Origin of the sequence: Chroococcidiopsis sp. CCALA 051, assembly GCF_003015105.1 — a bacterium.
Taxonomy (GTDB): domain Bacteria; phylum Cyanobacteriota; class Cyanobacteriia; order Cyanobacteriales; family Chroococcidiopsidaceae; genus Chroococcidiopsis; species Chroococcidiopsis thermalis.
In genome coordinates, this window is sequence record NZ_PYCI01000028.1 from 1 (window position 1) to 55794 (window position 55794).

A 55794-nucleotide genomic window follows, 5' to 3' on the forward strand; every position below is an offset into this window, starting at 1 on the left:
TTGATTAAATCTCATCCCAACTACCAAAGTCTACGTTCCTACGGCACTATCGCCGCCTGATTCTGTCCGATGTATTGTTATAGGTAAAGTCGCAATTAAATAACGAATAATTTTGGCAGCAATCTGAGGTTTCGTTTGATATGTATCTTCTGACTTTAATTTCTCCTTTGGTTTGTAGACCTCAAATGTCAATGGAAATGGGCTCTTCCGAGCTTTTGGTGATCCAGTGATGCCGTGAGGAACTGATGATTCTTGGACGCTGCCTATGAAGCTAGGATAAAGCGTTTGCTGAGTAATTCTAATCCAGCTCGTCCATACATTTGCCGCTTCAACATCTTCAATCGATTATTCAACCCTTCCACAGGACCATTACTTACATTTGACATCATGCTTGCCTTGACAGCAGCATAGTCATTAAAAAGACCTTCTGCAAACGTTTGAAAGGGCTTGAATGAACTTTTCAGCGCTTTCATTAACCAAGCTTCAAACGCCTCACCCTGTTGCTGACGCAGTAGTCGTAAAAACTCATCTGCTAGCTCAACGGCAATTGCTATGTCTGGGTGCTGTGTTACTAGCCGCCTCAACACTTCGGTGTCTTCGCGCTCTCGATTCTCCTCCCGCTTCACAATCAAATAGCTGGCTCGACGGGCAGTCAAAGGCGGAGACTGTGTATCGATTACTTTCACCGAACTTTGAGTAGAATGCCCTTGTTTGGCAGGCAGACCCTAAGAGGAACGCAATTGACCAATATAGCGAGTTAGAGTCCGCTCACTGCCATTGTATCCCTGCTGTTGCAGCAAGATCAGCAGCAGTTTCGGCTGCCGGATGCCCCCATTCCACCACTCTAGGAGAAGCTGTTTGTAAGGGTCAAGAACACTCCTACCAAACGATTTGCGTCGCGGCAATGTCGCTGGCAAGTTTGGTAGTGCCAGATAACGTTGTACAGTCCGAACACTGACTCCGACTTCTTGGGCGATAGCGATATGAGACCACTGTTGCTGGTGCAGTCTCTTGACCTGCTGCTGTTGTTCAATCCGTTGTTCATAAGTAGCCTGGGTCTGAGCTTGAGCCTTTGCTGTTGCAGTTGGCTTCGCCCTCACGGTTGCCGCTTCAGATGCAGTGGCAAGTGAGCGCTGCTGTTGTTCAATGACTTTGAGATCGGCGCTGTAGCCGATGAGCACTTTTTCCAAAGTTTCAGCTAAGTTTTGCACCAGATGAAATCGGTCAGCCACTTGCATGGCATTGGGTGCGCCTTGGCTCATTCCACTTCGATAGACTTTAGAACGATCTCGCGACAGGACTTCCACCCCAGGATGGTGCACTAACCACTCTGTCAATATTTCGGCTTTGCGATCTGCTAGTAGAGCTATCGGTTGATGCTGTTCGAAATCGACCAGGATGGTGCCGTATTGCCGCCCTTTACGAAAAGCAAAGTCATCAACACCCAGAAGTTTCGGCACCTTGAATTGCGGTAAGGGTAACTTTTTCAGGTGGTTCAACAGGGTACTACCACAAGCCCGATAGCCGAGTTGGTGAACCAGGCGAGTCCCTGCGGCACCACTATCAGGCTAAACCAATGGCCTGTAAGCGCTGAACCAATCGAACGGTCTTTCTTGCCCAAGGCGCGGCGACTCCTGAGAGTCGCTCCGTGAAAATGCGACGGGTACAGGCTGAATTAACGCAAAAGAATTTACGCACTTGTAATTGGAGGGACATGCTGTATTGTGCCAACACCAAATCCTGCAAAGTTCGCTCGTAACGGCTATGAACATGACGGCTTAAACTCGTGCATACCGGACATCGTGCAATGGTTTGTGTAGAAGAAACTGTCACACGCAAGTGAGTGTTAGCTGTATTCAAGTTCCAGCTTTCTAATCGAATCTGTTGGGTATCTGGCAGGAAATGTTGAAGGAATTCCACGACTTCTTAACTATACTGAAAAGGGGAATATCTCGATCGTGGCGTAAGATCACCAAAAGCTCGGAAGAGCCGAAATTCCCTGACGCTTGAAGGTGGCGATGGTAGCAAAGCCTTCGGGAATGTCAGCACTGACTTGACCGAGAGCTAGCAGGGTTCCTAAACCCAGAGAAATCGTAGAACCAGTGCCGATTAGTAAGCCATCGCTAAATAGATCTACGGCAACACCGAAGAAGATAGCCCAAGCTGCTGTGTTACCTTGAGCTTTTCCCAAACGGCTTTGTACTAAATGAATTGCTCGGTCTAAAGCAACAAAGGAAGCACCACCAGCGAAAAAGCACAGAATGACGACCCAAGGAGGATTAGCTTGAAGGATCTGGGGCATCAATTCTACTCCTACCACTGCTAGCACAATGCCACCCGCTCCATGCAATGCCAGACTCAACAGACGTGTCGAAACGCGATAATATTCTGCAATCAACCCGCCAATAAAGTTGCCAATTGCGGGTAAGGCGGACAAAGCTAGGGCGATGAGATACTCTTCCACAGGGCAAGCTCCCAACACTAGATAATCAACATCAGCCCGATGAGCTACTTGCTCCAATAAATCCCAACAATTGAAGCAAGTAGATAACTGCAAATACAGCGAAGAAAAGTCCAGCTAGTACCGTTCCTCCCAAGATAAACTTGGATGGTTGCAGTTCTTTTGGTAACATCCGATGATTTAGGTAAAGCGTGAGTCCGGTGACAATTGGGATGTGTGCCGCTTCAATTGCGCCTGCGGTTTGCAGCAAGCCAACAGGTTGACCGAAAAACAGATAAACGGCGATCGGTAAGGCTACTAGCAGCACGATAATGTAGAAACGCTGCAAGAACTTTTCCTGAGTCCAGCGCCCCCGTACCCCGAAGCCTTGCAAAAGAATCTGCGTGCCATCGGCAAACATCCGTCCAAAACCATCTTCAACAGAAAGGACGGTGCTACAGAAGGTAATAAAAACGATCGCGATCATGAACCAGAAGCCAAAAGGTCCCCAAATATCGCCTAATAACCGTCCCAGAGTCTCTGCAACCTGATTCTCTCTCGGTACGAGTCCCTGCGGGCGCAGCAATTCACCGCCGAGAATTAGAAAAGATAACGCCGCCAACAGCGCACCCACTACGGCTAAGGTATTAGAGATCAGCGTTAGACCCATCCAGCCTTGCAGCTTTTTTTTCTCTTCTCGATTCAGTTGTTTGGGATTTATCCTCTGTCTGCCCTCAACGCTAGCCGCACCGTAACCTCTGGCTTCTACCCAGTAGGAGTACCACATTAACCCAGCTGCCCCTGCTAGCATAAACCCCAGCCAAGGCAGTATTTCTTCATACTGTACGTTTTGCGGGATTTGCGGTACTATGCCATTGGCTAATTGGCGAAAGCTAGGAAAAACAAAAATCGCCGCCGTGACCACCGCGATCGTGCGAGCAATACCGACATAAGAAGAAATCTTTTCGACGACGTTGTATTGCCCGAACAAAACAATCGCTGCCGTGACAGCGATGATAATTACCGTCCATAGTTGGTTTGTTCCCCCAGTCACTAAAACTAGTGCTGTAGCAGCGGCTCCTGAAAGTCCAGCAACAGTAGAGACTGCGACTACAGCTTGCGGCAGTAAAATCAGCCAGATCGACCAGTTTTTCGGACCAGGCAGTTGCTTAAAACCTTCGAGAATTGTTGCCCCCGTACAGACTGTAAACCGCCCTACCTCACCGTTAATAAACCATTTCAGGATGACGGCAGCAAGTAGCGCCCACAGCAGAGAGTAACCGTAAAGAGCGGCAATTCTCGGCGTGAACAGCAATTCCCCCGAACCAGCCGCAGAAAGCATCCACAAAAAGCTGGGACCCAGCCATTTGAAGCGATCGCCTCCTTTGGGTGGCTGCGGTACTTGCACGGCATTGCCCTCCTCCCAGTCGCTAGCAGTCTGCTGGGTTGAAGAATCGCGCTCGTTCCTACTGCTCATCTTCGTGCTACCTCATTGGATTTCATTATTAGTGGATTAATGGCTTGGCATCGTTAAACCAGTCAGAAGGCACTCAGTTTCAACTGGGAATGACTAGTTGTAACAATAAGCAGTAATCGTGGAAAACTAGGGGAGAAGTCTACGATTTGTGTCGTTGACGCTTACCAAAAGCCTTGGCAATTTGTCCGATAACCAAAGGCACAAAACTCATGCCAATAATTAACAGCCAGCCATTAATTTCAGGGTCAGCCGTTCTAAGTGCAGCGGACAGGAAAGGTACGTAAACGGCAATCAGCAGCAATCCCGTGCAAAGGACAAGCGCCTCCCAGACATAAGGATTTTGGCTAATCTCATTGCGGAATAAACCAGAATTGCGATCGCGCATATTAAAAACGTGCCAAAGCCGCGTAAAACCTAAAGTCATAAATGAAACCGTGACGGCTTGACGTTGTGTTATCCCCAGCCAGGTCAGGGCAATAATAAAAGCAGCCCCTAATGTGACGGCAATGACTAAACCGTAACCCGCGATCGCCAACCAGTGACGGCGAGTTAGGATCGGCTCTTTTGCCCGCCGAGGCGGACGCTGCATCAGGGCAGATCCCCCCTCTCCGACACCGAGCGCCAGTGCGGGAAAGGCATCGTTCACCACATTGATATATAAAATCTGAAGCGGCAGCAGTGGTAAGGGTGCGTTCAACAGCGAGGCGACAGTAACGGCAATAATCTCGCCCACGTTGCCGGAAAGCAGATAAATAGTAAACTTACGGATGTTGTTAAAAATCGCTCGTCCTTGTTCGACCGCCGCCACAATGGACGAAAAGGCATCATCTTGAAGCACCATATCAGCCGCATCTTTAGCAACTTGCGTTCCCCGTTGTCCCATTGCCACGCCAATATCAGCCTTTCTCAAGGCAGGGGCATCGTTTACGCCATCACCCGTCATGGCTACAACTGCCCGATCGCGTTGATGCAGGGTAACGAGATTCAGCTTTTGCTCTGGACTAACTCTAGCGAGAATTGAGGCTTGTACGATGCGGCGGCGTTCTTGGGGCGATAATTCATCGGGGCTTTTGAGGTCATTGCCTTGAACCACATCCGCCTCTGCGTCATCAGTCAAACCGACAGCGATCGCAATATTGCGTGCGGTCACGAATTGGTCGCCAGTCACCATCACCACCCGAATCCCCGCTGCTTGACATTCTTTAATAGCCGGACGCACATCTGTACGTGGTGGGTCGAGCAAACCGACAACGCCTAAAAAAGTCAAATCTTCGTAGGGTTTAACATCCTCAGTTGCAACAGTTTTTTGCGCCAGGGCGAGAATTCTCAAACCTTGCGCTGCCAAGCGATCGCCCCGTGCTTGCCATTGCTGTCGGTCGCCCTCGCTCATCTGTTTTTCGTCTGAGTCCGTCAGGATGTGGGTACAAGCCTGGAGGACAGCTTCGGGTGCGCCTTTGACAGCAAATCGATACTGACCGTCCAATTCGTGAATAGTTGCCATCATTTTCAAGTCTGGATCGAATGCCTCTTCCCGCACTTCTGGCATTCGTTCGAGTAACTGCTGGCGCTGAAGTCCGGCTTTCGCCCCCGCGACTAAAAGCGCCACTTCCATCGGATCGCCAACGACTCGACTCTCATTCGATCCTTCCGGTTGCAAGGCAGCATTGTTGCACAGCACCCCAACTTCTAGTGCTGCTTGGCAAACTCGATCTTCCAAAGGATTTATCGTTTGGCGATCGCGTTTGAATTCGCCTTTAGGTTCTAAACCTTCCCCAGTAATTTCAATCTCGCCAGATAGCACCAGTCTGCTAACTGTCATCTGATTTTCAGTCAGCGTCCCAGTTTTATCGGTATAGATGACGCTAGTTGCTCCTAAAGTTTCCACGGCGGAGAGCTGATTAATCAGGGCATGACGCTTTGCCATCCGCCACATCCCCCGCGCTAAAGCAACCGTAGCAACAATTGGTAACCCCTCTGGAACCGCTCCCACAGCTAGGGCGATCGCGGTTTCCACCATCACGAATACGTCTCTACCGACCGCAATACCAGAGATTGCAACTACGACGACGATCGCGATCGTTACCCAGACCAACCACCGTCCCAATTCGTCTAGCCGCTTTTCCAAGGGTGTCTTTTCTGCTTGTTGTCTCGCTCGCTGAGTCAACTCAGAAATGTGTCCCAACTCTGTCTTCATCCCAGTTGCTACTACTACCCCTGACCCAGAGCCGCGAGTCAGAGCAGTTCCCTTGTAAAGCATATTGTGCCGCTCTGCCAAAGAAACGTCTGAATCCAAAGGTTTCAGGGTTTTGCCAACCGGAACCGATTCCCCCGTAAGCGATGACTCGTTGACTTGTAGATTTGATGCTTCAATTAGGCGCAGATCGGCTGCGATCGCATCACCGCTTTCTAAGACGACAATATCTCCTGGTACTAGTTCTTCTGCCGGAATTTCTTGCACCTCTCCGCCGCGACGCACTTTGGTAGTAGTGCTGCTGAGTTTTTGCAGTGACTCCATCGAGCGGATGGCTTTGTACTCCGTAAAAAAACCGATCGCAGTATTAATTAAGATCGCAATTAGGACGGCAATTCCCTCAACCCACTGGCTAAAGGCAAATGATAGACCAGCGGCGACAGCTAATATAGCGATAATCAGACTTTTAAACTGCTCGACTAGGATTTGCCAAGCACTTCTGCCTTTTGCCTCCTGCAAGCGATTCTCACCATATTGCTCGCGTCGGCGTTCGACTTCTGATTCCGAGAGTCCTTGCTTGGGGGAGACATCTAACTCGTCAAGAATTTCTTCTGATCCACGAGTCCAAGGTCGATCGGGAAGCTTTGCCATGAATGCTGCTCCGCATTATCAAGTTTGCAAATGCATCAGACTTTCAAGCATTCCTCTAAATTAGCCGTTATTGTTTGTTTTCACGATTTATCAGAGGAAAGGATTCGATCGCTTGCTTTTTTGGCGACTTTTTCGACCAGCCAGTTGCACGCGCCTTGTGCCTGATGAAGGCAATTCTTTGCCTTCATCCACGCAGCTTGGAGGCGATCTCAGCAACACGATGTCCCAAGGCACGGGCTATGTCTAAATCCTCACTCTTGGGCTGAAGTTCGCCTTTCCCTCCCGCGATGGTAGTTGCACCGTAGGGTGTGCCGCCTCGTGCTTCTGTATGGATCATCTCCGGTAGCGAATACGGTACGCCGACAATTAACATTCCTAGATGTAATAAGGGAACCATCATCGTCAGCAGCGTTGTTTCCTGACCTCCATGAGTGGAGGCGGTTGAGGTAAACAAGCCTGCTGGTTTGCCTTCCATCTCACCGTTTAGCCATAAGCTAGAGGTAGAATCGATTAGTTGTTTCATTTGTGCCGTCATATTGCCGTAGCGCGTCGGAGAGCCAAAAATGACTCCATCTGCCGATCGCAGATCGTCAACGGTACAAATAGGAATGTCCTGCTGTTGCTCTCGTACTTGACGAGCCGCTTCGTTTTGGTCGATGATTTGATCGACCGCTTCAAATTCCTGAACGCGACGTAGCATCACTTCAGCTCCAGGGATTTTGCTGGCTCCTTTGGCAACAGCTTGCGCCAGTTTTAAGGTATGACCGTACATTGAGTAGTAAACAACCAAAATTTTCATCATTCCTCCAAAATCGATCGCTTCAATTTTTCTGTCTAGTTATTGGGTCAGGTTATCTAAAGGTAGAGATTGCACTAAACTCAAAGTTAAAGGTGGTTGACTAATAAACCGAGCATAATCAGCACTCAGATAGGGACGGTACTGCTGAGAAGTAGCAATGTAAGTTTCAAAAAAAGCCACGCTCCAAGCTCCCAGATAGCCACGAGCCAAGGCGGGATCTGGACCGATGACTGATTCGGGAATGGGTAAAGGTTCGCTACCTGGATCGGATTTATCGGCAGCAGAAAAGTGGGTTCCACCTGCGAGTAAGAGAAGATATTTATTCCGAGCAGTCAGCCATGTAAAGGGTAAAATTTGTTCTGGTAAAGCAGGTGCAACTTTATCCTCGCTGCTACTAGCGATCGTCACCGGAATTTTTATTTGACTCAACCCAGCTTTACCAAAAAGGGAGCTACCAATCGGATTAATCGCGATCGCCGCCTTAATTCTTTTATCCCGTAAATTATACTCAGTGCGCGGTAATTCTAGAGTCCGACACTGAAGTAGTAGAGACAAATTAAAAGTCTCGCCCAAATTCTGACACTCTTGTTGCAGTTGGTCGAAATTCAACCTAGCACCCGCTAAAGCCAATGCTGTATAACCGCCGTAGGAATGCCCGACAACTCCGACTTGTTGTAAATTCAGAGCAAAAGATGAATCGGCGCGATTCAGCTGTGCTAAAACATCGAGCAAATACGAAACATCCAGAGGACGATTGATAAACTCTCTTGGAGGTGTGACGGCAGTAGCACGACCATTTAGCAGCGATCGCAGTTGTTCGGCATTGCTATTGGGATGTTCGGGAACGGCAACGGCAAAACCATAACTAGCTAACTGCTGGGCGAGATATCTAAAAGTATTGCGGTCTGAACCTAACCCGTGGGAGATGACAATGATTGGAATTCGGAATTCGGAATTCGGAATTCGGAATTGTCTCCCTTGTCTTCCTTCTGCCTCCTGCCTTCTGCCTCCTGCCTTCTGCGGTAAATAAAAATCGGCAATAAAGGCGCGATCGCGGCTGCTGTCGTAAAGCTCTAAGGTGCGTTTCGTCCAAGTAAAACTTCCTCTTTGGCGCAAGTCTGGCAACTGGGAGAAATTGGCTGGCTGTTGGTTAATGGCAGCGGCAGCCGATTGTCTTTGTACCAGAGCGATCGCTTCGTTTGTGCGATTGATGACAGCTTGTAATTCTTCGACAATCTCTAAACTTTGCCCTAGATTGACTCGAATTCCATTTGTGGGAAACTGACGCAAGACATCGAGTAGGGTGAAGCCTTGGCGATTTTCTGCTGCGGCTAAGATGAGCGCCGAGCGAATGGCGTAAAATCCAGGTTCTCTAGCTTCAGTCCGAATCAGTTGTCCCAATCGTTGTAATAAGGTTTCGCCAATTGAAGAGTAAAGAAATTGAGAAATTGCCACTGGACTGAGATCCACTGGTGCAGTCAGTATGTCTCGTAGCCGCGCTAGTTGTGCGGGGGTGAGCCTGCGGGCGTAATCGATCAGTCCGCCTTCAATTTCACCCGTTTTGGCAAACTCTGCCAAGTTCTCGATCGCCACCGAACTTTCAAAAGCGCCGTAGGTCGCGTAAATGCGATCGGCTGCGACTGCGGTTTGAACTCCCGTAGCTGGAAATAACAATAACGAAAGTGCAATTCCCAAAGATTTATAGAGTTTTGAGCTGAGAAATTTTTGCAACACAGTTAAGACATAAACTAAAATCTGGTTTCGTACTCCACTAGCAGCCGACTCTCACCGCTCAAGTTGGTAGAGCCACGTACCAAAATTTGGTCGTTGAGGCGATAAATTAGGTTGTAACGCAAGGGATCGTCAGCAGCAAATACCCGCGAGAGGGAGACAGAGAAATCGTTGGTGATGGCAAACACTGCCTCTGCTGCTAAACCGAGAACAGAAACGTTTTCTGTTGGATCGGTCACGATTGTAGGAAACAGGCGTAATTCATCGATACCTAAAGCCTCGCCAATCTCGGTAATATTGTCTTGGAAGTTGGACAGTAGGGCAGATCCTGCAATTGTGGCAAGCCCTAGTGTAGGATCTCCTCTACCCAGGGTATTGATAAAGGAACCGCCTAAAAGCGCGACGATCTCTGCTTCGCTGCGATTCGGTTCGCTCGTCAGTTCTAGGTTATCCGCCAATTCACTCGCAGGTCCCTCTACTGCTGCTTGCACGCGCACGGTGCGGAAAGTGCCGAAGCTGGTAGCCCCAACGTCGCGGATCTCGCCAGAAAAAGGTGTAGTGGGAACCTGCCCAATACCACCAGTTGTCTCCGGTACGGTTGCTACCAAAGTCACGTCAAGGATGGGGTCTAGTCCTCCTTTGGGCGTGAAGCGTGCCGTCTGTTCTTCGCCCCGCGCTAAATTGAACTGGGTCGTAAATAAGTTGACTTGTCCCCCCGTCAGACGCACCACTCCTTGAGGACGAGGGTTGGTTAAAGTGCCATTAATCGCTAGGTCGCCTTCTGCCTCAAAGTTGAGTAGGGGTTGACGGACGATCCGCACATCATCGCCGAGAATCAATTGCAAATTGGTAAATTCAATCGGAGATTCCTCTGGGGTGTTGCGATTTTTCACTGTGCTACTTGTAGCTGTACTACCTGCGGGCGTACCTGCTGCGGGTGTAGGAGTATCTTCAGTTCCCCCCAAAGATACTTGACCGTTTGCCAAGCGAATTTTTCCGCCAAGATCGGGAGATAGGGCTGTTCCGGTAATCACGACATTACCGCTGACTCCGCCTTCATAGCGTCCTTCGATATCTACCTCTAGGTCGTTGAGCGATACCGTGAGGGGATTGGTTGCTGGCTGTGCCTGTTGGGTGGCAAAAATCGGCAGAGTTCCTTCAGCAGTAACTTTGCCTGAATTGTACTGCCCTGTAATATTGGGAACAAAGATGCGATCGCCATTAAACTCTACCGTCCCCGTGACGTTGCTCAGTGGTTCGGGTAAAGCCTCAGCTTTTAAAGTGGCATTCTTCACCACAGCTTCCCCCGTTATTAATGGCTGATCTAAAGTTCCCTGCACTTCGACATTGACTTGTCCTTGACCGTTTACCCAAGCAACTTGCTCGGTGAATAAATTCAATAATGCCAAACCTTTATCTTGGACGTTTGCTTGGATGCTGATTTGGTTACTATTGGGCTGAACGGAGGCAAACGGCAACGCTACGGGAATACTGCCTGTAATTTCAACTGGTTGAGTCCCTGTTATCAATACATCGCTGGCAAAACTCAACCGCGCATCATTATAGTCAAAGCTCAGCTGGGCTGTCTGAATCGGTTGTTGATTCAAGCTTGCTTCTACCAGCGATACCTCACCGATCGCCTGGGGGTTTTCTAAACTACCTGCTAGGGTGACGAGGGCATTCAACTGTCCGGTGACATCAAATGGTAATGCTTGTGGTAAGCGATCCAAAAAAGGCTGTAAGGTTGCCACGGGTACGCTGACGACTCGCAATTGTCCCGAAAGTTCCTCCCCTAGTTGTCCGGTAAATGCAATCAGTCCGTCACCGAGATCGAGCCGCAAGGGTAGCAGCGTCAAAACGCCATCTTCAAAAGTCCCTCTGGCAATTGCTTCATCGACTTTGTAAGTTCCCCATTGCCAATCCTGACCGAGTAGTTCAAAGTCAACATCAAACGATGGCTGTAAACCTGGAGGTAATGCCCCTGCTACGGCAATTTCGCCGCTAATTGTACCGTTCAAGGCGGAAAGTGGTGGCAATGTAGCTGAAGCTCTTTCTTGCTGTTGCTGTTGTGCCAGCAATGCTCTAATTTCCGAAAACAGTTGCAGTTGGGCGAGTAAGGATTTTTCTGGTATACCTACAGATACGGTTGGTAATGCCTCTGCTCCAGGGATATTTTCTGGTAATAACCCGCCTGCTAAGTCTTCAAAACCGAAAACGCTCAGTGCTTGCAAAACGTTTTCAATTCTGGCGCGATCGAAATCAATTTGAAATTGAAATTTGCGGTCTTGTCCCGCTTGGAAATCGCCACTAAGATCTATGCGACTATCGCCTAGACGCAATTCACCTGCTTTTAAGCTGAAATCGCCGCCTTCATAACGGATATTGGCTCTAAATGCATCGGCTGTGAATCTACCCGCTCTAGGTCGAGCGATCGCCACATCTCCAATTACGGTAGATTGGGTGATATTCTCGGCAAGATCGATCGCGAGATTGCCCGATACTTCCCCCCCGATCGCGCCAATTTGCTTGAGGCGATCGCCTGGAATCACGTTTCGCAGCACGGCTACGGGAAAGTCTTGCACGTTAACAACTAAGTTTTCGCCTTGGGTTGTACCTCTAGCTACTGCGGAGTTTCGCCGCACGAAAAATGAAACGGGGCGATTATTCTCATTCAAGGTAAAGGCAATTCTATCTTGTTTACCGCTAACATCTAGTTGAGTCTGCTGTCCGGCTCGATAATTTAATTTGCCAGTCAATACCGGATCGAAGGCTAAACCATTGACTCTCAAGTTTTGCAAACCCAGATTTCCAACTGCATTGGGAGCATCGGGAGTACCTGTAACTTTTCCGGTAAAATCTGCTTGTCCTGCTAGTTTCACGTTACCAGGAATATCCAAACCGAAGTCTTGCAAGTCGTAATCTCGCGCCCGCACGTCTAAGTTAAACCCAGCAATTTCTGGCGCTGCTTGTTCTGGTAAGCGCACGTCAACCGTTCCACTAGCATTCAGCCCTGGTGCAGTTGCTTTTTGAACGATAATTCGCTCGCCATTCCACCTAACTTGAGCTGTTAAGGGTTGCTCGATAACGGCTAAACCTTGAGAAAAGCCTACTTGTCCTTGGGCTTGAATCTCGGATAAATCGAACGAATTGCCTGTGACGCGCACTTTATTGGCACTGAATTCACCCCGCAACTGAGGCGAAAAGGATTTCAGTTGCACTCCAGAAGCATTCACAACCGCTTGAAAGGCGCGATCGCGATTGATTTGACCGTTTGCCGTTACCTTACCACCTGCAACCTGGAAAACAGCATCTCGAATCAGCGCATTTCCCTCGTTGGTAACGATGACTTGAGCCGTACCAGGATAGGTAGCTTCAGGTGCTTGCACTTGCGCTACAGTACGGATATTACCAGGGGAGCCAGAAATTTTTGCCGTCGCCGCCACATCACCTATTTGAATTGGGGGTGTAGCGTCGTAAAGCTTGGCTATGGCATTCCCTGGTACGTTTTGACCTTGAAAATTGAAGGCGACTTGGGGTTGAGTCCCTAGTTGAATTTGACCCTTGCCTGTAAACTTGCCCCCGACTGTGGGAGTTGCTTGAATATTGGCAAAGGTAATTTCTGGTGTTGCTCCTGCTGTTGTCAACTGAAAGCGACCGCTAATATCTTTAAATGGAATCCGATCGATCTGTGCCGTTTTAATCGTGCTGACGGTTCCGCTCAAAACGGGTTTGGCGATCGCACCTTGTAACTGAATATCTGCTCTGAGAGTTCCCTTTGTCGGAAACGGCGACTCAACATTCAGCGTGTTTAGCAGATTGTTTGCGCTAACTGCTTTCACCTGACCTGATAAGTTATAACCTTTAAGAGTATTGAGCGACCCGCCGATTTGAACTGGAATTTTGCCATAGCGGGTTGTCACGTTTTGCAAGGCGATCGTCCGATCCGGTTTAAATAAAAGTTTCCCTTGGGTATTCGTAAATAGATTCGGCACGTTTTCAATTTTGGCAGTGACGTTACTCAGGCTAGCCGTCCCTGCGATCGCAGGTTGTTGTCCTTCGGGTTGTAACTGCACTCTTAAGTCACCATCAACCCGACCTGCTTGTAGGTTAATGGGTAGATCGATTAACCGACTAATCTCGGTGGCGAGTAAATTCTCTGCCTCGATATTAAGAGTTGTCTGTTGTAATGCCGCAGGGCGAGTTTCTCCAGATAGTGCTAGTTTGCCCCCTGTTTTCGGTTGACCAGTTAACTCGAACTGAATTCGTTCATTTTGGTCTAGAAAGCGGGCGACTCCGCTCACATCGGCGTTAGCGAAGCGGCTCCTCTGGAGCATCGCTACTGCACCTTTAGGTCTATCTGGGGCTGGGTTTGGCACTAAGACAATATCGGCATCTCGTACCCGAATTGTCTCCAACTCAGTTTGAATGAAACCAGCACCGCCTTCGGGAGTTTTAATTTGAGTTGAAACCCACTGCCCATTTTTTGCCTGTTCGACGTAGACATCCGGTTGGACTAACGTAACGTTTAATTCTAATCTTCTATTAAACAGGAGTGGCAAAAGATCGAACTGGACTTCTACCGCTTCTGCTGTCAGCCGATCTGGATCGCTAGAAGTTGCTGGGAGTGCTGCCGAACTAAATCGCAAGCTATTGAGCGAAAACCTTTCCACTACCCCTATATCTACAGGTCTTCCAAGGAGCTGCTCTAAATTCCTTTCAACCAGCGGTACTAACCTTTGGTTGATAAAAACCCAACCCCACGATATGCCCCCTGCAATTGCTACGAGTAGAAATGCTCCGACAGCAATACTGCTGCGGCTGAATATCAACAGCCACAAACGCCGACGAGAATTTGCTTCTGGTGGGCGACGAGGGGAATGCGTCATCTTTATACCTGAATGGGACTGGATTGAAACGTGATGCTGTTTTTCAGCGTGGCAAATTTACTGCCCCACAACTTGAGTTCTCTCAGCAACAATTGCGGGCTGTTTCTGGACGTATACTTCATACTCCTTAGCTGGACCTAAGTTAAATTCCCGCTCTAAATCTCTTGTGGTCAGCTTGCGGACATTTCCCGTAACTTGGACGCGGCTACCTTCGGTAATATTCTTGGCTGGCGCGGCACTGACAATCAATATGTCATCGTCCCCAAGCACTTCATTGTTGTCAACCATAAATGCAGTTGGACTGATGACTCTCTCAACATCTCCTTCAATTGCGACTGTGCGACCCAAGAACGGGACTGGGTTTTCGGTAATTTTCTCTAAATTAGGATTGAGAGCTACCTGCGTAGCAACGATAACGGGTTGTTCTCTAATTTCTGCTTCCAAACCAGGATCTAGATCGAAACCGTACTCTTTCTCTACGTCAACGATAGTTAAATCTCGAACTGTACCCGTTACCCGTGTCAGAGTCTCCTCGACAATTGGGACTTTATTGGCATTGACAACCAACACCTCTTGACCGTCGACAAACTCATCGCTTTGAATCGTGAAAGCTTGGGGGCTGACTTGCCTTTGAATGTCGCCGCTGATAGTTACAGTCTTGCCGATGAGATTAGAATTCGATCGATCTGCAACTTCGCTGGTGGTAGTACCAGCTTCGCGACCTGCTGAATCGGAGTCAGTACCAGTACAAGCAGGAAGCACTAAAGCAAACAGTGCTAGGGCGATCGCTGCTTGAGTTTTCCCAAAAACTTGGGTGATGCGATCGCGATGAGAAGCTATGTTGCTAAATTTGTTTATCATGGGCATCTCCTTTTGGTGTTAATGAGAACCAATGTTTTGAAGATAAGCTGCAATAGTGGAAAACTAGTGGAGAGTTTACAGACGCTAGCTTCCAACTCGTTCAAACAGATTAGCGCCCGCATATTGCCAAGAAATTTGCTCAGGATCTTTGCTTTTCGACCATTCCACAAACTCTTTACCATCAGTTTCGTGTTGCGCGATCGCAGTTTCTTCAATTCCTAATCGTTCAGCCAATTGCTGTCTATCCAATAAATCGCTTTGACCATCCGTATTGCTAGATCGATCTGGGCGATCGCTATTGGAATTTTGCTGTAGTTGTGAAACCTGTCTTTTCAAGTTGGTGACTTCGCTGGCGAAATTTTGCTGTAGTTGTGAAACTTGTCTTTTCAAATCGCTGACTTCATCCTTTAAGCCTTCAACCATTATCATGTGGGTTTCGCTCGTAGTAGTTTGACAACGATCTAATCTAAAGTATTCTTCTAGGATGAGATTTACAGCATCAGCAATAGAGTTTAAACCCTGCTGCTCTCTAAACTGTTCTACACGTTGATAAAGCTGCGGGGGAATGTAACCTACAATTTCAGTTTTAGTTGTCATTATCTTAATCTCCTACTAAAGAAGGTAGCAACGCACAATTAGAAAGAGTAAGAATTAGCGATCGCTCTCCTCATCATTCAATTCAATTTCAACATTTGCCCGATCGCCTTCGGTATAGCTTCGCTTACTACCTATTAGTTCATCCCAATCGCAACGGTTTTCTTGAAGAAGATGATAAATACTCTGTTGCACGATATCTTTCATATCTAACCACTGTTGGGAGGACATAGAAGTGGAGCCGTTGAATGAGGGCTGAGGATCGTCAATCAAAACTGTATAGCGATCGCGAATTTGTCTGAGAATACTTGCAATCAGCTTTTGCTGTAATTCAGGAATCACAAAAAAATTTTGATAGAGATCATAAGGTTCTGTAGCTACAACATCTTCAATGATTTCGGCGATCGCAGGCAATGTCAGATAAATTATTTTTTGAGACATTAGATGGCTTTCCTGAATGATGGGGCATTGCAAACAATTGTTGTGCTTGACAAGCTGAAATTGGATGAGCGATCGAACTAAAGTTGCAGTCAAAATTGAAACTTAATCGCTCATTGTTTCTATCGTTACTATTGTTGAAAAGTCAAAACTTACAGCATTTATGACAAAATAACCTGTACTTTTTTGTACTAAATTATTTTTTTCTTTGCATAGAGGGTGTAGGTTTCCATACAGGAACCCTTGTTTTTCTGTCTACGTCTAAAGCTAGGGTATAAAAGTGGAAAACTTGGGTAGAAAGAAGATTAAATCAGTGACCAGTGACCAGTTAGGAGTTGTCAGTTGTCACGGGCGATCGCATAGCATTTTCCGCGCCACGAGTGTTTACTTTGGTCAAGAGCCACTGATAACTAGTCACTGTAAAAGAGGTTAAACTTGAAACGCTCCCAACTACAGCGTTATGGTATTTCTATACTAGCCACCGCAGTAGCACTGCTACTAACACAATGGCTGTGGTGGCAACTTCAACCAACTATTTATCCATTTTTTCTTTCTGCTGTAGCGATTAGTTCTTGGTATGGAGGTATAGGACCAGCACTGGTAGCAATTGCCTTGAGTGCTTTAGCTAGCGAATACTTCTTTCTACCGCCTATTTATACACTGGGTGTAAACTGGCATAGCGTGATGAGGATAGGCTATTTTGTAGCAGTGGCACTACTCATCGTCGCGTTCAACACCCTGTTACGCTCTGCCCAACGGCAAGCCCAACGCGATCGCGCACTTTTGCAGCAAAATCAGGAAAGATTGTACCAGAGCGAACAGCGTTATCGCCTAATGGTGGAAAGAGTGCGTGACTACGCAATTTTCATGTTAGATCCAAACGGGTACATTATCAATTGGAATGTCGGGGCAGAGAGGATTTTTGGTTATCAGGAAGAAGAGATCGTTGGTAAGTCTTGGAAGTGCCTGTTTACGCCTGAAGCAATTGAGCGTAGCTTCCCTGAGCAAGAACTGAGGACAGCAGTAGACAAAGGTATGTCTGGAGACGATCGCTGGTACGCCCGTAAAGATGGTACGCTATTTTGGGCGAACAATCTCATCACCCCCTTACGCGATCGAAACGGCAATCTGCTCGGCTTTACCAAAATTGTGCAGGACTTGACCGATCGCAGACTCGTTGAGGAAGAACGGGAGCAATTACTATTGCGCGAACAAGCAGCACGAGAGTCAGCAGAAGCAGCCAACCGCTCGAAAGATGAATTTTTAGCAATCGTTTCTCACGAACTCCGCACCCCAATGACAGCAATTGTCGGTTGGGGTGGAATGCTAGAAACAGGCAAGCTAGATCGGTCTAAGACTGCTTTAGCAGTTAAAACAATCGCACGAAATGCCAACTTGCAGATGCAACTGATTGACGATCTGCTCGATATTTCCCGTATTGTACGGGGGAATCTCGCGCTGAATTGGAATACTGTCGAACTGGCTTCAGTCGTTACAGCCGCTTTAGAAGTGGTGCGATCGGAGGCAGATACGAAGGGAATCAGCCTGAATTTTAGCCGAAATTTATCCGATCGCTTACCACTTCTTGTCTGGGGAGATCCAAATCGTTTGCAACAGGTGATGTGGAATTTACTTGTAAATGCCATTAAATTTACTCCTGAAGGCGGAAGAGTTGAGGTGCGGCTAGAAAAAGTCAAAAGTCAAAAGTTAAATGTCAAAAATCTTGCCCAAGACCAACTACCAATTACCAATTACCAATTACCAATTACCAACTTTGCTCAAATCCAAGTCACCGATACAGGTATAGGGATCGATCGCGACTTTCTACCAGATGTTTTCGATCGCTTTCGTCAAGCTAACAGTGCGAGTACGAGGGCGCATAAGGGGTTAGGATTGGGTTTAGCGATCGCCCGTCATCTAGTAGAACTACACGGCGGTACAATCGAGGCAGAAAGCTTAGGGAAAGGACATGGGGCAACATTTAGGGTACTTTTGCCTCTGATGAATGCAGTACCGGAAGCTGAGGTAGCGATCGCCAATGGAGGAGAATTCACCGCTCACGCCTTACTTCTCGATCGCTTAAGGATACTAGTGGTAGACGATGAACTTGACGTGCAAATATTACTGAGGACGTGGTTAGAAGAGTCTGGAGCAGAAGTAACGGCTGTTAGCTCGGTAGATGAAGCAATAGAGGTTTTGGAATATTCAAAACCCGATGTACTAGTCAGCGATATTGGTATGCCAGATAAGGATGGTTACGTTTTGATCCGTCATGTTAAACAAATCGAGGCGGATACAGGAGTGAAAATTGGGGTGATAAGCGAAGCTATGCCGAAGGCGATCGCGTTGACGGCTTATGCTAGGGAAGAAGATCGCACTCAGGCTATGCAAGCAGGCTTTCAACTGTATCTAACTAAGCCAGTCGAGCCAAATGAATTGATTGCAGCTATTGCTAGCCTTGCTCAAAGTAGCGAACGACTTTAAAGGTTTTTTGTATTCAGATCGAATTACCGAGTTCTCCACCACTTTTCCACAATTGAAATCTATCCTGAATTGAAAGCTTGAATTAAAGCACAATACTGGATACGCGATCGCTAATCCTAAATAGTATATGAGGGAGCCGAGAAAATTTTTGTGGAGTCAAACTAATAATTCGGCGTTAGTTCGCTTTTTACTATTATTTGCTTCCGGTTGGGCTTTATTACAGCTTTTATCTTACTTTGAAAGTGTCATTTTTATTTTTGTATTTGCGGCGATTTTAGCTTTTTTACTTAGCTATCCTGTTCGTTGGCTCAGTCGTTTCTTACCTCGAATTCTAGCAGTTATTTCTATCTTTGCACTCAGCTTTACGAGTATTACTGGTTTGATAGTTATAGTCAGCTTATCGATTTTTTCTCAAGCCCAACAACTAATTCAAAGCATAACTTTGTTTTTAAATTCTCTTTTGCCATCAATAGAGCGATTAGACAGATTTATGCTGTGTTGGGATATGCAGATAAACTTAAATGTTATTCAACAGCAAATACAAAAAGAAATTGCATCGTTTTATACTAGAAGTTTGACGTATCTTTTCCTACATTCACAAGTATTTTTTACTAATTTTTTGACTCTTATTCTCATAGCTGCCGTGACTTTTTTTATGTTGTTATACGGTCAGAGGCTTTGGCTTTTTGTTCTCGGTCTTTTACCTGTAAGCTCGCACAGCCGTTTTTCTAATCTAGTTGAACGTAAATTTCTAGCTTTTATTAAAGGTCAGTTCGTATTAGTTTTATTTTTATCATTTACTACTTTTGTGGCTTTTCTAGTATTAGAAGTACCATTTCCATTGATATTGTCACTCGCGATCGGATTTACCAATCTCATACCTGGAATTGGAGCGATATTGGGAATTAGTATAGTTTCTTTAGCTGTCTTATCTCAAAGTGTTTGGCTGGCTTTAAAAGTTTTAGGAGTTTGCTTTGTACTTCAGCAAATTCAAGATAACTTGATTGCTCCTAAAGTCATGCAAGATTCAGTCAATCTTAATCCAGTAATTGTTCTGTTTGCTATACTTGTTGGGGCTAGAGTTGCAGGAATATTAGGAGTTTTTTTAGCGATTCCAATTACAGGCATACTCGCTAGTTTTTTTGAAATTGAAGAAATGCAGGCAGAATTATAAGTTTAACTGCGTGTTACGTAGTTTCAGATTAATTGACTTTTTGTTCTGCTTCTATTCGATCGCTTGCTAACTGCTGAGAAACCCATCCAGCAAATCGATTTTCAAAATTATTTGCCATAATTTCCATGATATTATTTGCATAATTCTGACCTGCCTTTTTATACTCCTTGAAATAATGATAGCCAAACTGACTTGTACCACCTAATTGTTCGCATTGCCTAGAGTGTACGAGTTCGTGAGCTAATAACGCCAGTTGACGAGAATCTCTAGGTTTGTACGAGCCTTCTAGATAAATCCGCTGACAATAAGTTTGAGCAACAGCATCAACTTGTCCGATATCTATTTTGAAATCAGCGTACAACCAGCCGTCCATCAGTTTAGTATTGTAGGCGATCGCCACGCGATCGACTAAATCTCCAAAATAGGGGCGTAAATACTGTTTCTGTATATCGTCTAATTCTTGACTGCTGCCGTTATTAGCATACATCCACCGAGCCGCTGCTTGATATGCTACTACACCTGCTTGACCCCATAATTCTTCAGTAACTACTGTTGTATGTTCTCGAAAATGTGGATAACAAGATAGATCGAGCCAATGACAGCGTTCGGACTGAAATAATTGAAGTTTGTAGCTGTGGAAAACTAATATATTTAAAGATAAAAAAATACTCACAAAACTCAAACAAATAATTTTCTTTCTTTTCATGACATGAATTAATAAAATTTGAAATTTATCGAAGCCCCATACTTTAGGCAACTTTGAGTTATAAAATATTCGTGTAGGTCGCCCTTAGTCACTGGCATTTGTCAAATGGCTAATTACCAACGATAAATGACAGCCATAACGTACCTATCTTATGAATCAGCTAGATTGCTATAGAATAGTTTTGCTCTTGAAGGTAGCTCTAAATAGTGCAAAACTCGTGGAGAATTGCAGGTATTAAGGTAAATGAGTAGTGTGGCAAAGTATGCAAAAGCTCAATATTGACAACTCGTGGATTGAGCAAATAGCACGGTTTGGCTATGCAGTTAAAGGAGTGGTTTACTTCATCGTCGGCTTGCTAGCGATGCCTGTAGCCCTTGGCATTGGCAATGAAGCGGCTGGTACGAGTGATGTTCTCCAAATAATCGTGGCGCAGCCATTGGGAAAATTTTTGCTGACGATAGTGGCTGTAGGTTTAACGAGTTATGCAGTTTGGCGTTTCGTTCAAGCGTTTGTAGATCCCGAACATCGAGGCAGTCAGGCAAACAGAGTTATCCCCCGCCTAGGCTATGCGATTAGCGGCGCGAGTTATGCAGGTTTAGCCATGACTGCCATGCAGATTATTGCTGGTGCGGGAAGTCATAGTAGTAGTTGGAGACACGACTGGACGGCACGCTTGCTAGCACAACCTTTCGGTCAATGGCTAGTGGGGATTGTTGGAGTCGTCGTGCTGGGTGTAGGCGTTTCCTTGGCGTATGTAGCCTTTACTCCTAAATTCCGCCAACGGCTGCAATTATCTAAAATGACTACTACCCAGATAAAATGGGTGATGGGCATCGGTAGATTTGGCGTGACTGCCCGTGGCGTTGCTTTCGGTATTATTGGTCTACTTCTGATTCAAGCCGCCGTTCAGTCCGACCCAGATGAAGTTCAAGGGCTAGGTGGGGCGCTGCAAACACTGGCAGAAGAACCCTTTGGTCGATGGCTTTTAGGTATTATTGCAGTTGGTCTTGTCGCATATGCTATCCACTTATCGATCCTGGCACGGTACCGACGCATTAGGATTTAATGGCGATCGCATTTCTTTTTCTACTACTTCACTGTACAATCTCAACTGACCGAGCGATCGCCGCAGCTCTACCCTCATATTTTACTTTTAGATCGGGTTGTAGCTTAACACCCAAATCTTTTTCAATCTCTGCTGCAACAAACTGGCGAATCTTCCCAGTCACTCGCACAGTTTTACCTGCATTAATAGCATCAGTAGCACCAATAACTAATAACTCTTTACCACCAATTAACTCGTCGTCATCCAGCGTGAATGCATTTGGGGTAATAACTTCCGCCACTTTACCGCTGATGGTGACGTTCTTACCGATAAATGGAGTTGGTTCTTCCGCAACTTCCCCTGGTTCTGGTGTTAGGGTAATTGCCGTAGCAATAAGTACGAGCTTACCCCTAAATTCTGCTTCCAACTTCTGGGCTAAATTCAAAGCTAATTGGTTCTCGATTGCCGATTGAGAGAACTGGCGAACCGTTCCTGATACTTGGATGTTGCTGTCATTAACTATAGGAGAACCACTAAGATTTATAACTAGCAACTCTGGATCGTTAAAGAAGCCATCTCCTTCAATAATAAATGCCTTTGGGCTGATGACTTCTTCGATTTCTCCGCTTACTGTCACTGTCTTACCTATCAGGTTGGTATTCGGTCGGTTGGTAATTTTACTAATCGTCGTGCCAGTGTTGGAACTATCTGAGTTAGTTAGATTGCAGGCAGCAAGAGCAAATAGGAGCAACAAGGCTGTGCCATTCTTCCAAATAGTTTGAATTAAGTTGCGATCGCAGGCAAACTCGCACTTAGGGAGGCAATTGTGACTAAGTTTATGCATTGTTATCCAAAATTTTTTCTCAAAATTATTGCTTTATAGACTACTCGATCTACTTCTGTCTTAGGGATGAAGAAGTTTCATCCAAAGTTAGACAAGATACATCGAGCTATTTTTGATTCGGTAACTGTAGCCATGACAGAACCGCGCCCCAGCAATATCATCATTAAGGTCTTTTTGGCAATTGCACTACTCTTTGGTTTCTTCGCGATCGGTGCAATAATCAATTACGCTTCTCAGCAATTCCAACAAAATGAAATAGAAACTGAAGAACCTCAACAAGAGTTATTAAATCGGTGAATCCTTTTACAAAGACCAGCGATCGCAGCAGATAAACTGAGGGTAACTGATAACTGGTCACTGGCAGAGGGTCACTGTATAAAGTTGCCGCTCTCTCCACCAGTTTTCCACTATTTAGATCTATTCTGACTTCAAAGCCAGTACAACCATTGATGTTAAGAAGAAAATTCTGGAGCGAAACTATCTCCTCCCTTAGTCATTGGTCATCGGTCACTTGTGAATTGCTCATGACCGATGACAGCTCTTATACATGAGTTCAAGTTGCCATACGGTAAAAGATTGAATCAGTGAGCTAGAAATGTTGCCACAGAGAAGAAAGGCGATCGCCAAACGCAAGTTTGCCCGTAAATTAGCTTCTTGGGTACTTGTCATTATCCTATTTCTCTCGCTATCGGGGCTTCCGGCTTCGGCGCGAAACACACCAGCCGATATACAAGTTATCGATCGCCAACCAGACCAGCCAGTGAACGAACCAGAGCAATCTGTACCTGCGGCTCCAAGTGCGCCTGGATTAAACGATCCACAAGAGTTTGAAGCATTTGTAGACAATTTCTTTCAAGAGGAGTTGTCGAAAACTCATGTTCCAGGCGGGGTCATCTCTGTGGTGAAAGATGGCAAGCTGTTTTTTGCCAAAGGTTATGGCTATGCCAACTTAGAAAAGAAAATACCAGTTGCAGCAGATAAAACTCTGTTTCGCGTTGCCTCGCTCTCCAAACTGTTTACAGCTACAGCCGCAATGCAGCTATACGAGCGGGGACAGCTGGATATACATGCTGACGTTAACAAATACCTGACGGACTTTCAACTCGAAAATCCTTTTTCTGAGCCAGTCACGGCTGCCAGAATGATGCTGCATACGGACGGTACGACAAAACGGCGGATTGGACTTGCTGCTCGTACTGCCGAGGAAATGGAGCCACTAGGAGACTATCTAGCCGACCACATGCCACCTGTGGTATGGCAACCTGGCGAGTTATACAGTTATTCCAGCCACAGCATTGCTTTGTTGGGCTATCTCGTGGAGAAAATCTCTGGTACTCCCTTCGCTCAATACATCGACAAAAACATTTTTCAACCGCTCCAGATGCGGCGGAGTACTTTTCTCCAGCCGCCGCCACCCCCTTTAGCTGAGGATTTGGCTGTAGGTTATCAGTACCAAAGTGGCAAGTTTAAACCCGTCCCCTATCTGTATCTCAACATTGCTCCAGGTGCATCAATGCAAGCTACGGCAACAGATATGGCTCAATTTATGTTGGCTCACCTGTTGCACAGTCGTTATGAAAACTCCCGCATTTTAGAGGAAGATACAGTGCGGCTAATGCACGAGCAGCACTTCACCCACCATCCCCTATTACCTGGTACTGGCTACAGTTTTCGCGAACGGTTGGAAAACAATATCCGTACAATCGGACACTTAGGTAGTTTGCGGGGATATTCTAGCTCTCTGACCCTACTGCCCGCTCGCAACATCGGTATTTTCATTGCCACTAATAGCTTTAGTGGGATAAATGGCAAGCTATTGACTCAGTTTTTCGATCGCTATTTTCCCGCTCCACAGCAAACATCACCCAAGAAACCTCTGGCTCTAAGCGCAGAGCAGCTAGAACGATTCACTGGAACTTACCGAGATTTGGAATATCCTCGCCATACCTTCGCCAAGCTCACTGCACCGTTTGAACATATTAATATCAAGCGGGGTGACAACGGGACTCTACTCGTTAGCACTCCTGGTTTGTTCTTCATTGGTAATGCCCCAAAGATCCAATTAGCTCCCATCGAACCATTGTTATTCCAGCGAGTCAATGATGATGCTTTCACAGCCTTTGAGCCGGATGAAAGCGGTTGGATTAGGTATGCATTTAATCCTCTGTGGGCTAAAATTGGAGCCTACGAGCATGTACCTTGGTATGAAACAAGTTGGGTACAGTTAGGGATTTTAGGATTTTGTGCAGTCTTATTTCTATCAGCTATCTTTGTATATCCCATTGTGCCTTTAATCCAACGTTTGCGAGGTAAGCGGTTTCAAGTAAAGCAATTGCGTTGGGCTTGGAGATTAGCAGGTTTAATCGGTACTTTAAACTTAGTTTTTCTGATTGGCTTTCCTCTATCAATTTGGCTGTATGGCTTTTGGCGGCTAGTATATGGTGTGCCTGCTGTAGCGATCGCATTTCTTTGCATTCCCCTACTCACCACTGTTTTGACGCTAGGATTGTTTATCTTTACCGCTTTGGCTTGGAAGAATAATTACTGGTCTTTGGTAAAGCGATCTCATTATGCCTTAATTACCCTCGCTGCTTTGATCTTTATTCCCTTCCTGACCTACTGGAATTTATTGGGATTTCAGTTCTAATACCTAATTGATTCAGACCGGAAAACAGGAAGTCAAGCTAACTACTTCTTCAGGCGTAATTTTGCCAGCGATCGCCATTTTCCCCGATTTTTCCACTATTTAATCTTACCGTCGATCGGTAGAGAGTAAGTAGGAGAAAATTGTGTTTAGAAAACTAAATAACGAAAGAGTGAGTTCTCGTTCGACTAAGGGCGGTTCGTTGCGGAGTGCTAAAGGAGCATTTGCCCTAGCCGCGATCGCGATCGCTCTACCTATGGGTTATCTCAATGCCCAAGAAGTCACGCGAACCATCAACAAAAACAATATCATTGCTCAGGCGGATAGAAGAACGCCACAAGAGCGACGCAACGTTACTTCCGAAGAGTTAGCTGATAAATTCAAAGCGTTGGTTGGTAAAAGAGTGACTGTTAGAGGTAGATTTCTGGAGAAAATTGGTAACAACACTTTTACAATTGCTGACGAAGAGTTTCTTGGCGTTGAGCCGATTTTGATCGTAAATCTTTCTGGCAATCCGCTCGATCTCCCCTCTAATGACATAGAAGTGCAAGCAACGGGCGTAGTGCGGAGTTTTTCGCTGGCTGAGATTGCCAAAAGATACAACCAGCAATTCGATCGCGCCACGTATGCCCAATACGAGAACGATCCGGTAATTATTGCCCGCTCAGTTGCCCCAGCACCAGAACCAGAGGAGATTACTAGCAACCCCAGCCCTTATTACAACAGACGGCTTGCCGTACCAGGTAACGTCCAGCGCGTCTATAGCCCTAATGCTTTTGTACTAGAGAACAATTTGCTGGTTTTGAATCCATATCCGAAACAGGCTGCTAGACCAAGAGTGACTCAAGGTGAGAGAGTAGTTGCGACTGGGGTGCTAGATCGGCTGGTTATTGCTGACATAGAACGGGAATACGGCTTTACTTTAGATGCTGGTATACGAAAACAACTGGAAGCTGACTACGCCGACAGACCTGTACTGATTGTCGATAACGTGTATCCATCGGCAGTGGACGAATAGTATAGATGGCGAGTGGGAGTAATCTCGCTCGCACCCAATCGGGTAATTTTTCCTAATTATTTTCCCCATTTATTCATCACATCTTTGACCAAAACTTCTTTGAGCCAAATTTGAACTACAATCAATAGCGGAATAGCAAGAAATAACCCTAGAAATCCGAATAAGCTAGCAAAAACCACTACTGATAATATGGTAAACACAGGCATTAGATTCACCTCGTGTTTCATAATTAAGGGAACTAAAACTAGGCTTTCAAACTGCTGAATTGCAATATAAAGTAATATAACTGCCCCTGCCTTCCAAGGAGCATCAAGCAGGGCGAGCAGAGCTGGTGGAACAACGCTCAAAGTTGGTCCCACATTGGGGATAAACTCTAATAATCCGGCTAAAGCAGCATTGACTAAAGGCAGAGGGACTCCCAAAATTGTCAGCCCGATAAAAGATACTAAACCAATGACGACCATTGCTATGAGAGTTCCTTTAATCCACCCAACTAAGGATGCTTCAGATTCAGACAAAATTTCGTCAATTCGTCGTCGATAAAAGTTAGGAAAAGCTAGAATGAAAACTCTTCGATATTGGGAAGGGTTCACCAATAGCATGACGGTCAGTACCAGAAACAATAAAACGCTCAAAACAACGGTAAGCGAGTTATTTAGAATGACAAAGAAGTTACCTAATAGCTGCGTTATCCATGCTTGAAGCTGTTGGGGAATATTTTCTACTACACGGAGCTGTTCAAAAATTGCTCCTGGAATCGTCGATTGCAGCCAATTCAACCAAGCCGCTATTCTTTCTGATGTTTGGGGCAGTACACCCAGTAATTGTTGTAACTGATCGACAATACGCGGCACGATGAACGCAAAAAAGCTAATAATTAGTGCTAATAAGACTGTAATAGTAATCGCGATCGCAATCCCACGCTTAATGCGGTATCGCTGGATTCGTCGTACAACGCGATTTAAAACTGTTGCTAAGATTACAGCTGCAAACAACAGTAAAACAACTTGTCGAATTTGCCAAAGAATATAAAGAGAGATCGCCAGGGCAAATAAGCCGAGCCATTGACCTAAGCGCACAATACTGCCTCCATAGATTGCTTTTTTGAACGGTTGGCTCTCGCTTATTCCAACCTATACGAGCATCTCTTAGATCGGCGATCGCTCTTTAATGTGGAATCGCGCATACCCACGTTGAATGAAACTCGCCACCAATCATGAGGTGGCGGTTTCTGACTCCCACAACAGAAAGTCATATTTACTGGTCACTGGTCACTTTTTTCTGCACCTGTTAGCGATCTTTATCCACAATTGGACGACCTTCGCTATCTATATCTAACTCTTCTCTACGCACCTGTTCTTGGGTGCTAACCATCTCCTGCTCTACTTCTTTCCTGATTCTGACTTCTTCGCGCAAGACTGCTTCTTTACGAATATCAGGTTTCTCTTCATAGAGATCCACATGGGCAACTTCTCCTTCACGGAAAGTGGCTTCACCAGGAGAAACAGGCTTGCCAGCATTGTCAGGAGTGGTTCGCTCGACGACTACGCGCTCTTTTTCGACGGGAACTGAAACTCTTTGCGTTTCGGCTTCAACGTGTTTGCCAATCGATACTTCTCCAGCTTTTCTGCGGGTTTTGTTAGCAACTAGCCGTTCTTCATACAGTTTGAGTGTATCTTGGTTGCGATCGCCCATATTGTATAGGTCTGGTTCTTGCTCGTAGTTGTAGGTATTGCGATCGTAAGCCGCCCCAGCTACATAAGGCATGGATGCAGCAGATGTCTCTAAAGGTGTTGCCGTATCTGCGCGATCGCGATATACTCCCCGTACTTGTTCTTCATAGTCGTAATCAACCTTCAAATCGTCGCTGAACTCAGGCAGTGCTTCCGCTTGTTCTTTGGTAAAGCCGACAGCATAGACACGGCGATCGCCAGTGTCAATCCGAATCCGTCCTACTGGTAGTAAGACTTGCTTGCCAAAAATCCAAAAACCAGTGTCAACCACCAGATACCGGAAACGTCCTGATTCTTCAACGAGTATGTTTTTAACAGTACCAACTTTTTCATTGTCTAGATCGGAATAGACTTCATAACCTTTGATATCGTTCCCATCAAAAGCATCTTGGTAGTTTGTATCAAAATCTTCTAGTTTGTAAAGTACCATTTGGTATTTATTTCCTAATTCAATTTAACTTAATATCAGGATAGAAGTTCGACTAAGATATCCATCTTTCTAAAGAGAGATTTGCATTTTTAAAAATTTAAATAATTTAGATGAAGATGAAAAAACAAAATTTGGATTTTCTATCAGAAATAATGATAGATAGATTGCGTTTATTTGCCGAAATCAATTTGGTTTATTCCAAAATCACCAGCATTATTACCATATGTCCAGTTCTTATAGCTGTAAGTACGCTATCTTCGACGCTCACCTACATGGCGTTAATTTTATTCAACAAACTGACGGCTTTCAGGCTTTGTTACGAGAAATGGACAAAGCACGAGTTGAAAAATGCGTAATTTTTGGTTTGCCAGTCTCTAAAACATGGTCGGAATGGGAAAACGAGGAGCCAAACTACTATTTGTCTGACGAAGGACGCTGCTATTATTACTCCCTCACTGATGCGATTATTGCTCAGGATTATATGGATTTAAGCGCCGACGATAAAAAGCGAATTATTCCTTTAGTCTGTGGGTTTTCTCCTGTCGATCGCTATGCAGATGTATCGTTACGAGGACGATAATCTGGGCAGTCGATAGCTCGTCTAGTGAGAACTACAGATGGATTTACAGCACACTTGAGATGCGGATTCATGCTATAAAAATGACAGTTTATACAAGGAACTTGATGGAGACGATTCAAGAAATCGCTAGCCAGGTTTTGTTTTCTTTTACGCGAGATCTGAAAAATAATTAGCACTCCTGTTGCTATTGCCAAGTAAACAGGTAAAACAATTCCTATATATTCAACCGCATTTACTAAATCTACTTTTTCTCTATTTAGTTGTCTCCCCTCTGGTTTTTCTTCGATTAAATTTGTTCCCTGCAAACTTTTTGGGTTTACAGTTTCCGAGTGAAGGTTTTTCTGAACGAGTGTATTTTCCATCGAATCTTTGGCATTCATACAATTTGCTCCCCGATGTTAAGAAGTGTCAGGGCAGACGAGATGCCTACCCCACAAAACATTGCATACTAAGCACAAAGACAACAGGGAATTACTGCAACTGACTCAGATCCAAATTTGGTGGTAAGAGAACTTCATTTACTGCATGAATAATTCCATTGCTGGCTTGGATATTTGATTGAATTACTCTGGCATCATTGACTGAAATTTGATTTCCATTTGGATCGATTTGAATATTTACAGGTCTATCGGCAAGCGTTTTCAATTCTCCTGCCGAGAGTTGTTTAGCAGTTTGTTGCCCTGGAACCAAGTGATACATCAAAATTTGCATCAGGACTTCACTATTTTCTGGCTGTTGCAACTTTTTCAAAATTCCTTGAGGGAGAGCTGCAAATGCCTCGTTAGTAGGAGCAAAAACTGTATACGGTCCTCGTTTTTGTAGACTTTCTGCTAGTCCTGTAGCTTTAAGTAAAGAAGTCAACGTAGAAAAAGATTGGTTTGATGTTGCTACTGCAACCAAGTTATTTGCAGCTGTCGTACCAGAAGTTTGAGGAGTTTGAGTATTTGGGGTGGTTTGACTCACATTACTATTGCGACCCACAATATATTGAGTTGCTGCCACATTACTAGCTAGAGGTTGCACCTGTCCTAGCCGTACCAAAGCTTGATACAAGTGAGCTGCGGCTTCTGCTCGTGTCAGAGGTTGTTGGGGATTGAGTTGTCTAATATTGGGATAGTTGACAACCAGGTTAGCTTGGGTTGCGGCGGCGACTTCACTTGTAGCATAAGCTGGAACTGCTTCAGCATCTAAATAAGAAGTACTGATAACATTTTGGAGAGAACGGTCGGCTTTCAAATTCAAGCCATCTGCTAAAGCAATTATCGCCTGTAACTTAGTAATGTCTTCTGCTGGCTGAAAAGCTCCTCCAGGTACGCCTCCCATAAACCCTGTTTCGTATGCTTCCTCAATCGCAGCAGCTGCCCAGTAGTCAGGTGGGACATCATTAAATCCAGGTTCAGCTAACTGCCGCACGCGATTTTGATTAAAAGCTTTTTGAATCATGGCAGCAAATTCAGCCCGCTGCACGGGTTGTTCTGGTCTGAAAGTGCCGTTGGGAAAACCAGTAATGATGTTTCTAGCTGCTAGGGCTTGAATAAATGGTTGCGCCCAGTAGTCAGCCCCAACATCAGAAAAGTTAGTCGTTGCGCCTTGAGTGGGGGATGGAGAAGCAGGAGTTGCAGAATCTTGTGCGAAGGCAGATTGAGAAATTGCGATTGGACTAACGACACCAACTGACACTCCGAAAGCAAGCATAGCGGCACTTAAAGCAGACGAGCGACGAAATAAACTCTTCATGGAATCCTTTTTTGCGGTATTTTAGTTAAATTTGGATTATGTTTGATAAATTTAAAATCAACTTAAATAATCCACGAGCGACCTAGATCGCATCAACTGTTGAATCAGTTGAATCAAGTGTTGAAATAGCTATCTTCTTGAGGTTAAGTTGTAATAGTGGAAAACTGGTGGAGAAATTGAAGTTGTCTTTAACTGCTACTACGTAACTTACCGAGCGGCACAAACTTTATCGAGCTTGAAACAAAAACAAGTATCAAAAGTTATATACTGTTATCTATATAGCGTTAGGTTTGTCTCGCTTTAGATATCGATTTATAAAATTAAATGAATATCTCACACCGAATCGTATTTATTTGCAATTAACTTCTAGGCGATCGCAGTGAACGTTTCCATGTAGAGACATTACATGTAACGTCTCTACATGGGCAATCGATTTCACAATTTATCTAGGATTGCTATAGCAATGAAAAGTTTTGTGAGTGAAGAAGAGATGCGTTAGTTAAGAAATAATCGATCCAAGTTTGCTTTATCGGGAGCTTGCTTTATTTGCTCCTTTAACTCTTCTAAGAGTTGACACAGACGCAGACAATAAGTAGAGCGATGCTCCAGAGGAGCCGCTTCGCTAACGCCGTTTTTATCTTCTAATAAAGACTCGATCTCTTGAGCTAATTGCGAAGCTTGAGCAAAACCAAAACTACCTAAAGCACCTGCAAGTTTGTGAGCTTCTCGCACAGCCTGTTTTTGTATTCCATTGTCGAGCGTACCGCGACATAAAGCTTCCACCGCTTGTTCTAACACCGCAAGGCGATCGCCAATTCCTGCTATAAAAACTTCCCTAAACTTAACGACTACCGATAGAATTTCTTGTTGCATCTCATTCAAATCCGACACAGTTGATTCTGGATGAGATGTTTCCGACTCTAGAGGTTTGAGGCGATATCCCAAACCGTAGACTGTCTCAATCAAATCGCTGGGCGCACCTGCGGTTTTAAGTTTGTGGCGCAAGCTTTTGATGTAAGATTTGATTGTATTTTCTTGCGGTGGGTCTTCTAAATTCCACAGGCGATCGACGATCGCGCTGCGGCTAAACGTGCGCCGAGGGCTGCGGAGAAACAACTCTAACAGCGCGTATTCTCTGGGAGTTAAATGTAAGGCTTGCTGTCCGTATGTCGCCTCGCAACTACTTGGATCGAGCCGCAGATCGCCCCATTCTAATACTGGTGGTAAAGCGGTACTACCTCGACGCAATAAAGCACGAACGCGAGCAATTAATTCGGGAAAATCAAACGGTTTGACGACGTAATCATCCGCACCAGCATCTAATCCCACAACTTTATCAGAGCTGGTATCTTTTGCTGTCAGCATTAAAATCGGTATGCGATCGCCTTTTTGCCTCAGTTGCCGACATAAACTCATACCATCTAATTTGGGCAACATCACATCAAGCAAAATTAAATCGTAACTGAATGCTGTGGCTAATTCCCAGCCCTCTTGACCGTCAGCGGCAATATCAACCAGACAATGCTGCTGTTGTGATAGCGTTGCGGCAACAGCTTGAGCTATAGAATTATCGTCCTCAACCACCAGAATCTTCATTGGCGATCGCCTACCTCTAGATAAATTGTTCGTGATAACAGTAGACTCTCTAACTCCAATAAAGACTTTTTTAGCTGCATCAAACATCTATCAAAAGTAACGCCAGCTCATTTATAGATGTATGCGATAACACTCAAAAACGCAGATAAAGCATAGAAACACTCTAGCTCAGAGTTTTCCAGCCATTTTAGCCAAGCTCGTAACCACAGCCACTAACTCAGCCGCCCTAATTGGTTTAGCGACGTGGAGCTGAAAACCTTCTGCTAGAGCCTTGGTGTAATCTTCTTGCCTGGCATATCCCGTCAAAGCTACGGCGGGAATAGTTCCGCCCATTTGGGGTTCCAATTCTCTAATTTTCCGGATCAGCGTGTAGCCGTCTTCCCCTGGCATTCCAATATCGCTGATGAGTACGTCTGGTCTGTGTTGTTCTATTACCTCTAGTGCCTTGCCCACTGAAGCAACAGCAATGACTTCTGCGCCTGACTCTTCCAGTACGACTGTAATCCACTGTCGCGCATCAGCTTCATCATCCACAACCAATACTCGCAAGCCACGTAGGGAAGGGGCTGGGGGTTGGAGGCTAGGGGCTGAAGGATTTTCTTCTCCTGTTTCCCCTGCTCTAGATACTCTTTCTGAAACGGGGAGTTCGATTGTAAATGTAGTCCCTTGTCCTCTGCCTGAACTATCGACTCGAATTGTGCCATTGTGGAGTTCTACTAGGTGGCGGGCGATCGCCAAACCCAAGCCCAAGCCTTTATTCGATCTCGCACTAGTACTATCTGCCTGACGAAAGCGATCGAAAACATTCGGTAAAAAGTCGCGATCGATCCCTATACCTGTGTCGATGACTTGGATTTGAGCAAAGTTGGTAATTGGTAATTGGTAATTGGTAGTTGGTAGTTGGTCTTGGGCAAGATTTTTGACATTTAACTTTTGACTTTTGACTTTTTCTAGCCGCACCTCAACTCTTCCGCCTTCAGGAGTAAATTTAATTGCATTGGAAAGTAGATTCCACACCACTTGTTGCAAGCGTTCTGAGTCACCCCAGATGATGTGTGAGCGATCGCTTTCTCCCGACTCCTCTGTACGGGCGCACAGCCGTGCGCCCCTACCGATTCCCGACTCCCGCACAAACTCCAAATCTATTGCTTTCTCATTTGCGGCTGGCTGTACGACTTCAATTGCTGCGGTGATGACTCTAGCAAGATCGACTCTAGCAAAATTGAGTGAAATATCTCCTCTGACAATGCGGGAAATATCGAGCAGGTCTTCAATCAGTTGCATTTGCAAGTTAGCATTGCGCTCGATTGTTTCCACTGCTAAAGCCGCTCGATTATCATCTAGCATACCCGATCGCAACATCCCAGCCCAACCCACGATCGCTGTCATTGGAGTGCGTAATTCGTGGGAAACCACAGCCAAAAAATCATCCTTGGCGCGATTGGCTGCTTCTGCCTCAGCGCGGGCAGCTTGTTCGCGTACTAGCAATTCCTCTCGTTCTTCTTCAGCTAGCTTGCGCTGAGTAATATCTTGCATGATTTTGGCAAAACCCCGCAGATTTCCCTTCTCATCTCGCAAGACGGTGATAATGCAATGAGTCCAAATGTACGTCCCATCCTTGCGAATGTGCCAGCGATTCTCTCTCGAAAAACCTTCGGCGATCGCCATTTGCAGCACTTGTGCGTGTAAGCCTTGCTGTATTGCCTCTGATGTAAAAATCCGTGCAAAAGGTTGACCGAGAATTTCTGCCTCAGAGTAGCCTAGCATCCGCTCCGAACCGACATTCCAACTTGCAAAGATCCCGTTTGGGTCTAGCATGAAAATGGCATATTCGGTGACTCCTTCTACTAATATGCGGTAGCGTTCTTCGCTGCGGCGGAGATTTTCTTGACTTTGGCGTAAAAACTCATAATTTTGTTCTGCTTCTCGCGCATTACGTTCGGCTCGGTGCTGAGTCGAGCGCAGCCTGGAGTTGAGAAAGCTAATGAATCCTGCTACTAGTCCAAATTGAATCAGCCCGACAATTCCATCTCGACCAGGTAACGACGAATAAAGTGGGGGGACAAAGAAGTGGTTGCATAGTACGGCAGCTAAAACAGTCGCCAGCAATCCTGGTCCAATACCACCATACCAAGAACTCGCCATTACCGCAGCTAGGAATAGCGGATAAAGGTGAGGTTGGATCAATCCCCATACTAGTTGTGTTAAGAGAAAAGCAATGGCGACGGCAACAACAGCAACACCGTAGCCCTTAAGGTGACGGATCGAACTGAGCATATTCTGCGGTTTGGGCTAGCTTTTCTATGTTGGCGCAACAGGTTGATTCATGACAGGTAATTTCTTTTTCATCTTTATCTGCCCGACTTTTCCACTTTTGCGCTTTAGCTTAGGAAACGTAAGGTTCGTAAGACCTACGCCTTTTCTGAAGTTCGACAGTCGTATAGGTAGTATATCTCACACACTCCTGCTCAGTGCAGGCACTAACTTTAGAGTCAGCAGCACTCACTGTCTGTATGACTCTAAATCTAACAACCCAGCAACATTCATCAAGGTGGCGATCGCTATCCTTTGAATAATTGCTTTTGTGTTGGTGCATCTGACTGGTTCGCACTGCCTGTACTTCTGTCGTGCCAGATGAGGCAAATTCAACCTCTATCTAGTGGCAGATGTTTTCAGGCGATCGCCCAATTCATATTTTCCGCCTCACTCCAGCACTAGCCTTGCGTTGGAGTAGTTTGAGTATCATCTTGTTTGTCGTCACGGCAGCAGCTATTAGTACCTTTTACCAAGTTATTCACGGATACAAGCGATCGTGGATTTTTGATGCCGCAGTCTATTCTGAACAAGCGTGGCAAATTATGTTGTTTTTAGTTTATTTTGTCGCAATTCCTCTCGGTACATTTCTGATCCACGAACTTATACACGGTTTGGCTTTCATTGCCTTTGGTGGTAAACCGCGATCTGGAATAGGAATCGAACATTTTCTTCCCTACGCTTACACGACTGCACCGAGAAGGCGTTTTTCTCGCAATGCTTTTTTAGTCATTTCGCTGACTCCTTTATTTATCGTTAACGCGATCGCTATACTTCTACTAGCCGTTTTGCCTCAAGCACCTTGGTTAGGCTGGATAGTCATTCTCAATACTGCTGGTGCGAGTGGCGATATTTGGATTGCAACGCTACTGCTGCGCTGTCCGCGATCGGTTACAGTGGAAGACCGTAAGACAGGAGTAGCAATTTATGCGCCTCCCGATCTCGATGCTCGTTCCCTACCTTTTCGACCAAGTGGCAAGGCTAAATCTACATTCCAAAAATGGCTAGATTTGACCGTTTTAGTGCTTGGATTAATTGTTTTCGTAAGTTTTCTCTTGCCTATATTATTCGATATTTTGAACGTGCCTTCATTTATGGTTGGCACGGATTCGTTACAGCTTTTGAATTGGGAAAATAGTCCCAAAGGTTTCGGAATCTCGTTTAACCCGTGGTTATGGATAGCGATCGCTACCGTACTGAGTTTAGTCGGAGTGTTGTTTATATCAATGGGCGATCGCTAAAGCTCATACAACCATTCTGTTCAAACGTTTTAACTCTCCACCACTTTTCCACTTTTGGTCCTTAATATTATAGGGAGCAGGGAGTAGGGAAGAAGAAATGCGCTAAAAGGGTTTGAAGCTTAACTTCAATAATGATAGTTATGTCGAGAGTCGGAGTCCGAGACATGACATGATAAATCGATATTTCAATTTTTGTATTATTCTATTTCAATAAATCAAAACTTTTTCAGGCAAAAATAGCCAGCAACAACATTAACGCAACGCTTAATCAAGTCGCAGGATGCTTGAAATTGAGAAGGAGAAGAAAATAGTGACAAGCAAACGAATTTTAGTCATTGATGACGAAGACGATATTCTAAAATTAGTTCAAACCTGCTTAGAAATTATGGGGGGATGGCAGGTAATAACCGCTCATTCAGGTCGGGAAGGCTTAAACTTAGCTCAAGATAACCAACCAGATGCAATTCTCTTGGATGTCATGATGCCAGATGAAGATGGCTTATCTACTTTAAAAAAACTGCAATCTAATACAATAACTAGCAACATTCCTGTTATTTTACTAACGGCTAGAGGGCGCTTTGTCGAGCAAAAATTTACTCAATTAGGTGTTAGAGGTGTACTCAACAAACCGTTTAATCCTTTAAAGCTTGCCGAACAAGTAGAGGCGGCTTTGGCTTAAAATAAAAATATTGAGTGCGAACCTAACCAAATTGCAGATTATAGATAGAAATAGCAAGAGCAATCTAAAAATTTAGAACTATATTATTTGTTATTTATTGAGATTTTAAATTCGAGCGACATCAAAGTCACTTGTTTAATATTACGAGAATGATAATCGCTAATCGTAATGTAATTTACATATTAAATCAGTTCCATATCCTTCTAGGGGATGAGAAGAAAAAGATAGCAGCATCGCTAGCATAGTGACCGATCGCAGGTGTCACGCAGTCTACAAAAACTCAATTTTTGGTGAAAATTAGCGACAAAAAATTTAGAATTGACTGCGATATTTTTTCATCTGTCGCAGCAGCGATCGCGAGTGCTGTAGTAGTGACAAGCTTGGTACTGGTTTCAAATTAGCTTGTTAAGAAAGCTGATGAATCGATTATTTAGGAGTATTTGTAATGAAAGCAGTTGTTTTTCATGGAATTGGAGACATTCGGCTGGATGACGTACCAGAACCCAAAATTCAGGACTCAACAGATGCGATCGTGCGGCTGACCTCAAGCGCAATTTGCGGTACAGATCTGCACATGATTCGCGGCACATTTACAGGGATGAAACCTGGGACAATTTTGGGACATGAAGGTATTGGCATTATTGAAGAAATTGGCTCAAATGTACGGAATTTTAAAGTCGGCGATCGCGTTGTAATTCCTTCAACAATCGCCTGCGGCTACTGTTCTTATTGCCGTTCGGGATATCATTCTCAGTGCGATAACTCTAACCCCAATGGCAGTAGTGCAGGAACGGCTTTTTTCGGTGGTCCACAAGAGACTGGTCCGTTTAACGGCTTGCAAGCAGAATACGCTCGGATTCCCTTTGCCAATGCAGGATTAGTCAAGCTACCAAATGAGGTGACAGACGACCAAGCCATCCTCCTGTCTGATATTTTTCCTACTGGTTATTTTGGCGCTGAGATCGCCGAGATCGAACCAGGAGATACAGTAGCGGTGTTTGGTTGCGGTCCGGTGGGAATGTTTGCGATCGCTAGTGCCCAGCTATTAGGTGCAGGACGTATCATTGCTGTGGATACAATTGGGTCACGCTTAGAAATGGCACGCGAAATCGGTGCGGAAGTTATTGATTTCAATGCTGAAGACCCTGTAGAGATAATTCAGCAACTCACAGGGGGAATTGGCGTAGATCGGGCAATTGATGCTGTAGGTGTAGATGCAAATGCTCCCGATCGCGGTCCCGCTGCCGAAAAAGCAAAACAACAGGCACAGCAGTTCCAGCAGGAGTTACAGCAAATTGCACCGCAAACCAATCCCCAAAACGGTAACTGGCATCCTGGTAATGCTCCTTCTCAAGCGTTAGAGTGGTGCGTTCAAGCGTTAGCCAAAGCCGGAACGCTTTCGATTATTGGCGTTTATCCACCAACTCACAAGTTTTTCCCGATTGGCATGGCGATGAACAAAAATCTGACGATGAACATGGGGAACTGCAACCATCGCAACTATATTCCGATATTGGTGGATCTAGTTCGGAACGGCACGGTAGACCCTACCAAAGTCTTAACTCAAGTTGGACCGCTCGTGTCTGTTATTGATGCATACAAGGCATTTGACCGACGAGAACCAGGTTGGGTAAAAGTAGAATTAGTCCCAGGAGTTGCAGCCTAGTTTATTTAATATCTGGGGTTAAGCCGCGATCGCCTGCTTTCTCAGGAGAGTAGCATGAATAGTATCACCTGTTCCAAAGACCGCTTATCTTGGGTGTGGCTGGCGATCGAGCAATTCAGTTTAAACACCCGCAAAAGTCAGTTTTTCGGGCGATCGAGAATGGGGTCAATCTATTGCGTCCCACCAGCAGTGGCATCTCCATTGCTTTCGATAAACTGAATTATTATATTGTAGCTCTATGTCTTCGACTGATATTATCATCATTGGGGCAGGCATTGCCGGATTAGCGGCGGGCTGCTACGCCCAGATGAACGGCTATCGCACCCAAATTTTCGAGCTGCACGACCAGCCTGGTGGTCTATGTACGGCTTGGGAGCGCAAAGGATATGTCTTCGATGGCTGCCTTTATTACTTGTTTGGTTCTGGGTCTGGTCAGCCATTCCACCAGATGTGGGAGGAGCTGGGAGCAGTTCAGGGTCGGCAATTCGTCCATCACGATGAATTCATGCGGATCGTCGAACCAAGCGGTAAAACGCTAATCGTTTACAGCGATCCCGATCGCCTCGAACAGGAGATGACAAGACTCTCACCTGCCGATAGCGAAGCGATCGCTGACCTGTGTGCGGGCATTCGGGCTTTCACTCGCTTCGATCTGTCATTGCTGCGGCAGAAGCCCAAAGCCTTGATGAGGGCTGCGGACTGGGTGCGGCTGAGTCTGAAGCTGCTGCCGTTCGCCAGAGCGTTAGCGAGATGGGGGAAGATTTCCGCTCAGGAATTCGCCCAGGAATTTCAAGACCCTTTCCTGCGTCGTGCCATCCCGCAAATGTTTGCCTGGACAAGTATCCCCGTCATGGTTGGTATGTCACTGCTAGCATACGCGCACAACAAGAATGCTGGGTTCCCGATGGGTGGATCGCTGAATTTTGCCCGTGCGATCGAGAGGCGCTATCTCGAATTGGGGGGCGAAATTCATTATTGTTCTCAGGTAGAACGCATTCTGGTGAAAAACGATCGCGCTTTCGGAGTGCGGCTGTACAACAACCAGGAGTACCATGCCCACCGCATCATCTCAGCCTGTGATGGACGCGGGACAATTTTCGATCTGCTAGGGGGTCAGTATATCGATCGCCAGTTAAAAAGGCTCTACAACGATCGCCTGCCTACCTACTCGCAACTCCAAGTATCGCTCGGCATCAACCGCGACCTAAAAGACACGCCGCACTGGGTCACATACCTGCTCGATCGTCCAGTCATTATCGCTGGTGAGGAACGCTATAAGATCGATGTCAGGCACTATTGCTTTGACCCCTCGTTAGCTCCGGCGGGTAAGTCGGTGGCGATCGTCACGCTGAGTACGCCCTACGATTACTGGCAGCGCATCTACGGACGGTCGATTTACAACGCCGAGCAAATTCAAGAATCAGGTATTCTGCTCGATTGGTTGGAGCGGGTTTATCCTGGTATAAGAACTGATATTGAGTATGTGGACGTTGCTACACCAGTGAGCTACGAACGCTACACGGGGAACTGGCAGGGTTCAAACTGTGGCTGGCTGCTGACCAAGCAAACGCTATGGCTGGCGATCGCTGGTATCCGCAAAACCCTGCCTGGGCTGGACAATTTTTATGCGATCGGACAGTGGGTTGAGCCTGGTGGTAGCGTCCCCGTAGTCGCCATGTCGGGTCGCAACATTATGCAGCAGATTTGCCATGAGGACGAGAAGGAGTTCGTCGCCACAAAGCCTGGATAAATCAGCTGCCGCTAGATTAGTTGCAAGGGCGGAATTAGCGATTGACAGTAGCTACACGTTAAGAAGAGGGACGGGGTATGAGAAGTCTTAAAAGAAACCGAGCGATCTTGGTCTTAGTATCAGCCCTGAGCGCAGTGCTTTTCGCGGTAACAGCTTTCGCACAAACTGATATTAATGTCAACAACAAGAACATTATTCGGGTTGGCGGCGATGTTATAGTTGGACCCAACCAAGTGGTAGAAAATGCCATCGCGATTGGGGGTGATGCAACAATTGGGGAGGGAGCAAGAGTCACCCAAACTGCGATCGCCATTGGTGGGGATGCAATCTTAGAAAAGGGTGTCCGCGTTGATGGTGATGTCTACGCCGTAGGAGGAGAAATTATCGCCCAGCCAGGAGTTACTATTGGCGGCGCTTCGGGTACAGTCTTGGAGGATGGTAGATGGGGAATGCATGGCTCTCGCAGGAGGGGAATTGACAGCTTTCTCGTTCGCTATCTCTTCGGTAGTGCCTTTCATCTGCTCAACGTCGCGGTCGGCGCTATTGTTGGTGTTTTAATCCTACTTTGGCGACCAAATTTCCTGCCGATCCTGGCAGCGATTATCAGTCAGTATCCTCTGGCGAGCGGCTTGTGGGGTTTGGGCGGTATGCTTGCTGTCATTGTGCTAGTCATCCTGCTGACAATCAGCTTAATTGGCATTCCCTTGTTACCATTAGTTGGTTTAGCAGTCGGGATTACAGCACTTGTGGGAACTCTCGGAATAGCCCTTTGGCTGGGGCAAAGAACTTTGAAAGCGCCAGGGCGAGCGCCCGTGCAACAATTTCTCCTGGGTATGCTGATTTTAGCTTTAATTGGCTTGATTCCGGTACTAGGAGGACTGGTGTTGTCAGTAGCGAATATCTTTGGTTTTGGTGCAATCCTGGCATGGCTGCTGGGAAAAGTGCGACCGCAAGTTGTAGCGTAAAAACTACTCTCTCCACGAGTTTTCCACCATTGCCATCTAAGTTGAAGTTAGCTCTATCTTCCAATTCAGAGCGAGTTAAAGCTAGTCAGAATTAATAGGCTTACGGTCATGGAATTGAAAAAATGGCGTGGGGAGACAAGTAAACAAATTTTCCAGCAACCAATTTTATATTTAGGCATACTTATAATTGGTAGTTCTGCGGGATGCGAATCTTTAGGAAATAGAGAAGTCCAAGTTCAACCTTCACCTACCCAACCGACAGCTAATTTACAAAACAATCCTAACTTTGTTGCTGAAGTTGTCAAAGATGTAGGACCCGCAGTTGTACGAATCGATGCTACCCGTACAGTAGAAGTACCCACAGCAGTATATAGCAATCCTTTGATTGAGCGATTTTTTGGGGAAAACTTCTTTCCGCCTCAAGAGAAAGTTCAACGCGGTATCGGTTCGGGATTTATTATTAGCCAAGATGGTCGTATTCTAACTAATGCCCATGTGGTAGAAGGTGCAGATAAAGTATCAGTCGTGCTAAGAGATGGTCGCCGCTTTGCTGGAAAAGTTGTGGGTGCAGACCCAGTTACAGACGTAGCAGTTGTTGATATTGAGGGGACAAATTTACCTACAGTTGAGCTGGCTAATTCCGATAATATTACTGTTGGACAATGGGCGATCGCCATTGGTAATCCTTTAGGTCTAGATAACACCGTAACTCAAGGAATTATCAGCGCCACAGGACGCAGTGGTTCAGATATTGGTGTCAACGACAAACGACTTGACTTTTTGCAAACTGATACGGCAATTAATCCTGGTAATTCTGGCGGACCTTTGCTCAATGCTCAAGGCGAAGTTGTAGGCGTGAATACTGCTATTATTGGCGGAGCGCAAGGTTTAGGTTTTGCCATTCCGATTAATACAGCCCAAAGAATCGCCGAGCAGTTAATTACAACTGGTCGAGTCGAACATCCATATATTGGCGTGCGACTGATTGAGTTAACGCCGGAAATTCAACAGGAAATTAACCAAAGTAATCTTGGTTTTAAAGTCGAGCGCGATCGGGGAGTTTTAATCGTACAAGTTGCTCCCAACTCTCCCGCAGCTCGTGCTGGTTTGCGTCCTGGTGACATTATTACTCAAATTAACTCAACTGAAATTCAAAATGCTGACTCTGTACAAGATGCTGTAGAAGCAACAAATTTAGGCAAATCGCTACAGATTACAGTCAACCGTAATGGCTCGACTCAACAGCTAACTTTGAAACCAGAACAGTTACCATCTCCCTCCAGATAGAAGATCTTTGGTTGTAAATAGACAACTCTACTTCTAGGCAATTATTTTGTGTTGAAGATTTTTCTAAATTAATTTGGCATCACCTAATAGGAGAAAATCATGTCTGAACTGCTCCAAACTTCGCTGCCAACCCCAACGAAACAAAGATTTGCGGTAACTTTCCGCGTTGTTAGCCGCTTTAGCTTCTGGATACAGTTGGCTTTAGCTAGTACTTCCGGTATTGCTTTAACATTTGCAGTCTTTAGTCGCAGCCTCAGCGTAGCAACAGAGAATGCAGCTATTGGTTTAAGTATTTTTCTAGCCGTCGTTGGCGTATTACTCGCAGTCTTTAGAATATTTTGGGCATTTCGAGGTCGTGTTTTAGCTAGACGCTTGCAGTCACCAGAGCGCGAATTGCATCCAAGAAAAGAAGAGGTAATTCAAGTTTTGAAAATTGGCTTGATTGCGAGCTTCATTGGCATGTTGTTAGCATTTATCGCATCGGAAGTCAGCGCCATCTCAATACTCTCACAAGCTTTAGCTGTACCCCAAGGTGTAGCTGTGTACCAGCAGGGAAATGTCATTCGTTCGCTCGATATTCTTGTCATCTTAGCGAATGTCAATCTTATTGGGACTCACTTAGTTGGTAGTCTTACATCTTTAGGACTACTCGAATGGATAGACTAAGCAAGTCAAAAGTTAAAAGTCAAAGGGAGCAGGGGGAAGCTATACTTTTTAAGTATAGAATTGAAATATTGATTTCCAACTGTTTCGTGCAACGCATCTCAACATAATTGTTTTTTTAAGGTGCGCTTATAACCCACAACGCGCATTTTTTGTACAACTCTGCTCCCTGCTCCCCTATCCCTACTCCCTCTTGTCAATTACTCCAATTGGTTTAGTTAAAGTCTATCTAAAGTAGTAACTGGTGGAGAAACCTAATTTCTCCACCAGTTTTCCACTTTTTGAATCTAACCTAAAAATAGGTTCAATCAAAACGGTTGAATTCTACACCAGTTCAAACAATTGAACTTACACCCCTAGTTGGGCGCTCAACTTTTTCTCTTGACTTCCTAGGACAATCAACTCTAATTGCAAACAATCGTCTTTCTGGCAGGCTCTCTCACTTGAAGGAGGCTGGTAGTTATGCATACGTGCAGTCTATTCGATCGCCCAAACGGCAACGTTAGTTGAAAAAATGGCTTTACTAAAACTGAAAGATATCTATCCACAGATGATAAACAGAATGAGAGATTGTGCTGTTATTGGATTTACTGTATATGCAAATGAAGACGAAAAAGTTGGCACGGTCAAAGATATTTTAGTTGATGAAGACACGGGAAAATTCCGGTATCTGATTGTCGATCTTGGCTTTTGGATTTTTGGGAAAGAAGTTTTCCTCCCAATAGAAACAGCGCGAGTTAGTGCGATAGAAAGCAGAGTGGACGTTGAAGGATTAACAAGAGAACAAGCAGAGAATCTCCCTGAGTTTAACAACGAATTGAAACTCGATCGCGATTATGAAACTCGTGTTAGCAATGATTATCGTCCTGCAAATAATACTCCTTCAATCCAACCAGCACCGATCGCACCAATCGATCCGATGGTACTCAATACTACAGCAACTTTAAACGAGCCGTCATGAGTTGTTTTGTGAAAAAGAAGCAAAGGCGATCGCTTCTTTTAGCTAATGCAGATTGCCAATAAATAAAATCAAAAAACCCAAAAAACTTAAAATCGGAGTTACAGATGCTTAAAAAAAATAGAAGTCAACCAAAAAAAATAGTAGGAACAGTCTTTGGTGGCTTACTAATTGGTATACCAGCAATTCCTCTAGTGGCATCGGCACAGGGATCTCAAGTACTCAATCCTTGCCCGAAAATCTACTACGAAGAACCTTTCAATAGTACACGTCTGGCTCCCGAAGGCTGTCCGCCTAATGCTGCAACTAGAATCGTGCAAGGACAAGGTACGCCTGAAGTTACCCGTCCTAGTGCTAGGTCAGCAGATCCTTACTACACCCCCAGAATGCGCGATCGAACGAACCCGCCTGTAACACCGCCTCTACCAGAAAACCGCTCCCAGGCAGTTGCTAAAATCATGTCGATGGACGGCAATGTAGAGGTGAGAGTGAAGAACAATACAAACGCGATCGTCACCTATGAAGCAGTTGGGCATACACAACGCCGAGTTCTGCAAGGTGGAGAAGAAACTGTTTTACGATTACCCGTGCCTGTAACCGTGACTTTTACACGTCAGGATGATGGTTTCGTGCAAGTTATGCCCATGTCTGCATCTCAGGATGGAGTCTTAGAGGTAGCGTTGGATGAAGATGCGAACCCTCGCGATCGCAACCAGGGTGTTCTGAGAATTCAAAAAGATGGTCAAGTTTTCTTGAACTAATTCGCTTCCACAAAGACTAGATAATTCGTACCCAAAATTATCTAGCACCAGTCAAAACTGTATCTAAACATTTTGACTTATGAGTTTTAACTTTTGACTTAACTAAGAGGAGTAAGGAGATTTTCTCAATGTTAAATAAGATCTGGAATACTAAAAGCGCGATCGCCTTAGCACTAGCCGCGATCGTTCTTCCCGCTTGCACGAATCAATTAGAGACAAATAGACCAGCAGCTCCCACAGGAGAGACTGCAACAACAAATGCTCCTACATCTCCAACTGGAAACGTCACTACAGAGGAAGTGACCGACAACACAAAGCAACTCATCGGTAAGACTGTAACGGTAAGAAGCGAACCCGTGAGAAAAGTTGGTAACAACACCTTCACAATTAGCGACGAGGAATTTTTTGGCAACGAAACAATTCTAGTTGTTAATGCTTCAGGACAGCCCTTAGCTCTACCTACTGACAATACAGAAGTTCAAGTCACGGGCGAGGTGCGTCAATTTGTCGTGGCTGATGTCAATCGAGACTACGATTTTCTGGACTTGGAGCCGAACTTATATGTAGACTACGAGGGCAAACCAGCAATTATTGCTCAGTCGATCGCTCCTGCACCCGAACCAGGGGAAATTACTTCAAATCCAAAACAGTACTACGGCAGAACGCTGGCTGTAACGGGTGAAGTTGAGGAAATACTCAGTCCAACTACTTTTACTCTGGACGAAGACCAACTGTTTGGTGCTACCGACTTACTAGTATTAGTGGCAAATCCTAAAACAGGCAATACAGCAAACACAGCGGTTAAAGAAGATCAGACGGTTGCTGTAACAGGTGTACTGCGTCCCTTGGTCGTCGCTGACCTCGAAAGAGAATACGATTTCAATTGGGACGAGGGTTTTGTCAGGCAGCTAGAAGCAGAATATAGCCAAAAGCCCGTACTTGTCGTTCAATCTGTGTACCCGTCAGCAATTCCCAGAGCAGCTAAATAAATTAACTTGAGACAGGCGGCTGTTACTAAATCGACCGATCGAAACAGCGTAGATAATACAAGGGTGTATCTCTACGTTGTTTATGTATTTAGATTTTTATACACTCAGAAAACAAGAAACAAAGTTAGAGTGTAGCAAATTAGGCAAATAGCGATCGCAGCATACAACAATGAAAATCAGATGAAATGGTTGTCTTTCATTTGAGAGAAATTGTGATTACCTCACAAGACAGAGATATAAATTTTTTTCAATTTATAGACTGACAAAGTAAGCATTTGAACGGGAGGATTTTATGCCTCATCAACAATATCAAACCAGTATTGATGCTGCGATTCACTGCGCTTATGAGTGCGAACATTGCGCCGATGAGTGTTTGGGTTCCATGCCAGAATGCGCTCGTCTGTGCCGCGACTGCGCTCAAATCTGTTGGACGATCGCGGGTTACATGAGTCGCAGTTCTCGCTTCATTCCAAATGTAGTTCGTGCCTGCATAGATATCTGCGAAGCCTGTGCCAACGAATGCGAACAGCACGACGAACCACACTGCCAGAACTGTGCTAAAGCTTGCCGCAATGCAGTAGAAGAATATCGAAAAATTTCAGGTATTGCCACAGCAAGAGCATAATTCAATGAATTCGTAATTCGTAATTCGTAATTCGCGATCGTTGCTCCTTAATTACGAATTACGAGTTAGCAATTATAAGTGGGGTCAGCTAGATGACAGGAGATGGTAGGGAACGGGCGCAGCACCAAGAGCGATCGCATCACGACGAACATCGCGACGGACATCACGCGCATCACCAACACCAGCAACATGCAGATACCCCCCATCACGGACACGCCGGACATTCTGGACATGGGGGACACGCCGGACATCACGATCCGGCAATTTTTAAGCGACGGTTCTTTATCTGCTTAGCCCTGACTATCCCTATCCTTTATTTCTCCACACAACTGCAAGAGTGGCTGGGATACGAAGCGATCGCTTTCCCTGGTTCCAACTGGATTAGCCCTATTCTCGGTATTATCATCTACTTTTATGGTGGCTGGGTATTCCTGCGCGGAGCCTGGAGCGAACTGCACGGCAAAATCGGCATGATGACGCTGATTGCGCTGGCGATTACTGTAGCTTTTGTTTACAGCATTGCCGTTTCCTTCGGTTTGCCTGGGATGCCCTTTTACTGGGAACTGGCAACATTAGTAGACATTATGTTGCTGGGACACTGGATCGAAATGGCTTCTGTAGCAGGAGCCAGCCGCGCCTTAGAGAATTTAGCCGAACTCGTGCCAACTCAAGCACATCGATTGCAAGGCAGCAAAATCGAAGATGTGCCTGTGAGTGAAATTGCTGTAGAAGATATCATCCTGATTCGTCCAGGGGAACAGATTCCCAATGACGGCGTGGTGATTGAGGGAGATACGAGCGTAGACGAGTCATTTCTTACAGGGGAGTCTCGTCCCGTTGCCAAGCAACAAGGGGATGAAGTCGTCGCTGGTTCTGTCAATGGCGAGGGTTCGGTGCAAGTTAAAGTCACCCGTATTGGCGGCGAAACCACGATTAATCAAATTATGCGTTTGGTGGAGGAAGCGCAAGGCTCGAGAAGTCGCTATCAAGTGTTAGCCGATCGCACGGCATATTGGTTGACGTTAATCGCGATCGCCGCTGGTACGATTACGTTTGTCGTTTGGCTGTGGCTGAGCGATTTGCTATTTGCCATCAATCGCAGCGTCACCGTACTCGTAATTACCTGTCCTCACGCTTTGGGGTTGGCAATTCCCCTAGTGATTGCCAATTCTACAGGTCTAGCCGCCAAAAACGGTATCTTGGTACGCAATCGCGATGCCTTGGAACGGGCAAAAGATATCAAAACAATGGCATTTGATAAGACTGGAACCCTTACTGAAGGTCGGTTTGGCGTGCAAAGGGTTTACGTCGAGCGCCTAGATGAGATGACAGCATTGGCGATCGCGGCTGCCTTAGAAACTCCTTCCGAGCATCCCTTAGCCAAAGCCGTAGTCACAGCCGCCCAACAACAAAGGCTGGATTTACCGCAGATGTCTGACTTTAAAACAGTGACGGGTAGGGGAGTTGAGGGCAAGATTCGCGGTCAAATCTACAGAATTGGGCGACCGGAATGGGTATCGGAGCAAAAATTGCCCATTTCTGCATCTTTGCAAACGGGATTAGCAAAGGCAGACGAGCGGGGTGAGAGTGCAATAGTTTTAATGGACGATCGCCAAGCTATTGCTGTCATCTCAATGGCAGATCGAGTCAGAGAACGGGCGCGGGAAGCTGTAAATCAGTTACACGCCAAGGATATTCAAGTCGTGATGATTACAGGTGATGCGGAAGCTGTGGCGAAAACAGTGGCTCAAGATTTAGGTATCGATCGCTATTCCGCCCGCGTTTTACCAGAAGATAAAGTCAAAATTATCAGCCAGTTAAAACGAGAAGGAGCAACTGCATTTGTGGGGGATGGGATCAACGATGCTGCTGCTCTTTTAGAAGCAAATATCGGCATTGCGATCGGTGCGGGAACAAATGTAGCAATTGAATCGGCAGATTTAGTCTTAATTGAAGACGATCCGCTCGATGCCGTCAAAGCTTTAAATTTGGCGCAGAAGACTTATAGCAAGATGATTCAAAATCTATTTTGGGCAACCGGATACAACGTCATTGCGATTCCGCTTGCTGCTGGAGTTGCATATGCTTGGGGGATTCTGTTATCTCCTGCCGTAGGTGCGTTATTGATGAGTCTTTCTACGGTAATTGTGGCAATTAATGCCGTACTGTTGCGCCGCGCAAAGTTGGCTTAATAGATATTTGGCTGCTGAAAAACGATCTCTACCAACTCTCCTGCCTAACTAGGAAAACTCAAAATGAAATCTAGAGCTGACATCAAACCTTATCTCCGCTTGCTAATCGCGCTGTCGATCTCTTATGTTGTCATGGCGATTATCATGCTTTCGCGGGTTAATGTGTGGAGCAATCTGTTTTTCAGTCTCAACCAGGTATATATGGCAGGACTGATGGTAGCGCCGATGTCGATTATCATGCTCACAGTGATGGGATCGATGTATCAAAACAAGCGGCTGAACGTCGTGCTTCTTGTTGTGGGGACAGCGGCGATCGGGCTATTCTGGATGCTTGTCCGCACGCAAGCAGGAGTGGGAAACCAGCAGTTTTTGCGTTCGATGATTCCCCATCATGCTGCGGCAATTCTCGTGTGCCAGCAGGCTGCAATTACAGACCAACGCATCGAGCAGCTGTGCGGAGAAATCGTCGCAACCCAGAAGCGGGAGATCCGAATCATGAAAGAGCTGATGCAGTAGGAGCATTGAAATAGAGAAAGCAGTGTAGTTGAAAAACCACACCGCGAATTGCTTGGGTTTAGATCGCTAATTAGCGAATTTCTTCTCGCTTATCAACGATCTCGACTTCGGGGCGATCGTCTTTGTCGATATCTATTGAGGAGCGATCGCTTACAGTCTCGTCTTGATATGTTGCTGTTTGCCGATCCATCGGTGCAGCAGATGTATTCATCTGGGCGCGATCGCCGTCAGACATATTGTATACGTTCCACTCTTCGACACCGCGATCTCTTAACAGCGAACCAGCGCGATCGATCTCTGAGGGCGTACCTTCGATCATCACTAAGTAATCACCTTGAGACACGCGCTTGTCGTAAGCTTTAGCGTCCTCTTCGGGAATTCCCAATCCGGTCAGCGCACCAACAATCGCACCTGCTGCTGCACCAATGCCAGCACCAGCTAAGGTAGTCGCTACAGTACCAGCTGCCAGAAATGGACCTACGCCTGGAATGATTAAAGCTTCCAAACCTACTAATAAACCACCAACGCCACCTAGAGCAGTACCAGCTACAGCACCAATACCAGCACCTTCTGGAGCTTCATTATCACCGCGATCTTTCATTTGGTTGCGGTCTTGTACGTCAATACCTGCAATCTCTTCGTTGCGGTTTGCATCTTTAGCCAACACGGATATTCGATCTGTCGAAAAACCTGAATCTCTTAATGCGTTCAGTGCGTTTTCAGCTTCTCTACGGCTGCGAAATACCCCAACTGCACGTTTGTATTGTTGAGTTGCCATTTTTCCTCCTAATACTCAAATAAATCCATCTACGCGATCGCCACACTAGGATAAACCTAAGACCTTCAAATAACAGCCTTAGCATATTCTTCTGCTACAAATAGATAAGGCTCTGCAAGTTTTGCATTCTTAAAAATTTTGTCAATCTGAGTAGTTAAAGTTTAAATATCGCTACTCACAATTTGTCTTTGCTTGCAGTCTCTTGGTCAAGACTATCCTTCTTTGACCAGTCTAGGCTTTAGGTTTGCAAACTGCTCAGACTAGGCAGCAGCCTTTTTTTGCTGGACTAGCAGCCGATCGCGTTATTACTAGTCTCTTTGCTAGAGCCAAAATCTACATCAGTCCATAGGTTTAGCTTGAGTCTACCAAAAGAGAGGGATAGGCTCAGGCAACACTTTTCTGTGACACGATACGTAACAAAAAATCTGAAAGCATACAGTTAGTTCGATCGATAAATTCAATCAGGAAAAAATAAGGTATAAGTACAAGTGAAGTTTCGCTTGATTTCGATTCTACTTCTCCACTTGAGCGGGATTTGGCTGTGATTTATTTCATAGTAAAATGCCCGAACTCGAATCCCAAGAGCGACATTAGTATCGGAGAAATACAGTTTTCAGCTTTGGGAAGTGGTAGCTCTGGGTGGGGTTTATCTCGTTTATCTAGCCATGATGCGCTTTGGCGTTTTGAATGTTATTTAAATAGATTTTTATGTAGAACTCTAGCCCAGGAAGATTAGCGTTCTCCCCAACTTTTCCACTTTTTTAGTTCAAGCTGGAATTAATCTTGTTTCTCAAGCTGGAGTGCGATCGCTCAAGCACTCATCGAATTATGTCTAACATTCCTCGTTCCCATCGCCCTTGGTTTTATCCGTTAATTACGTCTTCAGTCACAATTGGTGTAGTTGTTGGTGCGCCTCAAAGCGCGCCAGCTGCTCCTTTGTGGGAATTACTGCTTCGCGGCGCTCAAGTGTATCAACTTTACAATGTTTCCGATAAAGAGGAAGTTCAACTAGGCAAGCAGATTAATCAACAGTTAATTGGCGAACAGTTTCAACTTTATAATAATGTGCGGGTCAACAATTATGTCGATCGCATCGGTCAGCGGTTGGCAAAAAACAGCACTCGCCCTGACATTCCCTATACATTTCAAGTTGTCAAGGATGACAGTATCAATGCCTTTGCGACTGCTGGCGGTTACGTTTACGTCACCACAGGCTTGCTCAAAGCCGCAGATAACGAAGCCCAACTAGCGGGTGTATTGGCACACGAAATCGGTCACATTACCGAACGTCATTTAATCGAACAGATGCGAGAAACTGCGATCGCACGCGGTCTAGCTTCTGCGGCTGGACTAGATGAAAGTACGGCGGTGCAATTAGGTGTAGAACTGGCTTTGCGCCGTCCCAACAGTCGCTCAGATGAGTTCCAAGCTGACGCAAGAGGCGTTCAGACTTTAGGAAAAGCTGGTTACGCTCAAGTGGCGATGATTAACTTTCTCGAAAAATTACGCAGCCAGCGATCGGTTCCCACATTTTTGAGTACTCACCCAGCAACAGGCGATCGCATTGCCAGACTGGAAAAAATTATCGATTCCCAACAAGCAAATCGCGGTCAAGGTTTAAATGAATCTTACTATCAAGCACAAACCCAACCCTTGAACTAGTAGTGCCATATTTTGACTCTTACTTCAGATAGAAAAAATCACAACTTTCATCCGCTTGCATAAGTGTAGCAGTCTATAAATTTCCGAGGTAATATCTGAGTAATAGCACCATTGGCTCTAGCTATGGAGCAGCAAGTTCTTTAGTTATCGTATTAATTTGGGTCTTTTTTTCAGCTCAAATACTCTTATTGGGAGCAGAATTTACACAAGTTTATACTCAGCGTTACCAGTCTAAGTAGTGGCAGCAATTTTAATGTTTAAACCGAAATTCATATGCAAATGTTTCCTTTGATTTGTTACTACTCATAGCACTCGAATTAAAGGTCAGGACATTAATGCAGCTTTTACCCTTTGCCTTGCAAAGTTTTTCCTTCTGCCGTCTGCCCTGGAGCCGTCTGCCTTCTGCTATAATCCCGAAGGAATCGCTCGTCCTTAAAAAGAGAGATGCTATAGCGATCGATTAATTTACCAATCGCTCTAATTTTTAGAAATTTTCGTTTTTTACTCTATTAGAAAAATTTTCAATTCCTTTAACAACGAACGGTTTATTTGTTGTTAAAAAACTTCAGTCTTTAGATAGGTGTGAATATCAAAACTAATGCCATAGCAACGCGCAAGTATTTACTAAAGCTTCGGAATTTTCAGAAGATCGAAACTGATATTTAAACTTGTCCTGACATAACTTTGTCTATAATATAACTTGGTATTTAAAAAAGTTAAAGCTCTGTTCAAACAATAAAGTAGATAAGTCAAATACAGTTAATTCATAGGTTATAAATTATTTTTACGATATGCGATCGCACTGCTAACTGTTTGTAAATAATACAAATTTCTATGGAAGAATCCTTAAAAACTACTGTTTTGCTGAGTGAAACTGTTGTTGGTGGTATCTTTGCTCAAGTATTAGCTAGCTATCTTCAAATTCCCAGCATTGTCTTCCTACTCTTATTTGGGATTCTTCTGGGATCGGACGGTTTTGGTTTTTTACATCCATCGCTATTGGGTGATGGTCTGGAAGTACTCGTTTCGATGTTAGTGGCGCTAATTTTATTTGAGGGTGGATTAAATCTACAGCTACGACAGTTAAAAAAAGTTTCTAGTAGCCTGCGTAATCTCGTGACTATAGGGGTGCTAATTACCTTAATCGGTGGCGCGATCGCCGCTCGCTGGCTGAGCGAATTTCCCTGGTCAATTGCTTTTCTTTATGCCTCGTTGGTAGTTGTCACGGGTCCGACGGTCATTCAACCACTGCTCAAACAGGTAGGTGTAGATCGACAGGTATCGACACTTTTGGAAGGGGAAGGCGTTTTTATCGATCCGATTGGTGCAATTTTAGCAGCGATCGTACTTCATTTAGTTTTAAGTGGAAACGTGGAGTTGTTCGTCTCAATTGAGAGTCTGCTCGTCCGTTTAGGCATAGGTGCAGCAATTGGAGCAGTTGGAGGCTGGTTGCTTAGCCTGATTCTTAGGCAGGACAGCTTTCTGTCGCAAGAGTTGAAAAATTTGGTTGTTTTAGCTAGCGTTTGGGGCTTGTTTAGTCTGGCACAGGTAATACGCGGCGAATCGGGTCTGGTGGTTGTCGTTGTCATGGGTATAGTTTTACGCGCTGCTTACCTCCCCTCTGAGCCATTGCTGCGTCACTTTAACGAGCAGTTGAGTATTTTAGCTAATTCGGTTTTATTTATCTTGCTAGCAGCAGATTTATCGATCGCCAGTGTTTTCGCTCTAGGTTGGGGAAGCGTCCTCACTGTTCTAGTATTAATGTTTGTGGTACGTCCGATAAATATATTGGTTTCAACTTGGAATCAAGGTTTCAACTGGCGACAGCAGTTATTTTTATGTTGGATTGCTCCGCGTGGAATTGTGGCTGCTTCTTTAGCTTCTTTGTTTGCGGTGGCGCTGACGAAGCAAGGCATCAATGGCGGCGATTCGATTAAAGCTTTAGTATTTTTGACGATTATGATGACAGTTTTTTGTCAAGGACTAACAGCTCGTTGGGTTGCCAGTCTGCTTAATCTCCGCATCAGTCAGGTGGATGAAGGGCGATCGCAATCGGTTAGCGAAGAAGTAGAAACGCCAGAAAACAGAGAAAAACTTGGTCTTGCTTCTGAGTCAGTGGATTCATAATTTTATGATGCGATCGCGAATTATATTAATTCACAACAATTATTCGCATTACATCAGCTCAATACACCCAGCTCCGATACTCTGGATTTGCATCTTTCATGTCTTGGTACAGCCAAACCATGCGATCGACAAACCATAGTTTACCGAGGTAAATCAGGGCAGTTCCCAATAGAGTAGACCAAATATGGAGAACAACCAAACCCCAGATTGCAAAAACCATACCCAAGGCAGAAACACTAGTGAGAATGTTGGGTACGTGACGATGATGCTGTGGTACGGGAATTTTATCGCGGTTCAACCAAACTCGCTCGCCGAGAACGCCTTTTGAAGCCCAATTATTAGTTGAGCGCGGTTTGGGAAAGATGCGTGGATTTAACCAAATCCAAACAACTGCTATGGCAACCGGAATCAGCGACAACCAACCCAGCCAAACGCGACTCCAAACTGCCAAGATGAAAAGTGGTAGTGCAGTAGTCACCCGCGTCCATACACTCCAAGGGTTAGCGTGACGCGCCCAAGCGTCTTCGCTCATGTTAAAGGCTGCGGCAATTTTTCTTTCAAGAGTCATGGGAAGATCTCCTTGCTACCCTTGACTATTAGTTTATTGTTTCCGTTCTACCTTTGGGATTTTAGCTGTAATTTACAGGCGCGATCGCGCTGTTGCACGGATACATCCTCGTTATCCACCATCCGAGTCATATCTTCTCCCAAAACGGCTGGATTACGCTCTACAGTGGTTCCATCCGCACTGTGCCAGTAGTCGCGCTGCTGCTGGAAGGGCACCAGGAAAAGATGCTGTATTTTGTTGTCCTGGGAGTCAGAATAAGCGGGAATACCAATGGTAATTTCTGAGTGTGGCACATTTAAACGCAAAGTGCGATGCAATCTATCCCACCAAGGAAAAACAACAGAATAGTTAGAGTTGGTTTCCTGCTGTACCTGAGAGTGATGGATGCCGTGCATTCGCGGTGTCACTAATACCAAGTTCAGCCAGCGTTCCAACCATAGGGGTAACTTAACATTGCTGTGGTGAAAGAGTGTATTAACTTGGAAGACCAACTCGTAGATCGCATAAACTCCGGCAGATACTCCAATTAAAGCAACTTGAAGCACCCGAAACCCAGTAGAGAAGGCAATTTCAATAAAGTGAAAGCGAAATCCCGTGGAAACGTCCAAGTCTGGATCGATGTGGTGGACGTTGTGAAACCGCCACAGCAAGGGGAATCTATGGGTAGCGCGATGCCAATAGTAGAAAGTTAAATCCATCAGTAAAAAAGCGATCGCCCCTTGCACCCATACAGGTAGTTCCACAAGATGAATTAGTCCAAAAGTCTGATGCTGCGTCCACTGCAACATGAATGAGGCAGCAGGTTGCACCATAGTTGCATTTACGCCAAAGGCTAGGGCAGTCACGCAGAAGTTGATGGCTAAGCGTCCTATCCACCAGTTTTTAGCTTGGCGCAGGGGGTCGATTCTTTCTAACAGCAAAAGCAATAAAAATACTCCGGCTGTCACGATTGGAATGTAAGACATTATCGTTAGCCTTTTGGCTCAATTTCTCTGGGGATGCCAATTCAATTTATATTCTATAGTTAAACTCTCACTTCAGTCTTAAGAAGGATGTTTTCTGAAAAAGTTTTGTCACCTTCTTGCTGAAAACACTTCTACACTAGCTTGCGATTACAGCTAAAAAATTAGATTTTGCTCGCATAGCAATCTAATTTAGATCTTGTTGCGATTTTATTAATTCGATCGCGATCGCTCTTCAGGTAGAGTTCGTACTTTTTCCACAAGTTTTCCACTATCTCTGTCTATCTTCTAACTATAGCCAATTTAATTTGGTGGACAGTTGATGTTGAGGAGTTTGGATAGATCGCATGACTCTTTACAAATCCCTTACGGTTTAGCTCGAATTACAGTTCAGTAATCATCTCAGCGATAGGGGCAGGTTGGACTGAGAAATAAACTCAGAGCAAAATCTGCTCCGCCCCCATTGGCATAAGGTTGAATGCCAAGTGAAAAGTTATTAGTATGGAGGAAAATTTTTATGAAATATTCAATTGGGTTATTGAGTCTGGCGATCGTCTCTGCAACAGCTCCACCTGTGGCAGCACAACAAATTCGGTCTGTTCAGTTTAGCTATCCTCAAATTCTCAGCAGCAGGGCAGTAGGTAACACCCACTTCATTACTTTGAATACTGGAGCTTACCAGCCTTTGTCCTACTTAGAAATTATGCCAATGTCCAATGTTGTCGAGCTTACTCAAGGTAATATTCTCGTTACAGATCGATACGAGCGCGTCATTAATACAGACGTGTCTCAAATAGGCGGAGGAATTAGAATTAATTTTGAACGACCGATTCCCCCGCGCACCACTTTGCGAATTGCAATGGACGACGTGTATACTGCACCGCGAACCAATGCCAGAGTTTACAAATATCGCGTGTACGGTAGGCATATTGGTTTTAATCAAAATATTACCTACGCAATACTTCGGACAGTTTTTGGCGCTTGGCAGTAGACAGAAAAGCCATCGAACCGATAGAGTGCCTTTTAGAACAAA

Annotated in this window: 48 protein-coding genes and 2 pseudogenes; 25 read left to right on the forward strand and 25 right to left on the reverse strand. The window is 45.4% G+C overall.

Annotated elements, in window-relative coordinates; genetic code table 11:
* Window positions 1–30: 30 nt before the first annotated feature.
* From C7Y66_RS30980 to C7Y66_RS09185, 13 genes are all read right to left on the reverse strand, one after another.
* Window positions 31–192 (reverse strand): hypothetical protein, encoded by a 162-nt coding sequence (locus tag C7Y66_RS30980; RefSeq protein WP_158265891.1) that lies wholly within the window; start codon window positions 190–192, stop codon window positions 31–33.
* A 71-nt stretch (window positions 193–263) separates the two neighbouring features.
* Window positions 264–686: a transposase gene (locus C7Y66_RS31685; RefSeq protein WP_199197330.1), complete on the reverse strand. Its 423-nt coding sequence runs from the start codon at window positions 684–686 to the stop codon at window positions 264–266.
* A 39-nt stretch (window positions 687–725) separates the two neighbouring features.
* Window positions 726–1460: a transposase gene (locus tag C7Y66_RS31690; RefSeq protein WP_233222598.1), complete on the reverse strand. Its 735-nt coding sequence runs from the start codon at window positions 1458–1460 to the stop codon at window positions 726–728.
* A 103-nt stretch (window positions 1461–1563) separates the two neighbouring features.
* On the reverse strand, window positions 1564–1920 hold the full coding sequence (locus tag C7Y66_RS31695) for a transposase family protein (protein WP_199197332.1): 357 nt from the start codon (window positions 1918–1920) through the stop codon (window positions 1564–1566).
* Window positions 1921–1969: 49 nt separating this feature from the next.
* Entirely contained in the window at window positions 1970–2521 is a 552-nt protein-coding gene (locus C7Y66_RS09145) for a ZIP family metal transporter (protein ID WP_146149760.1), read from the reverse strand.
* Window positions 2496–3917, reverse strand: a complete 1422-nt coding sequence (locus tag C7Y66_RS09150; protein WP_106545329.1) for an Nramp family divalent metal transporter — start codon at window positions 3915–3917, stop codon at window positions 2496–2498. Before C7Y66_RS09150 ends, C7Y66_RS09145 begins: the two co-directional genes overlap by 26 nt.
* Before the next feature lie 139 nt (window positions 3918–4056).
* A complete protein-coding gene (locus C7Y66_RS32860; protein ID WP_106545330.1) occupies window positions 4057–6759 on the reverse strand; it encodes a cation-transporting P-type ATPase in 2703 nt (900 codons plus the stop codon).
* A 184-nt stretch (window positions 6760–6943) separates the two neighbouring features.
* Complete coding sequence (gene wrbA, locus C7Y66_RS09160) at window positions 6944–7561, reverse strand: NAD(P)H:quinone oxidoreductase (RefSeq protein WP_199197333.1); 618 nt, start codon at window positions 7559–7561, stop codon at window positions 6944–6946.
* A gap of 36 nt (window positions 7562–7597) precedes the next feature.
* The gene (locus C7Y66_RS09165) at window positions 7598–9292 is read right to left on the reverse strand and encodes an alpha/beta hydrolase (RefSeq protein ID WP_106545332.1); all 1695 of its coding nucleotides are present in this window, start codon (window positions 9290–9292) and stop codon (window positions 7598–7600) included.
* 14 nt (window positions 9293–9306) lie between these two features.
* Complete coding sequence (locus C7Y66_RS09170) at window positions 9307–14175, reverse strand: translocation/assembly module TamB domain-containing protein (protein WP_106545333.1); 4869 nt, start codon at window positions 14173–14175, stop codon at window positions 9307–9309.
* 57 nt (window positions 14176–14232) lie between these two features.
* Window positions 14233–15036, reverse strand: coding sequence for a hypothetical protein (locus C7Y66_RS09175; RefSeq protein WP_106545334.1), 804 nt, complete (start codon window positions 15034–15036; stop codon window positions 14233–14235).
* Between the two features lie 84 nt (window positions 15037–15120).
* Window positions 15121–15633, reverse strand: a complete 513-nt coding sequence (locus tag C7Y66_RS09180; RefSeq protein WP_106545335.1) for a hypothetical protein — start codon at window positions 15631–15633, stop codon at window positions 15121–15123.
* A 54-nt stretch (window positions 15634–15687) separates the two neighbouring features.
* On the reverse strand, window positions 15688–16071 hold the full coding sequence (locus C7Y66_RS09185; RefSeq protein ID WP_146149761.1) for a hypothetical protein: 384 nt from the start codon (window positions 16069–16071) through the stop codon (window positions 15688–15690).
* Between the two features lie 432 nt (window positions 16072–16503).
* Between C7Y66_RS09185 and C7Y66_RS09190 the strand changes: the two genes are divergently transcribed.
* Complete coding sequence (locus tag C7Y66_RS09190; protein WP_106545337.1) at window positions 16504–18552, forward strand: ATP-binding protein; 2049 nt, start codon at window positions 16504–16506, stop codon at window positions 18550–18552.
* A 127-nt stretch (window positions 18553–18679) separates the two neighbouring features.
* Complete coding sequence (locus C7Y66_RS09195) at window positions 18680–19726, forward strand: AI-2E family transporter (protein ID WP_106545338.1); 1047 nt, start codon at window positions 18680–18682, stop codon at window positions 19724–19726.
* A gap of 28 nt (window positions 19727–19754) precedes the next feature.
* Here the strand turns inward: C7Y66_RS09195 and C7Y66_RS09200 are convergent, their stop codons facing one another.
* Window positions 19755–20432, reverse strand: a complete 678-nt coding sequence (locus tag C7Y66_RS09200) for a DUF4157 domain-containing protein (protein WP_106545365.1) — start codon at window positions 20430–20432, stop codon at window positions 19755–19757.
* Window positions 20433–20682: 250 nt separating this feature from the next.
* Between C7Y66_RS09200 and C7Y66_RS09205 the strand changes: the two genes are divergently transcribed.
* Entirely contained in the window at window positions 20683–21498 is an 816-nt protein-coding gene (locus C7Y66_RS09205; RefSeq protein ID WP_233222597.1) for a DUF1206 domain-containing protein, read from the forward strand.
* A gap of 28 nt (window positions 21499–21526) precedes the next feature.
* On the opposite strand, the gene C7Y66_RS09210 is transcribed toward C7Y66_RS09205, so the two are convergent.
* On the reverse strand, window positions 21527–22321 hold the full coding sequence (locus C7Y66_RS09210; protein ID WP_106545340.1) for a hypothetical protein: 795 nt from the start codon (window positions 22319–22321) through the stop codon (window positions 21527–21529).
* 66 nt (window positions 22322–22387) lie between these two features.
* On the opposite strand from C7Y66_RS09210, the gene C7Y66_RS30475 reads away from it, so the two are divergent.
* The 3 genes from C7Y66_RS30475 to C7Y66_RS09220 all read left to right on the forward strand — a co-directional run bounded on the left by C7Y66_RS30475 (window position 22388) and on the right by C7Y66_RS09220 (window position 25983).
* Entirely contained in the window at window positions 22388–22618 is a 231-nt protein-coding gene (locus C7Y66_RS30475) for a hypothetical protein (RefSeq protein ID WP_146149762.1), read from the forward strand.
* Between the two features lie 298 nt (window positions 22619–22916).
* Window positions 22917–24968 carry a serine hydrolase gene (locus C7Y66_RS09215; protein ID WP_199197334.1) on the forward strand — a complete coding sequence of 684 codons (2052 nt, stop codon included), beginning with the start codon at window positions 22917–22919 and terminating at the stop codon, window positions 24966–24968.
* A gap of 142 nt (window positions 24969–25110) precedes the next feature.
* Entirely contained in the window at window positions 25111–25983 is an 873-nt protein-coding gene (locus C7Y66_RS09220; protein ID WP_146149763.1) for a hypothetical protein, read from the forward strand.
* Between the two features lie 56 nt (window positions 25984–26039).
* On the opposite strand, the gene C7Y66_RS09225 is transcribed toward C7Y66_RS09220, so the two are convergent.
* Entirely contained in the window at window positions 26040–27062 is a 1023-nt protein-coding gene (locus tag C7Y66_RS09225; RefSeq protein ID WP_106545342.1) for an AI-2E family transporter, read from the reverse strand.
* Window positions 27063–27273: 211 nt separating this feature from the next.
* A complete protein-coding gene (locus tag C7Y66_RS09230; RefSeq protein ID WP_106217966.1) occupies window positions 27274–28146 on the reverse strand; it encodes a DUF2382 domain-containing protein in 873 nt (290 codons plus the stop codon).
* A gap of 223 nt (window positions 28147–28369) precedes the next feature.
* On the opposite strand from C7Y66_RS09230, the gene C7Y66_RS09235 reads away from it, so the two are divergent.
* Window positions 28370–28726: a hypothetical protein gene (locus tag C7Y66_RS09235; protein WP_199197335.1), complete on the forward strand. Its 357-nt coding sequence runs from the start codon at window positions 28370–28372 to the stop codon at window positions 28724–28726.
* On the opposite strand, the gene C7Y66_RS09240 is transcribed toward C7Y66_RS09235, so the two are convergent.
* From C7Y66_RS09240 to C7Y66_RS30985, 5 genes are all read right to left on the reverse strand, one after another.
* The gene (locus C7Y66_RS09240; RefSeq protein WP_106545343.1) at window positions 28696–29106 is read right to left on the reverse strand and encodes a hypothetical protein; all 411 of its coding nucleotides are present in this window, start codon (window positions 29104–29106) and stop codon (window positions 28696–28698) included. The two genes, C7Y66_RS09235 and C7Y66_RS09240, sit on opposite strands and share 31 nt — an antisense overlap.
* Before the next feature lie 91 nt (window positions 29107–29197).
* Window positions 29198–30463, reverse strand: coding sequence for a fasciclin domain-containing protein (locus C7Y66_RS09245; protein ID WP_106545344.1), 1266 nt, complete (start codon window positions 30461–30463; stop codon window positions 29198–29200).
* A gap of 495 nt (window positions 30464–30958) precedes the next feature.
* Complete coding sequence (locus tag C7Y66_RS09250) at window positions 30959–32146, reverse strand: response regulator (protein WP_106545345.1); 1188 nt, start codon at window positions 32144–32146, stop codon at window positions 30959–30961.
* 81 nt (window positions 32147–32227) lie between these two features.
* Window positions 32228–34336, reverse strand: coding sequence for an ATP-binding protein (locus C7Y66_RS09255; RefSeq protein WP_106545346.1), 2109 nt, complete (start codon window positions 34334–34336; stop codon window positions 32228–32230).
* Window positions 34337–34561: 225 nt separating this feature from the next.
* A complete protein-coding gene (locus C7Y66_RS30985; RefSeq protein ID WP_158265893.1) occupies window positions 34562–34702 on the reverse strand; it encodes a hypothetical protein in 141 nt (46 codons plus the stop codon).
* Between the two features lie 23 nt (window positions 34703–34725).
* Here C7Y66_RS30985 and C7Y66_RS09260 point away from each other — a divergent pair, with 23 nt between their 5' ends.
* From C7Y66_RS09260 to C7Y66_RS09320, 14 genes are all read left to right on the forward strand, one after another.
* On the forward strand, window positions 34726–35613 hold the full coding sequence (locus tag C7Y66_RS09260) for a DUF3267 domain-containing protein (RefSeq protein ID WP_106545347.1): 888 nt from the start codon (window positions 34726–34728) through the stop codon (window positions 35611–35613).
* A 310-nt stretch (window positions 35614–35923) separates the two neighbouring features.
* Window positions 35924–36292 (forward strand): response regulator, encoded by a 369-nt coding sequence (locus C7Y66_RS09265; protein WP_106545348.1) that lies wholly within the window; start codon window positions 35924–35926, stop codon window positions 36290–36292.
* 445 nt (window positions 36293–36737) lie between these two features.
* On the forward strand, window positions 36738–37958 hold the full coding sequence (locus tag C7Y66_RS09270; RefSeq protein WP_106545349.1) for a zinc-dependent alcohol dehydrogenase: 1221 nt from the start codon (window positions 36738–36740) through the stop codon (window positions 37956–37958).
* A 54-nt stretch (window positions 37959–38012) separates the two neighbouring features.
* Complete coding sequence (locus tag C7Y66_RS30990) at window positions 38013–38177, forward strand: hypothetical protein (RefSeq protein WP_158265894.1); 165 nt, start codon at window positions 38013–38015, stop codon at window positions 38175–38177.
* Between the two features lie 19 nt (window positions 38178–38196).
* Window positions 38197–39708 (forward strand): NAD(P)/FAD-dependent oxidoreductase, encoded by a 1512-nt coding sequence (locus tag C7Y66_RS09275; RefSeq protein ID WP_106545350.1) that lies wholly within the window; start codon window positions 38197–38199, stop codon window positions 39706–39708.
* Between the two features lie 77 nt (window positions 39709–39785).
* Window positions 39786–40673: a hypothetical protein gene (locus C7Y66_RS09280; RefSeq protein WP_106545351.1), complete on the forward strand. Its 888-nt coding sequence runs from the start codon at window positions 39786–39788 to the stop codon at window positions 40671–40673.
* 108 nt (window positions 40674–40781) lie between these two features.
* A complete protein-coding gene (locus tag C7Y66_RS09285; protein WP_106545352.1) occupies window positions 40782–41960 on the forward strand; it encodes an HhoA/HhoB/HtrA family serine endopeptidase in 1179 nt (392 codons plus the stop codon).
* A 99-nt stretch (window positions 41961–42059) separates the two neighbouring features.
* Complete coding sequence (locus tag C7Y66_RS09290; RefSeq protein WP_106545353.1) at window positions 42060–42626, forward strand: DUF3611 family protein; 567 nt, start codon at window positions 42060–42062, stop codon at window positions 42624–42626.
* Window positions 42627–43137: 511 nt separating this feature from the next.
* Window positions 43138–43584: a PRC-barrel domain-containing protein gene (locus tag C7Y66_RS09295; protein ID WP_106545354.1), complete on the forward strand. Its 447-nt coding sequence runs from the start codon at window positions 43138–43140 to the stop codon at window positions 43582–43584.
* A gap of 104 nt (window positions 43585–43688) precedes the next feature.
* Window positions 43689–44342 carry a hypothetical protein gene (locus C7Y66_RS09300; RefSeq protein ID WP_106545355.1) on the forward strand — a complete coding sequence of 218 codons (654 nt, stop codon included), beginning with the start codon at window positions 43689–43691 and terminating at the stop codon, window positions 44340–44342.
* A 128-nt stretch (window positions 44343–44470) separates the two neighbouring features.
* A complete protein-coding gene (locus C7Y66_RS09305) occupies window positions 44471–45331 on the forward strand; it encodes a hypothetical protein (RefSeq protein ID WP_015155807.1) in 861 nt (286 codons plus the stop codon).
* A 292-nt stretch (window positions 45332–45623) separates the two neighbouring features.
* On the forward strand, window positions 45624–45956 hold the full coding sequence (locus C7Y66_RS09310; protein WP_106545356.1) for a four-helix bundle copper-binding protein: 333 nt from the start codon (window positions 45624–45626) through the stop codon (window positions 45954–45956).
* A gap of 92 nt (window positions 45957–46048) precedes the next feature.
* Window positions 46049–48148: a heavy metal translocating P-type ATPase gene (locus C7Y66_RS09315; protein WP_106545357.1), complete on the forward strand. Its 2100-nt coding sequence runs from the start codon at window positions 46049–46051 to the stop codon at window positions 48146–48148.
* A gap of 63 nt (window positions 48149–48211) precedes the next feature.
* Complete coding sequence (locus C7Y66_RS09320) at window positions 48212–48664, forward strand: DUF305 domain-containing protein (protein WP_106545358.1); 453 nt, start codon at window positions 48212–48214, stop codon at window positions 48662–48664.
* A 70-nt stretch (window positions 48665–48734) separates the two neighbouring features.
* Here the strand turns inward: C7Y66_RS09320 and C7Y66_RS09325 are convergent, their stop codons facing one another.
* The gene (locus C7Y66_RS09325) at window positions 48735–49442 is read right to left on the reverse strand and encodes a general stress protein (protein WP_106545359.1); all 708 of its coding nucleotides are present in this window, start codon (window positions 49440–49442) and stop codon (window positions 48735–48737) included.
* 828 nt (window positions 49443–50270) lie between these two features.
* Here C7Y66_RS09325 and C7Y66_RS09330 point away from each other — a divergent pair.
* The 3 genes and pseudogenes from C7Y66_RS09330 to C7Y66_RS09340 form a co-directional block, all read left to right on the forward strand.
* Complete coding sequence (locus tag C7Y66_RS09330; protein WP_106545360.1) at window positions 50271–51104, forward strand: M48 family metallopeptidase; 834 nt, start codon at window positions 50271–50273, stop codon at window positions 51102–51104.
* 92 nt (window positions 51105–51196) lie between these two features.
* Window positions 51197–51343: pseudogene (locus C7Y66_RS32360) on the forward strand (YhjD/YihY/BrkB family envelope integrity protein); the annotation flags it as partial.
* Window positions 51344–51938: 595 nt separating this feature from the next.
* Window positions 51939–53123: pseudogene (locus C7Y66_RS09340) on the forward strand (cation:proton antiporter); the annotation flags it as partial.
* A 166-nt stretch (window positions 53124–53289) separates the two neighbouring features.
* Here the strand turns inward: C7Y66_RS09340 and C7Y66_RS09345 are convergent.
* Window positions 53290–53799 (reverse strand): DUF6653 family protein, encoded by a 510-nt coding sequence (locus C7Y66_RS09345; protein ID WP_106545362.1) that lies wholly within the window; start codon window positions 53797–53799, stop codon window positions 53290–53292.
* Window positions 53800–53846: 47 nt separating this feature from the next.
* Window positions 53847–54764, reverse strand: coding sequence for a sterol desaturase family protein (locus C7Y66_RS09350; protein WP_106545363.1), 918 nt, complete (start codon window positions 54762–54764; stop codon window positions 53847–53849).
* Between the two features lie 514 nt (window positions 54765–55278).
* Here C7Y66_RS09350 and C7Y66_RS09355 point away from each other — a divergent pair.
* The gene (locus tag C7Y66_RS09355; protein ID WP_106545364.1) at window positions 55279–55752 is read left to right on the forward strand and encodes a hypothetical protein; all 474 of its coding nucleotides are present in this window, start codon (window positions 55279–55281) and stop codon (window positions 55750–55752) included.
* The last annotated feature ends 42 nt before the right edge of the window (window positions 55753–55794 follow it).

Bases quoted from the DNA above. Each gene is read 5' to 3' on its own strand.
- C7Y66_RS09150 (WP_106545329.1), bottom strand. From the start codon at position 3,917: ATGAGCAGTAGGAACGAGCGCGATTCTTCAACCCAGCAGACTGCTAGC.
- C7Y66_RS32860 (WP_106545330.1), bottom strand. From the start codon at position 6,759: ATGGCAAAGCTTCCCGATCGACCTTGGACTCGTGGATCAGAAGAAATT.
- wrbA (WP_199197333.1), bottom strand. From the start codon at position 7,561: ATGATGAAAATTTTGGTTGTTTACTACTCAATGTACGGTCATACCTTA.
- C7Y66_RS09170 (WP_106545333.1), bottom strand. From the start codon at position 14,175: ATGACGCATTCCCCTCGTCGCCCACCAGAAGCAAATTCTCGTCGGCGT.
- C7Y66_RS09175 (WP_106545334.1), bottom strand. From the start codon at position 15,036: ATGATAAACAAATTTAGCAACATAGCTTCTCATCGCGATCGCATCACC.
- C7Y66_RS09180 (WP_106545335.1), bottom strand. From the start codon at position 15,633: ATGACAACTAAAACTGAAATTGTAGGTTACATTCCCCCGCAGCTTTAT.
- C7Y66_RS09185 (WP_146149761.1), bottom strand. From the start codon at position 16,071: ATGTCTCAAAAAATAATTTATCTGACATTGCCTGCGATCGCCGAAATC.
- C7Y66_RS09195 (WP_106545338.1), top strand. From the start codon at position 18,680: ATGAGGGAGCCGAGAAAATTTTTGTGGAGTCAAACTAATAATTCGGCG.
- C7Y66_RS09200 (WP_106545365.1), bottom strand. From the start codon at position 20,432: ATGAAAAGAAAGAAAATTATTTGTTTGAGTTTTGTGAGTATTTTTTTA.
- C7Y66_RS09210 (WP_106545340.1), bottom strand. From the start codon at position 22,321: ATGCATAAACTTAGTCACAATTGCCTCCCTAAGTGCGAGTTTGCCTGC.
- C7Y66_RS30475 (WP_146149762.1), top strand. From the start codon at position 22,388: ATGAAGAAGTTTCATCCAAAGTTAGACAAGATACATCGAGCTATTTTT.
- C7Y66_RS09215 (WP_199197334.1), top strand. From the start codon at position 22,917: ATGTTGCCACAGAGAAGAAAGGCGATCGCCAAACGCAAGTTTGCCCGT.
- C7Y66_RS09230 (WP_106217966.1), bottom strand. From the start codon at position 28,146: ATGGTACTTTACAAACTAGAAGATTTTGATACAAACTACCAAGATGCT.
- C7Y66_RS09235 (WP_199197335.1), top strand. From the start codon at position 28,370: ATGTCCAGTTCTTATAGCTGTAAGTACGCTATCTTCGACGCTCACCTA.
- C7Y66_RS09240 (WP_106545343.1), bottom strand. From the start codon at position 29,106: ATGAATGCCAAAGATTCGATGGAAAATACACTCGTTCAGAAAAACCTT.
- C7Y66_RS09245 (WP_106545344.1), bottom strand. From the start codon at position 30,463: ATGAAGAGTTTATTTCGTCGCTCGTCTGCTTTAAGTGCCGCTATGCTT.
- C7Y66_RS09250 (WP_106545345.1), bottom strand. From the start codon at position 32,146: ATGTTTGATGCAGCTAAAAAAGTCTTTATTGGAGTTAGAGAGTCTACT.
- C7Y66_RS09255 (WP_106545346.1), bottom strand. From the start codon at position 34,336: ATGCTCAGTTCGATCCGTCACCTTAAGGGCTACGGTGTTGCTGTTGTT.
- C7Y66_RS09260 (WP_106545347.1), top strand. From the start codon at position 34,726: ATGTTTTCAGGCGATCGCCCAATTCATATTTTCCGCCTCACTCCAGCA.
- C7Y66_RS09270 (WP_106545349.1), top strand. From the start codon at position 36,738: ATGAAAGCAGTTGTTTTTCATGGAATTGGAGACATTCGGCTGGATGAC.
- C7Y66_RS30990 (WP_158265894.1), top strand. From the start codon at position 38,013: ATGAATAGTATCACCTGTTCCAAAGACCGCTTATCTTGGGTGTGGCTG.
- C7Y66_RS09275 (WP_106545350.1), top strand. From the start codon at position 38,197: ATGTCTTCGACTGATATTATCATCATTGGGGCAGGCATTGCCGGATTA.
- C7Y66_RS09280 (WP_106545351.1), top strand. From the start codon at position 39,786: ATGAGAAGTCTTAAAAGAAACCGAGCGATCTTGGTCTTAGTATCAGCC.
- C7Y66_RS09285 (WP_106545352.1), top strand. From the start codon at position 40,782: ATGGAATTGAAAAAATGGCGTGGGGAGACAAGTAAACAAATTTTCCAG.
- C7Y66_RS09290 (WP_106545353.1), top strand. From the start codon at position 42,060: ATGTCTGAACTGCTCCAAACTTCGCTGCCAACCCCAACGAAACAAAGA.
- C7Y66_RS09295 (WP_106545354.1), top strand. From the start codon at position 43,138: ATGGCTTTACTAAAACTGAAAGATATCTATCCACAGATGATAAACAGA.
- C7Y66_RS09300 (WP_106545355.1), top strand. From the start codon at position 43,689: ATGCTTAAAAAAAATAGAAGTCAACCAAAAAAAATAGTAGGAACAGTC.
- C7Y66_RS09305 (WP_015155807.1), top strand. From the start codon at position 44,471: ATGTTAAATAAGATCTGGAATACTAAAAGCGCGATCGCCTTAGCACTA.
- C7Y66_RS09310 (WP_106545356.1), top strand. From the start codon at position 45,624: ATGCCTCATCAACAATATCAAACCAGTATTGATGCTGCGATTCACTGC.
- C7Y66_RS09315 (WP_106545357.1), top strand. From the start codon at position 46,049: ATGACAGGAGATGGTAGGGAACGGGCGCAGCACCAAGAGCGATCGCAT.
- C7Y66_RS09320 (WP_106545358.1), top strand. From the start codon at position 48,212: ATGAAATCTAGAGCTGACATCAAACCTTATCTCCGCTTGCTAATCGCG.
- C7Y66_RS09325 (WP_106545359.1), bottom strand. From the start codon at position 49,442: ATGGCAACTCAACAATACAAACGTGCAGTTGGGGTATTTCGCAGCCGT.
- C7Y66_RS09330 (WP_106545360.1), top strand. From the start codon at position 50,271: ATGTCTAACATTCCTCGTTCCCATCGCCCTTGGTTTTATCCGTTAATT.
- C7Y66_RS09345 (WP_106545362.1), bottom strand. From the start codon at position 53,799: ATGACTCTTGAAAGAAAAATTGCCGCAGCCTTTAACATGAGCGAAGAC.
- C7Y66_RS09350 (WP_106545363.1), bottom strand. From the start codon at position 54,764: ATGTCTTACATTCCAATCGTGACAGCCGGAGTATTTTTATTGCTTTTG.
- C7Y66_RS09355 (WP_106545364.1), top strand. From the start codon at position 55,279: ATGAAATATTCAATTGGGTTATTGAGTCTGGCGATCGTCTCTGCAACA.